This window comes from Rhizobium leguminosarum (assembly GCF_019798305.1).
In the GTDB taxonomy this organism is placed as follows: domain Bacteria; phylum Pseudomonadota; class Alphaproteobacteria; order Rhizobiales; family Rhizobiaceae; genus Rhizobium; species Rhizobium leguminosarum_U.
This window is the reverse complement of the sequence record NZ_JAAXDD010000022.1, coordinates 1-56,010: the sequence shown is the minus strand read 5'-3', so window position 1 is coordinate 56,010 and position 56,010 is coordinate 1. Positions and strand designations below refer to the sequence as shown.

Annotated in this window: 51 protein-coding genes, 1 tRNA gene, 1 pseudogene and 1 riboswitch (1 of these 54 only partly in view); of the genes and pseudogenes, 24 read left to right on the top strand and 29 right to left on the bottom strand. The window is 62.4% G+C overall.

Going from position 1 to position 56,010, the window contains the following annotated elements:
* Positions 1-708: the 3' portion of an Hsp33 family molecular chaperone gene (locus tag HFO99_RS30150; protein WP_222365362.1), read on the top strand. 285 nt of this gene lie to the left of the window's left edge; 708 of the gene's 993 nt are visible here — the last part of the coding sequence; its start codon lies off the left edge, out of view; the stop codon is at positions 706-708.
* Between the two features lie 286 nt (positions 709-994).
* Here HFO99_RS30150 and apaG read toward each other — a convergent pair whose 3' ends face one another.
* Both apaG and HFO99_RS30140 read right to left on the bottom strand, forming a co-directional pair.
* Positions 995-1,387, bottom strand: coding sequence for a Co2+/Mg2+ efflux protein ApaG (apaG, locus tag HFO99_RS30145; RefSeq protein ID WP_222365386.1), 393 nt, complete (start codon positions 1,385-1,387; stop codon positions 995-997).
* A 242-nt stretch (positions 1,388-1,629) separates the two neighbouring features.
* Positions 1,630-2,814, bottom strand: coding sequence for an O-succinylhomoserine sulfhydrylase (locus HFO99_RS30140; RefSeq protein ID WP_222365360.1), 1,185 nt, complete (start codon positions 2,812-2,814; stop codon positions 1,630-1,632).
* 42 nt (positions 2,815-2,856) lie between these two features.
* Positions 2,857-2,935: riboswitch (SAM riboswitch) on the bottom strand.
* Positions 2,936-3,008: 73 nt separating this feature from the next.
* Here HFO99_RS30140 and HFO99_RS30135 point away from each other — a divergent pair.
* Positions 3,009-4,103, top strand: a complete 1,095-nt coding sequence (locus HFO99_RS30135) for a 2'-deoxycytidine 5'-triphosphate deaminase (RefSeq protein ID WP_170279275.1) — start codon at positions 3,009-3,011, stop codon at positions 4,101-4,103.
* Between the two features lie 59 nt (positions 4,104-4,162).
* Positions 4,163-4,236: transfer RNA gene (locus tag HFO99_RS30130), tRNA-Gly, on the top strand.
* A 130-nt stretch (positions 4,237-4,366) separates the two neighbouring features.
* Here HFO99_RS30130 and HFO99_RS30125 read toward each other — a convergent pair.
* The 5 genes from HFO99_RS30125 to HFO99_RS30105 are packed head-to-tail and all read right to left on the bottom strand — an operon-like array spanning position 4,367 to position 9,756.
* The gene (locus HFO99_RS30125) at positions 4,367-4,876 is read right to left on the bottom strand and encodes a DUF995 domain-containing protein (RefSeq protein WP_222365358.1); all 510 of its coding nucleotides are present in this window, start codon (positions 4,874-4,876) and stop codon (positions 4,367-4,369) included.
* A gap of 18 nt (positions 4,877-4,894) precedes the next feature.
* Positions 4,895-5,833 carry a glycoside hydrolase family 26 protein gene (locus tag HFO99_RS30120; protein ID WP_222365385.1) on the bottom strand — a complete coding sequence of 313 codons (939 nt, stop codon included), beginning with the start codon at positions 5,831-5,833 and terminating at the stop codon, positions 4,895-4,897.
* Between the two features lie 19 nt (positions 5,834-5,852).
* On the bottom strand, positions 5,853-7,760 hold the full coding sequence (locus HFO99_RS30115) for a glycosyltransferase family 2 protein (RefSeq protein WP_222365356.1): 1,908 nt from the start codon (positions 7,758-7,760) through the stop codon (positions 5,853-5,855).
* A complete protein-coding gene (gene galE, locus HFO99_RS30110; protein ID WP_222365354.1) occupies positions 7,757-8,743 on the bottom strand; it encodes a UDP-glucose 4-epimerase GalE in 987 nt (328 codons plus the stop codon). The genes HFO99_RS30115 and galE overlap by 4 nt, the downstream gene beginning before the upstream one ends.
* Entirely contained in the window at positions 8,743-9,756 is a 1,014-nt protein-coding gene (locus HFO99_RS30105) for a UDP-glucuronic acid decarboxylase family protein (protein WP_315860506.1), read from the bottom strand. The genes galE and HFO99_RS30105 overlap by 1 nt, the downstream gene beginning before the upstream one ends.
* Positions 9,757-10,143: 387 nt before the next feature.
* On the opposite strand from HFO99_RS30105, the gene HFO99_RS30100 reads away from it, so the two are divergent.
* Together HFO99_RS30100 and HFO99_RS30095 are read left to right on the top strand one after the other, a co-directional pair.
* Entirely contained in the window at positions 10,144-11,292 is a 1,149-nt protein-coding gene (locus HFO99_RS30100; RefSeq protein WP_222365352.1) for a helix-turn-helix domain-containing protein, read from the top strand.
* Positions 11,293-11,335: 43 nt separating this feature from the next.
* Positions 11,336-11,461 (top strand): hypothetical protein, encoded by a 126-nt coding sequence (locus HFO99_RS30095; RefSeq protein WP_261323392.1) that lies wholly within the window; start codon positions 11,336-11,338, stop codon positions 11,459-11,461.
* A gap of 114 nt (positions 11,462-11,575) precedes the next feature.
* On the opposite strand, the gene HFO99_RS30090 is transcribed toward HFO99_RS30095, so the two are convergent.
* Positions 11,576-11,854 carry a hypothetical protein gene (locus tag HFO99_RS30090; protein ID WP_222365351.1) on the bottom strand — a complete coding sequence of 93 codons (279 nt, stop codon included), beginning with the start codon at positions 11,852-11,854 and terminating at the stop codon, positions 11,576-11,578.
* 426 nt (positions 11,855-12,280) lie between these two features.
* Between HFO99_RS30090 and HFO99_RS30085 the strand changes: the two genes are divergently transcribed.
* The gene (locus HFO99_RS30085; protein WP_222365350.1) at positions 12,281-12,661 is read left to right on the top strand and encodes a VOC family protein; all 381 of its coding nucleotides are present in this window, start codon (positions 12,281-12,283) and stop codon (positions 12,659-12,661) included.
* A 226-nt stretch (positions 12,662-12,887) separates the two neighbouring features.
* Here HFO99_RS30085 and HFO99_RS30080 read toward each other — a convergent pair whose 3' ends face one another.
* The gene (locus HFO99_RS30080) at positions 12,888-14,882 is read right to left on the bottom strand and encodes a methyl-accepting chemotaxis protein (protein ID WP_222365349.1); all 1,995 of its coding nucleotides are present in this window, start codon (positions 14,880-14,882) and stop codon (positions 12,888-12,890) included.
* A 580-nt stretch (positions 14,883-15,462) separates the two neighbouring features.
* On the opposite strand from HFO99_RS30080, the gene HFO99_RS30075 reads away from it, so the two are divergent.
* On the top strand, positions 15,463-16,338 hold the full coding sequence (locus HFO99_RS30075) for a transporter substrate-binding domain-containing protein (protein ID WP_222365348.1): 876 nt from the start codon (positions 15,463-15,465) through the stop codon (positions 16,336-16,338).
* Between the two features lie 109 nt (positions 16,339-16,447).
* Here HFO99_RS30075 and HFO99_RS30070 read toward each other — a convergent pair whose 3' ends face one another.
* The 5 genes from HFO99_RS30070 to HFO99_RS30050 all read right to left on the bottom strand — a co-directional run bounded on the left by HFO99_RS30070 (position 16,448) and on the right by HFO99_RS30050 (position 19,608).
* Positions 16,448-16,861 (bottom strand): tellurite resistance TerB family protein, encoded by a 414-nt coding sequence (locus tag HFO99_RS30070; RefSeq protein ID WP_018072434.1) that lies wholly within the window; start codon positions 16,859-16,861, stop codon positions 16,448-16,450.
* A gap of 102 nt (positions 16,862-16,963) precedes the next feature.
* Complete coding sequence (locus HFO99_RS30065) at positions 16,964-17,674, bottom strand: thermonuclease family protein (RefSeq protein WP_222365347.1); 711 nt, start codon at positions 17,672-17,674, stop codon at positions 16,964-16,966.
* An 11-nt stretch (positions 17,675-17,685) separates the two neighbouring features.
* Entirely contained in the window at positions 17,686-18,348 is a 663-nt protein-coding gene (locus tag HFO99_RS30060; RefSeq protein ID WP_222365346.1) for a helix-turn-helix transcriptional regulator, read from the bottom strand.
* Positions 18,349-18,469: 121 nt separating this feature from the next.
* Entirely contained in the window at positions 18,470-19,117 is a 648-nt protein-coding gene (locus tag HFO99_RS30055) for a response regulator (RefSeq protein WP_222365344.1), read from the bottom strand.
* 92 nt (positions 19,118-19,209) lie between these two features.
* On the bottom strand, positions 19,210-19,608 hold the full coding sequence (locus HFO99_RS30050) for a hypothetical protein (protein WP_222365342.1): 399 nt from the start codon (positions 19,606-19,608) through the stop codon (positions 19,210-19,212).
* A 176-nt stretch (positions 19,609-19,784) separates the two neighbouring features.
* On the opposite strand from HFO99_RS30050, the gene HFO99_RS30045 reads away from it, so the two are divergent.
* Positions 19,785-20,138: a DUF952 domain-containing protein gene (locus HFO99_RS30045; protein WP_222365340.1), complete on the top strand. Its 354-nt coding sequence runs from the start codon at positions 19,785-19,787 to the stop codon at positions 20,136-20,138.
* Complete coding sequence (locus tag HFO99_RS30040; protein ID WP_222365338.1) at positions 20,135-21,223, top strand: quinone-dependent dihydroorotate dehydrogenase; 1,089 nt, start codon at positions 20,135-20,137, stop codon at positions 21,221-21,223. The genes HFO99_RS30045 and HFO99_RS30040 overlap by 4 nt, the downstream gene beginning before the upstream one ends.
* Here HFO99_RS30040 and HFO99_RS30035 read toward each other — a convergent pair.
* The 3 genes from HFO99_RS30035 to HFO99_RS30025 all read right to left on the bottom strand — a co-directional run bounded on the left by HFO99_RS30035 (position 21,199) and on the right by HFO99_RS30025 (position 23,396).
* A complete protein-coding gene (locus HFO99_RS30035) occupies positions 21,199-22,545 on the bottom strand; it encodes an MATE family efflux transporter (protein ID WP_222365336.1) in 1,347 nt (448 codons plus the stop codon). The genes HFO99_RS30040 and HFO99_RS30035 overlap by 25 nt on opposite strands.
* Positions 22,546-22,630: 85 nt before the next feature.
* The gene (locus HFO99_RS30030; protein WP_012755951.1) at positions 22,631-23,128 is read right to left on the bottom strand and encodes a CAP domain-containing protein; all 498 of its coding nucleotides are present in this window, start codon (positions 23,126-23,128) and stop codon (positions 22,631-22,633) included.
* A 1-nt stretch (position 23,129) separates the two neighbouring features.
* Complete coding sequence (locus HFO99_RS30025) at positions 23,130-23,396, bottom strand: DUF6460 domain-containing protein (RefSeq protein ID WP_222332303.1); 267 nt, start codon at positions 23,394-23,396, stop codon at positions 23,130-23,132.
* 201 nt (positions 23,397-23,597) lie between these two features.
* On the opposite strand from HFO99_RS30025, the gene HFO99_RS30020 reads away from it, so the two are divergent.
* A complete protein-coding gene (locus tag HFO99_RS30020) occupies positions 23,598-24,530 on the top strand; it encodes a class I SAM-dependent DNA methyltransferase (RefSeq protein WP_222365383.1) in 933 nt (310 codons plus the stop codon).
* A 211-nt stretch (positions 24,531-24,741) separates the two neighbouring features.
* Entirely contained in the window at positions 24,742-25,377 is a 636-nt protein-coding gene (locus HFO99_RS30015) for a YitT family protein (RefSeq protein ID WP_222365334.1), read from the top strand.
* A 390-nt stretch (positions 25,378-25,767) separates the two neighbouring features.
* On the opposite strand, the gene HFO99_RS30010 is transcribed toward HFO99_RS30015, so the two are convergent.
* Positions 25,768-26,229: a carboxymuconolactone decarboxylase family protein gene (locus HFO99_RS30010; protein WP_131628007.1), complete on the bottom strand. Its 462-nt coding sequence runs from the start codon at positions 26,227-26,229 to the stop codon at positions 25,768-25,770.
* Between the two features lie 23 nt (positions 26,230-26,252).
* Positions 26,253-26,753: an RrF2 family transcriptional regulator gene (locus tag HFO99_RS30005; RefSeq protein WP_222365333.1), complete on the bottom strand. Its 501-nt coding sequence runs from the start codon at positions 26,751-26,753 to the stop codon at positions 26,253-26,255.
* Between the two features lie 133 nt (positions 26,754-26,886).
* On the opposite strand from HFO99_RS30005, the gene HFO99_RS30000 reads away from it, so the two are divergent.
* The 3 genes from HFO99_RS30000 to pdeM are packed head-to-tail and all read left to right on the top strand — an operon-like array spanning position 26,887 to position 30,847.
* On the top strand, positions 26,887-27,519 hold the full coding sequence (locus HFO99_RS30000) for a YitT family protein (RefSeq protein WP_222365332.1): 633 nt from the start codon (positions 26,887-26,889) through the stop codon (positions 27,517-27,519).
* A gap of 48 nt (positions 27,520-27,567) precedes the next feature.
* A complete protein-coding gene (locus tag HFO99_RS29995; protein ID WP_222365331.1) occupies positions 27,568-30,078 on the top strand; it encodes a ligase-associated DNA damage response DEXH box helicase in 2,511 nt (836 codons plus the stop codon).
* A gap of 43 nt (positions 30,079-30,121) precedes the next feature.
* Positions 30,122-30,847 (top strand): ligase-associated DNA damage response endonuclease PdeM, encoded by a 726-nt coding sequence (pdeM, locus tag HFO99_RS29990; protein ID WP_222365330.1) that lies wholly within the window; start codon positions 30,122-30,124, stop codon positions 30,845-30,847.
* Between the two features lie 274 nt (positions 30,848-31,121).
* Here the strand turns inward: pdeM and HFO99_RS29985 are convergent, their stop codons facing one another.
* From HFO99_RS29985 to HFO99_RS29955, 7 genes are all read right to left on the bottom strand, one after another.
* Positions 31,122-31,703 (bottom strand): transglycosylase SLT domain-containing protein, encoded by a 582-nt coding sequence (locus HFO99_RS29985; RefSeq protein ID WP_222250964.1) that lies wholly within the window; start codon positions 31,701-31,703, stop codon positions 31,122-31,124.
* A gap of 164 nt (positions 31,704-31,867) precedes the next feature.
* Complete coding sequence (locus HFO99_RS29980; RefSeq protein WP_222332296.1) at positions 31,868-32,425, bottom strand: dihydrofolate reductase family protein; 558 nt, start codon at positions 32,423-32,425, stop codon at positions 31,868-31,870.
* 224 nt (positions 32,426-32,649) lie between these two features.
* The gene (locus HFO99_RS29975) at positions 32,650-33,450 is read right to left on the bottom strand and encodes a TIGR02186 family protein (protein ID WP_222250969.1); all 801 of its coding nucleotides are present in this window, start codon (positions 33,448-33,450) and stop codon (positions 32,650-32,652) included.
* Positions 33,450-34,373 carry a sulfite exporter TauE/SafE family protein gene (locus HFO99_RS29970; RefSeq protein ID WP_017966911.1) on the bottom strand — a complete coding sequence of 308 codons (924 nt, stop codon included), beginning with the start codon at positions 34,371-34,373 and terminating at the stop codon, positions 33,450-33,452. The genes HFO99_RS29975 and HFO99_RS29970 overlap by 1 nt, the downstream gene beginning before the upstream one ends.
* Positions 34,374-34,752: 379 nt before the next feature.
* Positions 34,753-38,553 (bottom strand): peptidoglycan-binding protein, encoded by a 3,801-nt coding sequence (locus HFO99_RS29965; protein ID WP_222365326.1) that lies wholly within the window; start codon positions 38,551-38,553, stop codon positions 34,753-34,755.
* Positions 38,554-38,880: 327 nt separating this feature from the next.
* On the bottom strand, positions 38,881-39,246 hold the full coding sequence (locus HFO99_RS29960) for a VOC family protein (protein WP_222365325.1): 366 nt from the start codon (positions 39,244-39,246) through the stop codon (positions 38,881-38,883).
* 102 nt (positions 39,247-39,348) lie between these two features.
* Complete coding sequence (locus HFO99_RS29955; protein ID WP_222365324.1) at positions 39,349-40,050, bottom strand: SDR family NAD(P)-dependent oxidoreductase; 702 nt, start codon at positions 40,048-40,050, stop codon at positions 39,349-39,351.
* A 271-nt stretch (positions 40,051-40,321) separates the two neighbouring features.
* Here HFO99_RS29955 and HFO99_RS29950 point away from each other — a divergent pair, with 271 nt between their 5' ends.
* The 5 genes from HFO99_RS29950 to HFO99_RS29930 all read left to right on the top strand — a co-directional run bounded on the left by HFO99_RS29950 (position 40,322) and on the right by HFO99_RS29930 (position 46,489).
* Positions 40,322-42,118 carry an acyl-CoA dehydrogenase C-terminal domain-containing protein gene (locus tag HFO99_RS29950; RefSeq protein WP_222365323.1) on the top strand — a complete coding sequence of 599 codons (1,797 nt, stop codon included), beginning with the start codon at positions 40,322-40,324 and terminating at the stop codon, positions 42,116-42,118.
* A gap of 100 nt (positions 42,119-42,218) precedes the next feature.
* The gene (locus tag HFO99_RS29945; protein WP_222365322.1) at positions 42,219-43,427 is read left to right on the top strand and encodes an acetyl-CoA C-acetyltransferase; all 1,209 of its coding nucleotides are present in this window, start codon (positions 42,219-42,221) and stop codon (positions 43,425-43,427) included.
* Positions 43,428-43,429: 2 nt separating this feature from the next.
* Positions 43,430-43,813 (top strand): cupin domain-containing protein, encoded by a 384-nt coding sequence (locus HFO99_RS29940; protein WP_222365321.1) that lies wholly within the window; start codon positions 43,430-43,432, stop codon positions 43,811-43,813.
* A 16-nt stretch (positions 43,814-43,829) separates the two neighbouring features.
* Positions 43,830-46,043, top strand: a complete 2,214-nt coding sequence (locus HFO99_RS29935; protein WP_222365319.1) for a 3-hydroxyacyl-CoA dehydrogenase NAD-binding domain-containing protein — start codon at positions 43,830-43,832, stop codon at positions 46,041-46,043.
* A gap of 236 nt (positions 46,044-46,279) precedes the next feature.
* The gene (locus tag HFO99_RS29930; RefSeq protein WP_003545273.1) at positions 46,280-46,489 is read left to right on the top strand and encodes a cold-shock protein; all 210 of its coding nucleotides are present in this window, start codon (positions 46,280-46,282) and stop codon (positions 46,487-46,489) included.
* A 409-nt stretch (positions 46,490-46,898) separates the two neighbouring features.
* Here the strand turns inward: HFO99_RS29930 and HFO99_RS29925 are convergent, their stop codons facing one another.
* Positions 46,899-47,342: a MarR family winged helix-turn-helix transcriptional regulator gene (locus HFO99_RS29925; protein ID WP_261323391.1), complete on the bottom strand. Its 444-nt coding sequence runs from the start codon at positions 47,340-47,342 to the stop codon at positions 46,899-46,901.
* A 115-nt stretch (positions 47,343-47,457) separates the two neighbouring features.
* Here HFO99_RS29925 and HFO99_RS29920 point away from each other — a divergent pair, with 115 nt between their 5' ends.
* Positions 47,458-47,862, top strand: coding sequence for a GFA family protein (locus HFO99_RS29920; protein WP_024321006.1), 405 nt, complete (start codon positions 47,458-47,460; stop codon positions 47,860-47,862).
* Between the two features lie 91 nt (positions 47,863-47,953).
* Positions 47,954-48,397, top strand: a pseudogene (locus HFO99_RS29915) (YybH family protein).
* Positions 48,398-48,403: 6 nt separating this feature from the next.
* Here the strand turns inward: HFO99_RS29915 and HFO99_RS29910 are convergent.
* Positions 48,404-49,606 (bottom strand): MFS transporter, encoded by a 1,203-nt coding sequence (locus HFO99_RS29910; protein WP_222365314.1) that lies wholly within the window; start codon positions 49,604-49,606, stop codon positions 48,404-48,406.
* A gap of 137 nt (positions 49,607-49,743) precedes the next feature.
* On the opposite strand from HFO99_RS29910, the gene HFO99_RS29905 reads away from it, so the two are divergent.
* Positions 49,744-50,301: a TetR/AcrR family transcriptional regulator gene (locus tag HFO99_RS29905; RefSeq protein ID WP_222332285.1), complete on the top strand. Its 558-nt coding sequence runs from the start codon at positions 49,744-49,746 to the stop codon at positions 50,299-50,301.
* 9 nt (positions 50,302-50,310) lie between these two features.
* Here the strand turns inward: HFO99_RS29905 and HFO99_RS29900 are convergent, their stop codons facing one another.
* A complete protein-coding gene (locus HFO99_RS29900; RefSeq protein ID WP_222365312.1) occupies positions 50,311-53,835 on the bottom strand; it encodes a hybrid sensor histidine kinase/response regulator in 3,525 nt (1,174 codons plus the stop codon).
* A 207-nt stretch (positions 53,836-54,042) separates the two neighbouring features.
* Here HFO99_RS29900 and mscL point away from each other — a divergent pair, with 207 nt between their 5' ends.
* Positions 54,043-54,480 (top strand): large conductance mechanosensitive channel protein MscL, encoded by a 438-nt coding sequence (gene mscL, locus HFO99_RS29895; protein WP_222365310.1) that lies wholly within the window; start codon positions 54,043-54,045, stop codon positions 54,478-54,480.
* A 111-nt stretch (positions 54,481-54,591) separates the two neighbouring features.
* The gene (locus tag HFO99_RS29890; protein ID WP_222365308.1) at positions 54,592-55,758 is read left to right on the top strand and encodes a pyridoxal phosphate-dependent aminotransferase; all 1,167 of its coding nucleotides are present in this window, start codon (positions 54,592-54,594) and stop codon (positions 55,756-55,758) included.
* Positions 55,759-56,010 lie beyond the last annotated feature (252 nt).

The window sequence follows — 56,010 nt, the reverse complement described above, 5'->3', positions numbered from 1 at the left end:
ACGCCGGAAAATGTCCGCGCCTATGCCCGTTTCGATCAGGCGCTGCTCAACAAGGCCGTCGAGGCAGGCGAAACCGAGCCCGAACAATTGCTCGGCAAGGGCATTCTCGCCTTCACCATCGACCAGGGCAAGTTCAGCCAGCCTTACCAGGGCATCGTTCCGCTCGACGGCACCACGCTGGAAGACATTGCCGGCGTCTATTTCCGCCAGTCGGAGCAGATCCCGACGCGCGTCCGTCTTGCCGCGGCCGAACTCTTCGATCGTGACGATGCCGGCAAGCCGCGCCATCGCTGGCGGGCAGGCGGCCTCGTCGCCCAGTTCCTGCCGGAAGCGCCGGAGCGCATGCGCCAGCCGGATCTCCACGGCGGCGACGGCGACACCGGCAGCCGCCCGCATGGCGACGACGATGCCTGGCTCGAAGCGCGTTCGTTGGTCGAGACCATCGACGCCGATGAACTCACCGATCCGCTTGTCGGCACCGAGCGGCTGCTGTTCCGCCTGTTCCACGAGCGCGGCGTGCGCGTCTACGAACCGCGCGCGGTGTTCGACCGCTGCAGCTGCTCGCGGGACAAGATCAAGGGCGTGCTGAAGGGCTTTTCGGCCGAGGAGATCGAAGCCAGCCAGGAAAACGGCGAAATCGCAGTCACCTGCGAATTCTGCTCGACCACCTACCGCTTCGAGCCGGCCGAGCTTCAGCCGGCCGAATAGGCGCGGTTTGCATTGATGGCTGCCCTCACCCTAACCTTGCCGGGGCCGAGCCACTGGTCTCGACCCGTCCTGCGGACCCTCGTAAAAAACGGGGCGAGGGGGACGTGCCCTGCGAAAGGTTGGTGGGGAGCGGAGAGGCCGCGGCATATCCCCTTCGCCCCGCTTGCGGGGAGAAGGTGCCGGCAGGCGGATGAGGGGCGGGCCTCGGCAATCCCCCAGGAGCCGGGCGTCGAAGACGTCTCAGGAACGTGGCGCTGACGGAATATGACGTCTCAATTGATGCGCCTCAATTAAGTACGCGCAGCAGCCCTGGTGAATCCAGCGAGAAGGCGGGGATGTCGACATCGAACATCTCGCCATCGTCCGTTTCCATCTGGTAATGGCCGAACATCAGCCCTGAGGGCGTGTCGAGCGGGCAGCCGGAGGAATATTCGTAGGTGTCGCCGGGGCCGAGCCGCGGCTGCTCGCCGACGACGCCGGGGCCGGTCACCTCGTCCACCTGTCCGTTCTGGTCGGTGATGTTCCAGTAACGGTTGACCAAGCGAACGGCTATGCCGGAATTGTTGCTGATGACAATCCGGTAACCCCAGACATAGCGATCGTCTTCCGGATCGGATTGCTCCTCCAGATAGAACGGCTCGACGACTACTTCGATCTCTCTTGTGAGGGCGCGATACATGCCTTGCACCTTAGTCAAGATATGTTACCCGTATCTTATAAGAGGCCCTGTCCGTCAAGAAACGGAACAATTATCATCGCTGAAATGGCTGTGATCCGAAGGTTTTTCGATCGCTAAGCCTAATTGTCAGTGTTAATTCCGTTTCGGAACGCCCCGGCGGGCAAACTTGTTCCCCCGGCCTCACCTTGGTGAGGCCGGCACGGCCGAACCCCAGATGAGGTCCGGCCGCCTTTATTCCTAAATCAAGCCGAGACCTTGGCAAGCGCCTTCGCGAAATCCTCGATCAGGTCGTCGGTATCCTCGATGCCGGCCGAAAGGCGGACCGTGCCCGGAGAAATGCCGAGTTCGGCGCGCGCCTCATCCGTCAGGTTCTTGTGCGTGGTCGTCGCCGGATGGGTGATCAGGCTCTTGCTGTCGCCGAGATTGTTGGAGATCTTGACGATATCGAGCGCGTTCTGCAGCGCGAAGGCCGCATCCTTGCCGCCCTTCAGCTCGAAGGCGACCAGCGTCGAGCCGCCGGTCATCTGCTTGGCGATGATATCGGCCTGCGGATGGTCCTTGCGGCCGGGATAGATCACCTTGGCGACCTTGCCCTGCTCGGCCAGGAATTCGGCGATCTTTGCCGCATTCTCGGTCTGCTGGCGCACGCGTAGCGGCAGTGTCTCGATGCCCTTCAACAGCGTCCAGGCATTGAACGGCGACATCGCCGGGCCGGTATGGCGGAAGTAGTCGTGCAGGTTCTCGTCGATCCATTCCTTGTCTGAAAGCACGACGCCGCCGAGGCAGCGGCCCTGGCCGTCAATATGCTTGGTGGCGGAATAGACGACGATATGGGCGCCGAGCTCGAGCGGCTTCTGGAAGAGCGGTGTCGCGAAGACGTTGTCGACGACGACCTTGGCGCCGATCTGGTTGGCGAGCTTGGCGACACCTGCGATATCGATCACTTCGAGCGTCGGGTTGGTCGGGCTTTCCAGGAAGAACACCTTGGTCTTCGGCGTGATCGCCTTTTCCCAGTTCGCCAGATCCCGGCCGTCGATCAGCGTGCAGTCGATGCCGTATTTCGGTGCGAGCGTTTCCACGACCCAGCGGCAGGAGCCGAACAGGGCGCGCGCGGCGACGATATGATCGCCTGATTTCAGCTGGCAAAGGATTGCCGCGGTGACGGCGGCCATGCCGGAAGCGGTGGCGCGGGCGTCTTCGGCGCCTTCGAGCATGCACATGCGCTTTTCGAACATGTCGTTGGTGGGGCTGCCATAGCGGGCGTAGATGAAGCCCTCCGTCTCGCCCTTGAAGCGGGCTTCGGCCGCCTCCGACGTCTCGTAGACGAAGCCTTGGGTGAGATAGATTGCCTCCGACGTCTCGCCATATTGCGAACGCAGCGTGCCACCATGGACGAGTTGGGTTGCCGGGCGCCAAGTCTTGCTCATGCCATCACCTTCACATAACAAAAAAACCGGTCGCAAAAGCAGACCGGTTTCAACCCGGTCTTTTTAGCCACTTGTTTAACGTGGCTGCAAGCCGACCGGCCAAATCACCACGGGATAATTCTGCAATACTGCTGTTAGCTGCTTGCGTCAATTCCCCGAGTTTGGTTTTGTCGGCGGCAAATGATGGATGAGGCATGATGGCTCGCGAAACGGGAATTCTGGCGGATCGCGCGATCTCCGCGCTGTTCGAAACGGGGCGTCTGATCTCCGAGCGGGAGCTGGACCGCGACCAGATCCAGCCGGCAAGCCTCGACCTGCGCCTGGGCGCCAAGGCTTTTCGCGTGCGCGCCAGCTTCATGCCCGGCCCCTCGCACCTGGTTGCCGACAAGCTCGACCGGCTGAGCCTGCATGTGATCGACCTCTCCGAAGGCGCGGTGCTCGAAACCGGCTGCGTCTATATCGTCCCGCTGATGGAAAGCCTCGCGCTGCCGGCCGACATGTCGGCCTCGGCCAATCCGAAGAGCTCGACCGGGCGCCTCGATATCTTCACCCGCGTCATCACCGATTACGCCCAGGAGTTCGACAAGATCCCATCAGGCTATGCCGGCCCGCTCTATCTCGAAATCAGCCCGCGCACTTTCCCGATCGTCGTGCGCCGCGGCTCGCGCCTGTCGCAGATCCGTTTCCGCGTCGGCCAGGCGCTGCTCGGCGAGCCGGAACTTTTGAAGCTGCATGAAAGCGAAACGCTGGTTGCCAGCAAGCTTCCGAATGTTTCCGGCGGCGGCATTGCCCTGTCGATCGACCTCGCCGGAGACAAGGACGGCCTGATCGGCTATCGCGGCAAACATCACACTGCCGTCGTCGACGTCGACAAGAAGGCCGAGCACGACCTCTTCGATTTCTGGGAACCGCTCCACAGCCGCGGCCGCAACGAGCTGATCCTCGATCCGGACGAGTTCTATATCCTCGTCTCGCGCGAGGCCGTGCACGTGCCGCCGGATTATGCCGCTGAGATGACCCCCTTCGATCCGCTGGTCGGCGAATTCCGTGTCCATTATGCTGGCTTCTTCGATCCGGGCTTCGGCCATGCGCCTGCCGGCGGACGCGGCAGCCGCGCGGTGCTCGAAGTGCGCAGCCACGAAGTGCCCTTCATCCTCGAAGACGGCCAGATCGTCGGCCGCCTCGTCTACGAACATATGCAGGAAAAACCCGCCAGCCTCTACGGCTCCGGCCTCGGCTCCAACTACCAGGCCCAGGGCCTCAAGCTCTCGAAACACTTCCGCATCTGAGGCTTCCCGGCGGCCGCGACTTGACAGCGGCCCCCATCTGTTGGAAATCTCGCTTCATCGCGGGTGTAGCTCAATGGTAGAGCAGCAGCTTCCCAAGCTGAATACGAGGGTTCGATTCCCTTCACCCGCTCCAGCTGCCCTCAGGCCGTTCGCCGCCTTTTGAAGGCGCTTCGCGATGTTTTATGAAAAGGGTTGCGCGCAGGCATCGGCGCCTACAAGGACACAGATGGCGCCTCGGCCGCGCGCAACCCCTAGCTTCGCCTCTATCTGGTCTTACTGACGCTCGTCTCAATCCTCCCCAATTGAGAACTCACGTAGTCGCCGTGGCGAAGCTTTGCGAATTCGTCGGTGGCTTGTGCCGGTGCGCTCTTGAAAACGTACCATTCACCGTCCGGTTCGCGTTTCTGATAGATCAGGCCGCCCTTCTTGCGGTGGCTGAAGCAGGTGATTGCCGTCGCCGTTCCGGTCTTGGCGTGCCAGTCGGCGTTGAAGCAGAGTTTACCCGATTCCGTGATGAACCAGCGGCCCATGCCGAAGGACGGCGAGCCATTTTCCCGCGACCAGGCGGTAAAGCGACGCGCCTTTGTGGAGAAGTAGCCGGCGCCGGCTTTCCACATCCAGGAATTCTGGTTGTAGAGCCGATAAATTTCCGCGCTGCTCATCGGCTTTGCGGTCTCGATCCCCGCAGGCTCATTGGTTCCGGCCGCGGACGCGGCCGTGGCGATACCGCCGGTCAGGACCACGGCCAGGAACATTTTTTGAAGCATGGACATGTTCAGGTTCCTTCTTGTTCAATTGATGCTTTGGCGGACGATCCGCCAGTCGGGGCGGCCATAGCCGTCCGGCCACGGATAGACTTCGCGGTCGTTGAAGTAGATAACGGCGCTGAGCGCCGGGAACTGGGGATAGCGTTTCGTTACGCTCTCAGCCCAGTTTCGCACGAAGGAATCGCTGCCTTCGTAGCCGAGTTCGGCAACCATGATGGGCTTGCCGTAACCGGCGACACGGGCGTATCCGGGCGCAAGGTGCTCGGCAAACGTCTGGTCACGGCCAGTCTTGTCCCTGTCGTATTGCTCCAGGCCAAAGACCGAGAGCCCAATGAGATCGACGACATCGTTGCCGGGATAAAAGGCTTGAAGCCCCTCATTGCCCTTCGGTGACCACATGTATTTGGCCGTCTTCAGGTGGACCTTGCAGACCTCCACCATCCGGCGATAGGCCTTGGCATAATCGGCGCCCTGCCAATGCGACCAGGAGAACTGGCTGTCCGTTTCGTCCATTTCCTGTCCCCAGCGAATGATGACCGGACTTTTCAGCGTGGCAGCAGTCGAGCAGACGGCGGCCATGTTTGCATCGCGCGAACCGTTGAGGATGCTGTGCAGCAGTTCCTCCGAGGTTTGGCGCCAATCGGTCGACCAGGTCCAGGGCTCGACCGAGATCAGCAGGGTGCGGCCACGCGCTTGCGCATAACCGTCGGCGAGAGCGAGTGTGCGCAGATCGACATCTTCCCAGGGCAGGAAGAGGTGTTCGATCTTCGAATCGGGCGAGCCGCCCAAATCCCCGTGCGGATCATAGGCGCCGAACGTGATCGACTCCTTCGTGACAACAGGCATTTTGGTCGGCGGCGCAATGGACGATGTCGTCATTGCAAGCGGCTGCCCTTCGGCAAAGCTGCCCAGAGCGGGCGGCAGGACCGCGACTCCCGACAGCAGCAGGCCGGTTAACGACAATAGGGCTATTTTGGATGGGCTATGCATTGTGTAATTCCTCCACGCTCGGCCGCAACTCCGGTTGAGCGGCATCCGTTCTCAGTTGGATCTCCTCCGGATCGGAAATCCATCGTGGTTTGAAGAAGATCGTGCGCAGGGCGGTCCCGCCCAGGCCTGCACCGGAGACGGCATAACGCTCTTCGAACAGCTGAAGGCGGCCGCTGCCCCAGGCGAGTGCCTCGGCCGCATCCTTTCCGCGCATGATGGTTGCAGCCCCCGGCAGCGCGACGAGCGCAAGCAGCACGGTGGCCATCGCCGGACGGTAGAAGCGCGGGGCCGCCGCAACAGTATTTTCCTTCGAATGACGCCCGACGATGACCAACAGCAGCGCGCAGTAGATTGCCGCGTTCAGGATGGTAAAGAAGTAACCACCCTTGGAGGCGCCGGCATCGCCGATGGCCAGGGCAGGCAATACCGCCATGAGCGCCAGCAAAGCGTAGGGCGCCAGGACACGCACCGGCAGCAGATCGACTTCGGACCGGCCTTTCGGCGTGACGCGGAAATCGACGAAGGACCCTGTCACAAAATCGTGCACCGCAGCCAGCGTGCCGGCGAGCGCCCAGGGCCAGCGCGCAAAGAGAAAGAGCATGCATTCCCAGCTCAGGATCTTGGCGTCGTAGGGGCGGAACGAACTGCTGGCGCGCCAGCGATAAGCCATCACCACGAGAGCGATAGAAAGCGGTGCGAAATGCGCCAGGAAATCGGGGTAGGTCACCGTCACGAAGTTCTGGCCGTGCACGAGCGCGATGATCGGCAACGCAAACATGAGCAACATGAAGAACGCAAAAAGCGGATACCAGAGTTGCGAAAAGAGGAACTGGAACCTGAGCCGGGGCGGCAGCCGGCCGACGAGGCTCGGCGAGTACCGCAACAGCACCATGACCAGGCTGCGCGACCACTGGAATTCCTGCGTGACGAGATCGCTGAAGGTTCTGGGGCCGTCACCATGGGCGATGGCATCCAGCGCATGCACACCCCGCCAGCCGCCGGCATTCATCATCAATGTCGTCGAATGGTCTTCAGCCAACTCCGGACCGAGGCCGCCGATCTGTTTGAGGGCGACGGTGCGTACCGCGTAATGCGACCCTATGCACAGCGGCGCCAGGCCGCCATTGTAACCGGCTTGGAGCGAGCCATGCATGCTGGCCTCGGCATAGAGCCTTCCACGTGCCGACCAGCTTTCGGAAGCGTTCTTGTCGCAAATGCTGGGGGCCGAGACATAGCCGACCTTTGGATCGGCGAACGGACGCAGCATGTGGAAGAGATAGTCGGGCGCGGGAACATGATCCGCATCGAGTTGCGCCACGAAATCGTAGCGGCTGTAGCCGTGGTGGTCGTAGAAGAAGGCGAGGTTGCCTTCCTTGCACCGCGTGCGTCGGGGCCACGACGTCCGATGATAATCGGATCGCCCCTTGCGGGTCGAGACGAGGACCCCGTGCCCGGAGCACCAGTCGAGAGTCTCGGGGGAAGGGTCTTCGTCGGCAAGCCAAGTGTCGTGTTCCACCTCCTGGGCAAGCATTGCCAGCAGGGTTTCACGGACGACCGAGAAGGGTTCCGCCGGCGCCTTGGTCACGACCATGGCCACTCGACTGCCCGCCGGCAGGCGCAAGGGACCGTTCGGTCTTGCCGCCCGATAGAAGACGACGATGAAATAGGCCGGCAGAGCGGTAACCCAGGCAAGAACGAGGCTCACCGCAATCGTGCCGAAAGCATCGACGTGATGGCGCGGCTCCAGCCACCAGATCCAGAAATAGGCGAAGGCGCAGGCCCATACGGCCGTCGAGAACAGATATTCGGCCCGCCGAGGTCCTGTGAGAACCGGGACAAGAAGCGGCTCGCGGGAGGGTTCCGGAGCATGCGCCGCTTGGGTAATCGCAAGTTCGGTCACGCGCGCGCCTCCAGCCCGAAGAACGGAGCCGCCGTCCGCACGATGGTTTCGAGGTCGGAATATCGAGGCTGGAAGCAGAGCGTCTCGCGGGCCAGGCTGGCGTCGGCGTAGAGGCTGGCCGGATCGCCCGGCCGGCGTGGATGGATGACGACCGGGACTTCGCACCCGGTCGTTTCCTGGATCACGCGCAGGACGTCCCTGATGGAAAAACCCCGCCCGGTGCCGAGGTTGACAGTGAGGTTTGCTCCGCCTTTGGCGAGATGGGTGAAGGCCTGAACATGGGCGCGCGCGAGATCTGCGACGTGAATATAGTCCCTTATGCAGGTGCCGTCAGGGGTATCGTAATCATCGCCGAATATCTCCAGGTGCGGAATCCGGCCGGCCGCCGCCAGCAGCGCCCGCGGAATGAGATGGGTTTCCGGAACGTGCCATTCGCCAAGCTCGCCGTCCGGATCGGCTCCACAGGCATTGAAGTAACGCAGGGCAACATAGCGCAGGCCGTAGGCCGCCGCATAATCGGCGAGCATGTGCTCGAACATCAGCTTGGTCTTGCCGTAGGGATTGATCGGAGCCTTCGGCAACGTCTCGTTGATCGGCAGCACGGAGGGGACGCCGTAGACGGCACAGCTCGATGAGAAGATGACGTTCTGAAGCCCCGTCTGCCGGCAGGCATCGATAAGCGACAATGCACCGCAGACATTGTTATTGTAATATTTCGCTGGGTTTTGCACGGACTCGCCGACGTAGGCCGAGGCGGCAAAGTGGATGACGGCATCGGGAGCATATTTCTCGATGGCCTCGATCAGGCATGACGAGTCGAGGACGTCACCTTCGACGAAAGGGCCCCAGCGCACGGACGAACGGTTTCCGGTCGTGAGATTGTCGTAGACGACAGGCTCAATCCCCTCCGAGCGGAGGAGCTTGGCGGTGTGGCTGCCGATATAGCCGGCACCCCCCGTGACAAGAACCCGCGGCGCATCCATCAGACCGCCTCCAGTTCGCGTGCCGGACGGGTGAGAAGGCCATCGAAATAGTCGATCGTTTGACGCAGGCCGCTCGACAAGTCGATCTTCGGCCGCCAGTCGAGTTCCTGCATGGCAAGCGAAATATCGGGGCGACGCTGACGGGGATCGTCAACCGGCAGAGCGCGGTGGATGATTTGCGACCGGGAGCCGGTCAATCCGATCACCTGCTCGGCCAGCTCCCTGATCGTGAATTCGCCCGGATTGCCGAGATTGACGGGCCCCGTCAGCGACGACGGTGAGGCCATCATGCGGACCATGCCGCCGATGAGATCATCGACGAAACAGAACGAGCGGGTCTGCGAACCGTCGCCATATATCGTGATGTCTTGCCCCGTCAGGGCCTGAACGATGAAATTCGAGACGACGCGGCCGTCGTCCGGACGCATCCGCGGGCCATAGGTGTTGAAGATGCGGATGATCTTGATTTCGACGCCGTGCGTCTTGTGGAAGTCGAAGAATAGCGTCTCGGCGCACCGCTTGCCCTCGTCATAGCAGGAGCGCGGCCCGAACGAATTGACGTTGCCCCAGTAGCTTTCGACTTGCGGATGGACGTTCGGGTCGCCGTAGACTTCCGAGGTGGATGCCTGAAGGATGCGCGCGCCGGTGCGCGCGGCCAGCTCCAGAAGGTTGAGGGAGCCCAGCACGCAGGTCTTTGTCGTATGGATCGGATCGGCCTGATAATGCGGGGGCGATGCCGGGCAGGCGAGGTTATAGATCTCGTCGACTTCCAGATCGAGCGGGTGGACGATATCGTGGGCGACGACATTGAAGCGATCGACTCCCTTCAGATGGGCGATATTGCGCCGCATGCCGGTGGAAAAGTTGTCGAGGCCGATCACCTGGTGTCCGGCGGCCAAAAGCGTCTCGCACAGATGTGATCCGAGGAAGCCTGCGCCGCCGGTGACAAGAACTCTCTTGGGAGCGCGAGATATTCCGGATGGATTATTTGCATCACGAGCCGAATTTTGCACAGAGCGCGCACGAATCTTACCAAGATAGTTCACGACCACCTCCCGTGTTTTCAGGTTTTGCTATGGGATCTTCGATCTTTACTGCACAATCCCGCGACACGAGGTCGTTCGATCATGAGAATATTTAATTCGTCCGGTTTTTCTTTCGGAAAGGACCGATGTTTATTTAGATACAGCTAAGGGAGGCAATTGTCGTTATCCTCACGTCCTGGAAATTATCGCTCCGTACATTTCAGAGCGAAAAGGAATATGATAAGCAACTCATGGAGGTGACTCTTCGGGCACTTCCGCTTTTTCAGACGGAGTTCTGCGGAGATTTCAGCCGCAAAAACAATTGCTTTTCTCAATTTCCATGGCTCGGGTCGGGTTATGCGCTGGAGGAATTGGATGGCTACAGGGTCTGATTCCGACGATGATCCTGCCGCGGAACAGGAACGGCCGGCGCATATGGAGCGGCGGCGCTGGCCGCGTGAACCGGCCATGCGCAAGGAACGCCCACCCCATGCCTCCCCTGCACTTGAGCCGCTGCGATTCTCGACGCAGGACCTGCCACCGGCAGAACAATTCCAGGCCTGGCGGGCACATATGGCGCCGCTCGTGGATGTTCATCTGCCGGAGGGAAAATCACCGGAAGACGGGTTCCTCGCGGAGCAGATCGGCTGGCATCTCGGCGATATCCTCATCGTCCAGCAGCGCGCGCATGCCCACAGATATGTCCGCGATCAGGCCATGCTTCGATCGAGCCCTGTCGACCATTGGAACGTCGCCCTGCAGCGCAGCGGCCAAGCCTGGACCGAGGTCAACCGTCGTGTCACCGAGACCGGTGCCGGCGAGATACTTTTCATGTCTCTCGGCAGCCCCTATCGCGGACGGATGACCGATACCGAAGCTTTGCTCGTGTTCCTGCCGTATGAGTTGCTGGCTCGCGATGCGAGCCTTCTCCAGAGCGCCGGCAACACGGTTCTTTCGGGGAGCCACGCCGAGTTGCTCACGGGTTATCTCACGGGCCTCGAAACGAACCTCGGCAATCTGACGATAGAGGAAGTGCCCCGGATCATCCAAACCATCGGCGATATGGTCGTTGCGGGCGCCGCATCGTCCACAAGGACTGACACCGGTCAAAACCAGACCAACATGGGACTGATGGAGCGGGCACACCGCTACATTCACGTCAATCTCCATTCGGAAAACTTGACACCGGACATGATGTGCCGCGCGTTGGGGATTTCGCGTACGCGGCTTTACCAGCTGTTTGAGGCGAGCGGGGGCGTGCTCAATTATATTCGCAAGCGGCGATTGCTGCAGGCCCATGCCGATCTCAGCAATTCGGCCGACCACAGGCCGATTGCAGAAATCGCAGAAGCCGCCGGTTTCGAGGTCGCCGCCAATTTTACGCGCGCCTTCATCCACGAATTCGGGCTGAGCCCGCGTGAAATCCGAAGGACGGCGGCAACCCAACAGCGGCCGGCTCCGGCCATCGGCTCCACGCGGCGTTACGGAAAAACGATCGGTGATTGGCTGGCCCTGACGAGTTGATCTAACAAGTTTCAGGCGGATCGTCATCCAGGTGCTGTCGGGGTTGACTGCCTACGGTTATTACGCTGGCTCCCTGACTGGCGTCGTCGACGAGGACGCGCGCGTGCTGAGCCAGATGCAAAAGGACAACAACCTCAAGATCACCGGCACGGTAATTGCCAAGCTTTAAGCTCAACGTGACCGCGTCACGGTTCGCGTCAGATGCGATCTCAGGGCCTCCGTTCGCAATTGAGGGTATATTTCCCGTCACCGCTCCATCTCCCGCAAACCACGCCGACCAAGCCTAATCCCCGAAGAACCGGATCGGCTTGTATTGCCGATGGCCGATGATCAGGCTCCGGTCGGGCTGGATGATGTAGGTTTCCTCCACCTCCCGGCCGTACTGGTCGATGAAGTCATGCGGGAAGGCGGAGCCGGGGGGTGATTTGGTGAGTTTGGTGCGCGGTTGGCCGCTATAGGTAATGCTGCCGGGGATGGGTTCGAGGCCCGGTCCGCTGTAGCTGACGGTGCTGCATCCCGCGAGAACAAGCGTGCCGACGAGGCCGATGATTGCAGGTTTCATGTCCATCCCTCCCAATGCGTTGAATAATATCACTCTACACCTCATCGGATATAGCGCACGACACGAATGCGCGTGCCGCGCTTCAATCCTTCGGGAACGCGGTGCCGGGGACGCCGTGATCGAGCGGCCGACGGGCGCGGCATCCGACTATGGATATTAGGGTGAGAATCCCGTTCCTTCAGCCGCGCCGACGCATCCATTGCCGAAACCGGTGCCGTCTGCTAGATCGGCATCGTCGAAAAAGGCAGGATCGGTTGAGGTAAGCCCGGTCCCTTCCGTTGGAGCGTCAAGCGCGCTCTCACGGAAGCTCTGCTCCGTGCCATGGCACGAGAACCCGCGACGTGATCCGCATCAAGATGCGGGATCCCGGCGGCGTGCGGAGACGGCAAAAAGGCAGTCCCGGGATTTTTTCGAACGGAGACTGTCATGCGCTTGAACCACCTCGATTTCCACGTACCCGATATCGCTGCCACGGCGGATTTCTTGATCCGCCATTTCGGCCTGAGACTTAAGGATATGCGCGGCCAGAACGGCCTCGCGATCCTCGAAGACGATGCCGGCCTCGAAATCGTCCTCAGCCCCGCAATCGCAAAATTCGGCACCGCCGATCAGGTGGAGATGGGACGCCAGACCTATCACATCGGCTTCATCCTGCCCGAAAAGGCGGATGTCGATGCGGTCCATGCCGGGCTTGCGGCTGCCGGTGCTGACCTGTCCGGTCCGCCGGCCGCCATGCGCGGCGGCTGGCTGTTTTATTGCACGGCGCCCGGAAACATCCTCGTCGAGATCGGCTGGCGGCCGGGTTAAACGACACCCAGAAGGAAACGACGGCCGCCGCGGTCCGCCCCTCATCCGCGTGCCGGCACCTTCTCCCCGCAAACGGGGCGAAGGGGATATGCGGCAACCTCTCCATTTCCCACCAACCTCTCGCAGGGCACGTCCCCTCTCCCCGTCAGAACGGGGAGAGGGTTAGGGTGAGGGGCTGCCGTCGGCGCGAACCGGACAGCCGTGCCTCGTGTTCAGGATCTGCGACTCAGAATTCCGTCCAGTCGGGATCCTGGCTCGGCGACGAGCTGTTGCCGGCGCCGAAGGCGTTGGCGATTTTCTGGCCGAGCGCACGGGCCGGCGAGGCGGCCGGGCGGGCGGTGCCTTCGCGGGCGACGCGGACCGGAGCTGCCCTGGCTGCCGGGCGGGCGGCAGCGCGTGGCGCTGCTGTGGCGATAGGCGCGCTGGCGGCGAAGCCCCCGGTGCCGGTCAGCCTGAATTGGCCGAGCAGGTTGTTGAGTGCTGCCGCTTCCGTGGCCAGGTTGTGGCTGGCGGCGGTTGATTCCTCGACCATCGCCGCATTCTGCTGCGTGCCCTGATCCATGGTGTTAACCGCGGTGTTGATTTCCTGCAATCCGATCGATTGTTCGCGGGAGGCCTCGGCGATCGCGTGGACGTGCTGGTTGATCTCCTGAACCTCTTGGACGATCGCGTCGAGCGCCTTGCCGGTTTCCCCGACCAGCGAGACGCCGGTCTGCACATGCGTGCCGGAGGTGCTGATCAGCGCCTTGATTTCCTTGGCCGCCTTCGCCGAGCGCTGGGCGAGCTCGCGCACTTCCTGGGCGACGACCGCAAAGCCCTTGCCGGCGTCGCCGGCGCGGGCCGCTTCGACGCCGGCGTTCAGAGCGAGCAGGTTGGTCTGGAAGGCGATGTCGTCGATGACGCCGATGATGTTGGAGATTTCGCCCGAGGACTTCTCGATCTGCTGCATGGCGGAGACCGCCTTGCGGACGACCTCGCCTGACTTTTCGGCGCCGAGGCGGGTGCGGGCGACGAGTTGGCTTGCCTCCTCGGCCCGCTTGGCGGCGTCGCGCACCGTCGTGGTGATCTCCTCCAGTGCCGCCGCCGTCTCTTCGACGGAGGCTGACTGCTGTTCCGTCCGCTGGGAAAGCTGGTCCGCGGAGGAACGGATCTCATTGGCGCCGGCGCCGATCGCCCGGGCATTGGCGCCGACCGTATGCAGGGTCTCGTTGAGCTTCTCGACCGAGTTGTTGAAATCCTCACGCAGCGCATCGAGATGCGCGACGAAGGGCTCGGCGATATGCGAGGCGAGATCGCCGGCGGCAAGGCGGCGCAGGCCGTCGCCGAGTGCGGTGACGGCGCGTTCCAGTTCGGATGCTTCGCGGACCTTCTGCGCCTCGCGTTCGCGGCGCTCGCTGTCGCTGACGTTGCGGTCGGCTTCGGCGCGCGCCTCGATCCGGCCACGCTCGATCGCGTTGTCGCGGAAGACCGAAACGGCCTTTGCCATCTGGCCGACTTCGTCGCCGCGGTCGAGGCCGCTGACATCGCTTGTTGTATCGCCCTCGGCAAGCCGGGTCATGCGCTGGCGCAGCTGCGTCATCGGGCCGGCGATGCCCTTCTGGGCGACGACCACGCTGAAACCGACGGCGGCGAGAACCGCGATGCCGATCAGCACGAAACAGAAGACGATCCGTTCGTTGACGGAAGCCGAGAGCGCGTCGCCGCCGTCGTTGAGCAGCGCCATCATCGCATCATTGTTGGCGATCATCTTCGGCGTCAGCGCATTGAGCTTGGCATTGATCAGGGCAACATTCGCCCGGGCGCCGGCGCTGTCCTTGGCTTTGCTCTGTTCGATGATCTTGTTCGCCAGGGTTTCGATCTCATCGATGCCGGCCTGGATTTCATCGATCGCCGGCTTGCGGCTGGGCACCAGCGCCAGCGCCTGCTTCATGCGGTCCCGCGCCTGCGGCAGCTTGCTCGGTGTGGCGAGCGCTGTCTGGAATTCCGGCGTATCGGGCTTTATGTCGGCAAGCAGGGTGACCTGCAGCACAGAGGCCACCGCCGATGCGCTGGCACGCGCGCTCAGCATCGAGGCCTGCGCCTCATGATCGATGAAGGCGCTGTAGGCGGCATCCGCTCGGCGGAATTCGGCGATGACATAGATCAGCCCGGCCATCGTGATCAGCCCCATGAGCGCCACGACCAATATAATTTTTGTCCGGATTTTCAGATGCTTCAGCATGGAAATGTCACCCGATTGGCTGGGCGTGCTTGCGCGCCCGGTGATGTGAAATCAATTGTTGCAGAAAACGCTGCTTCAATATCGCGGTTTAGGGATTGGGTTTGGGCTGACGCTTGCATCATGCGATCGGCTGGCGGGTCCGATGTCGTCGCAACAAATAAGAGGCGATATTCTTTAATTCCGCGCTAACAGAAGGCGGCGGATGACTGTGATTTTTAGAGGCTGAATTGTCGTCTCGGGACTTGCGCCAGGGCTGTCCAGTCCGCCCTAATGGCTGCCCCTCACCCTAACCCTCTCCCCGTTCTGACGGGTAGAGGGGACGTGCCATGCGAAAGGCCTGCGGGGGACGGAGAGGTTGCGGCTTGTCCCTTCTCCCCGCCCGCGGGGAGAAGGTGGCGGCAGCCGGATGAGGGGCTGCTCTCGCCGACCTCCTGGGCCGGGATGGCGCATGAAGGCTTCCTATGCACGGCGACCGTCATCTGCTCCCCTTCCTCCCACACATATTCCCCACCACGCACGACTCTGATACATCTCGCCGACGCCGCAATGCTTCGCGCTTAACCCAGAGACCAAGATCAAGATGATGCAATCCAAGCTGGCATCCCTGACTCTGAAGGGTTTTTTCGCGCTCGGGCTGTTTCTCGGCCCACTGTTTTCAAGTTTTGCCGCATCCGCCCAGCAGGCATCCCCCTCCCTGCCGCTGCTCTTCGATGCGCGTGAACGTCTTTCCAGGCCCGATCTCTCCTCGCTGGTGCGCTTGCGCTTCCTGACCTCGGTCGATTTCCCGCCCTTCAATTTCACCGATCAGAACGGCAAGCTCTCCGGCTTCAATGTCGACCTCGCCCGCGAAATCTGCAGCGAGCTGGAGATTTCAGAAAAGTGCCAGATCCAGGCGCTCCCTTTCGCCGACCTCAGGGATGCTCTCGCGGCCTCGCAGGGCGATGCCGTCATCGCCGGTTTTGCCGTGACGCCGGAGCTCCGACGGCAATTCGTCTTCTCCAGACCCTATCTGATGCTGCCGGCGCGCTTCGTGCGTAATCTCGCCGTGCCGCTCGACGGAAAGACCGCTGCCGCCCTTTCCAGCCACCCGGTCGGCGTCGTCAGGGGGACGGTGCATGAGGCGATGCTGGCAGCCTTTTTCCCCACACTCAAGGCCGAGCCGTTCGATACGAAGGACGCCCTGCTTGCGGCGCTCAAGGACCGTAAGGTCGATGCCGCCTTTGCCGACGCGCTGCAGCTTTCCTTCTGGGTTTCCTCGCCGGCCTCAGCCAAATGCTGTGCGCTGTTCGACGGCCCTTATCTCTCCGAGCATTTCCTCGGCGAGGGCATGACGATCATGCTGCGGCAGAAGGACAGCGTGCTGACATCCGCCATCGACCACGCGCTCGCCACACTGTCGCGCAACGGCCGCCTCCAGGAAATCTATCTGCGTTATTTCCCCTACGGGCTTTATTGACATGCATGTCGCCCGGAAGTGTGCAGCGGTTCAGGGATAACGACATGCATCAAAACAAAGATCTAAAGCGCGAGGAGCGAATCTGAAAGATTGCGACGGGCTTTAGTGTTCAGCCCTTACGGAAGCGGGCAATGGCGCTCCGCTCGATCGCCGCGCAGGTGAGCTTGTCGAGGCCGAGCCGGTCACGCAGCAGGCTGAGCAGCCGCAACTCCTCCGCTTTGACCGAGAGATCGGCGGATGCCACCTCGACGGCCAGCGCATAGGCCGTGTCATAGAGTTTCGCGGGCAGGGTGTCGCGCACGGTTTCGAGCACGACGTCGAGACCTTCCGGCCCGGCGAGCAGCGAGGCGCAGTCGCGCGCCACCGCAATCAGCTTGTCGTCATCGAAATCCCGGAAAACAGGCAGGAATCCGATCAGTTGGCCGATCCTCTCCAGCTCCCTGTCGTTCATCGTGCTGTCGACGGCGGATGCCATCACCATTACGTAGATCAGCGCGTCATGAGCAGAAAGCGGCTTGTTCATCTCTGATTCCTTTTTCGATCAGCCCAGATTAGGAATTGGCGACAGCCATTACAAGGGATCGGCCCGATCCGGGCTGTTCGAACGCTTGCCAAGGCTGCCGGTTTATTTGCGGCGTGGATCGTCGCCGTAAAGGCCTTTTCCTGCTTGCCTGGCCTTGTCGGCGACGGATGTAAGCGGCGAACCCACTGCTGCTTCCGCCCAGCCGTTTTCGGCGAGCCATGCGCCGAGATCCTCTGTGCCGAGCCGGCAGCCAGTCGTGATTGTTTCCTTCCATTCCACCGTCTCGAGATCGCAGCTGACGCTGCGGTTGCGCAACAGCAGGCGCAGCGCCGTCTTCGCCATCATGCCGCAGGGCCATTGCCGGCCCGCCGGCCCGCATATCCTCTCGACCAGTGTCGGCACGATGCCGGTAAGCTGAAGCCTGCGCTCGCCAAAGGAAAGCATGCCTGCATTGTCGACCGCCGGCCGCGCCAGCTCCATCGCCTTTTTCGCGGCAGGACTCGCTGCTTGCTGGGTGGCGGTCTGCGCTTGCTGGGTGACATCGGCGGGTTTGGCTGCCGCGCTTTCGCTTGGTCTCGAAGCGCGTGGGGCGGCCGGTTCTACTGAGCGAGCAATCATTTCGGCACGGTCATCCGGCATCGCCGCAGGGTCGCCGGCTTCGGGCGCCGCATCCGCCGGTTCGGTCGCCGTCTCCTCTGCGGACGCGGTCGCTTCGTCGGCGGTGCCGCCGCCAAGCCTTGCTTCGCCCGTCATCAGCAGGCCGACCACCACCGCCATCCTCGTGATACCTGTGATGAAGGCGGCAGGGCGCATGGAATATTTTCCTATTGACTGGCCCAAATGATGCGGGCGATCCAGTCGACGTCGGAAAGCTCGAAGGTGCGGTTGGGATGTTCGGGATTGAGCGACATCAGCTCGATCGATCGCGGGCTCTGGCGCAGCAGCACCTTTGCCATCACCTCGCCCTCGTTTGTGCGCACGACGACGCGGTCGTTGCGGCGCACCTGTGCTCCCGGCTCGACGATCAGCACGTCGCCGTCGCGGTAGAGCGGCATCATGCTTTCGCCCTGCACTTCCAGCGCATAGACACCGGCCTTCCGTGCCGGGGCTGCCGGAAATTCCACCACATCCCAGCCCTGGCCGGCCGGAAAGCCGCCATCGTCGAAGAAGCCGCCGGCGCCCGCTTGGGCGAAGCCGAGCAGCGGAATGGAGTTGCCTCGCTGGGGAAATGCGCCTTCCGACTGTCCCAGGTCGGCATCCGGCCGCATGAAGGCCAGAAACTGCTCCATGCTCGCGCCTGTGGCGTCGAGCACCTTGGCGATCGATTCCGTCGAGGGCCAGCGCAGCCGCCCGTCGGCGGAAAGCCGTTTCGATTTGTTGAAGGAGGTCGGGTCGAGCCCCGCGCGGCGCGCAAGTCCGGATGGCGTCAGCTCGTGCCGTTCGGCAAGCCTGTCGAGCGCTTCCCAGATCTGGTTGTGTGACAGCATGCGCGATTCCGTCGCGGCTCATTCAACGCCGCGCTCCAACCCGGCGGAATATTAATCGACCGTGCCGTCTGAGTAAAGATGAAAGAGGAATAAAATCCTGTTGCCAAAGGGAATGCGTCGCTCAGGCGACCATCGCCATGTTGATCTTGCCGAGTTGGATGACGGCCTGCGTCCGGCTGTCGACATCGAGTTTCAACAGGATCGCCGAGACATGCGCCTTGATCGTCGCCTCGGAGACGCCGAGTTCGTAGGCGATCTGCTTGTTCAGCAGCCCTTCGCCGAGCATGGTCAGCACCCGGCTCTGCTGCGGTGTCAGCGTATGCAGGCGGTGGATCAGGTCGGCGACATCGGGATCCTGCTCCTGGCCGTCGCGATAGCTCTCCGGCGTGGCGATATCGCCGGCAAGCACCGTCTGGATGCCGCGGCGAATGTCGTCGATGCCGGAGGATTTCGAAATGAAGCCGGAAGCACCGAGTTCCAGCGCCCGGCGGATGGTCGTCGCGTCGTCGGTTGCCGAGACGATGACGATCGGCAGGCTGGCGAATTCGGAGCGCAGCGCCATCAGGCCGGAAAAGCCGCTGACCCCGGGCATGGCGAGATCAAGCAGCATCAGGTCGGCATCCGCATGGGCGCTGGCGGCCCGGCGCGCCGCGGCGAAATCGCCGGCCTCGACGATCGATTGCCGGCCTTCCATGCCGATCACCGCCTGGCGCAAGGCGTCGCGGAAAAGCGGATGATCGTCCGCAATGATGATGGTCTGTTCCTGCATCGAAAACTCCCTCCCAAGAGCCCGATCATGCCGTGCATGCGACGCCATCCCTCCGCGTTGCATGCCGGCTTGCTCATACCGACTATATCAGATCAGGTCTTCTGCGGAAGGGGATTGGTGTTTTCCTCGGCCTGGAACTCCTTCACCATCCCCATGAAACTCTTCATCATCCGCTCCATAATGCTGATCGAACGGTCGACCTCGGCATCGCTCGGCAACGTCCGCTGGATGACCCCGCCCTGTTCGAGCGCCGTCACCCGCTTTGCCAGCCGGTCGAGTTCGTCTTCATAGGCCGCCCGCTCGTCGGCTGCCATCCGGCAGACGAGGGCGCCGTCCTTGTCCTGGCAGATCGACATTGCTCCGGTCTGCCGGTCGAGCCGGACGAAATGGTCGCCGCTCTTCTCCAGCTGGAAGCGGCTCGCATCGGCTTCGACGGCCGCCGCGGCCAACGGCATCAGAAAAACGCCAAGTGTGATAACGAATGCCTTCATCGTCTCATCCTCCGGATTTTTTGGAGCATGATGCCGAAAAGTGTGCGCGGTTTTCGGACGACATCGTGCTCTAATTGTGTTCCAGCTGCCCCCGTTTTTCGCGCCGGGGCGTGGACATCGCCGCCTCTTTCCGGCAAAGCCCTCGTGACCAAGGAACAGCTTATCGTGAGGCCATGATGACCCTGACACCGACCCTTTACAAGATCGTGACGGAAACACTCTGGCAGCAAGCCAGACAAACCGGCACTTTTCATGGCGCCGGCATCGATCTCAAGGACGGCTTCATCCATTTCTCGACCGCGGACCAGGTGAAGCAGACCGCTGCCTTGCATTTTGCCGGCCAGTCCGGCCTGCTGCTGATTGCCGTCGATGGCAGCTGCCTCGGTGACAGGCTGGTCTTCGAGCCCTCGCGCGGCGGCGATCTCTTCCCGCATCTCTACGCCGATCTGCCGCTGGCCGCCGTGCTCTGGGAGGCGCCGCTGCCGCTCGACGAAGCCGGCGCCCATGTCTTTCCGGAGCTGCAGCCATGATCGATCCCTTCAAGCGTCTCGCCCGCAAGGGTCTTTTCCTGTTCGATCCGGAAACGGCGCACGGCATGTCGATCGCCGCCTTGAAATCCGGCCTCGTGCCCGCTTGCCAGCTGGCGCCCGATCCGCGCCTGCGCCAGACCATTGCCGGCCTTACCTTCGAAAATCCGCTCGGCATGGCTGCCGGCTACGACAAGAATGCCGAAGTGCCGGAGGCGCTGTTGAAGCTCGGCTTCGGCTTTACCGAGATCGGCACGGTGACGCCGAAGCCGCAATCCGGCAATCCGCGGCCGCGCATCTTCCGCCTGGTGGAGGATGAAGGCGTCATCAACCGTCTCGGCTTCAACAATGAAGGCCATGACGCCGCCTTCGGGCGCCTCGCCGCGCTGAGGGGTGGTGGCATGATCGGCGTCAATATCGGCGCCAACAAGGATAGCGAGGACCGCATCGCCGACTATGTCGCCGGCATCCGCCGTTTTTATTCCGTCGCGCGCTATTTCACCGCCAACATCTCCTCGCCGAACACCCCTGGCCTACGCGACCTGCAGGGGCGCGAAAGCCTTGCGGTGCTGTTATCATCAGTGCTTGCGGCGCGCGACGAGATGGCAGCGGCATCCGGCCGGAAGATCCCGGTCTTTCTGAAGATCGCCCCTGATCTGACCGAGGAAGGCATGGACGATATCGCCGCCGAAGTGCTCTCGCATGCGCTGGATGGCCTGATCGTCTCCAACACCACGCTGTCGCGCGACGGTCTTAAGGACCAGCGCCAGGCGAAAGAAGCGGGCGGTCTTTCCGGCGTGCCGCTGTTCGAAAAGTCAACGGCGGTGCTCGCCAGGATGCGCAAGCGCGTCGGCCCGGCCCTGCCGATCATTGGCGTCGGCGGCGTCTCCTCGGCCGAAACCACGCTGGAGAAGATCAGGGCGGGCGCCGATCTCGTCCAGCTCTATTCCTGCATGGTCTATGAAGGCCCCGGTCTTGCCGGCGATATCGTCCGCGGCCTGTCGAAACTCCTGGACCGCGAGAAGGCCGGCTCAATCCGCGACTTGCGCGATACTAGGCTGGATTATTGGGCGGCGCGAAAGGTCTGATCGGCCCGCCGCTTGACCAGCGTCGCCAGGAAGAACCCGCGGAACAGCAGGAAGGCGTTCATCGCCAGCCACAGGCCATGATTGCCGAAGAGCGGCACAAAGATCGCGAGCATCATGAGATAACCGGCAAAAGAGATCAGCATCCGGTTGCGCATGTCGGCTGACCACGTGGCGCCAATGAAGACCCCGTCCATCAGGAAGGCGAGCGCGCCGGTCAGACCCGTCACCGCCGCCCAGGGCAGATAGGTTTCGGCCGCCTGCCGTACCTCGGGTGAGGTGGTCAGCACCGAGATCAGCCAGGGGCCGGCGAGGAAGAAGAAGGCGGAGCCGAGCGCCGCCAGCCCGAAGGACCACAAGGTCGTCAGCTTCAGCCCGCGGTCGAAGGCCGGCCGGTAATGCGCGCCGATCGCCCGGCCGATGATCTGCTCGGCGGCATTGGCAAGCCCGTCGAGATAATATCCCGCCAGCAGGAAGAAATTCATCACCACGGCATTGGCGGCAAGCGTCACCGCGCCGAAGCTGGTGCCGATCCGCGTCATGATGGTGAAGGCGCCGATCAGCACGAAGGTGCGGATCAGGATGTCGCGGTTGAGCGCGAAAAGCTCGGCCAGCCGGTGCCGGGAAAAGACCTCGGACCATGCCCGTCGCGCTGCCTTGCCGAAGCCGCTGAGCACGATGAAAAGCCCGGCGAGCGCGCCGACGCTTTCGCCGGCCATCGTTCCCCAGGCGACCCCCGCCACGCCCCAATCGAGCGTCAGGCCGAGATAGATGGAAAGCAGGATGTTGATGCCGTTGATAACAGCCTGCAGCAGCAGTCCGATCTTGCCCTGTCCGCGCCCGAGCACGAAGCCGAGGATGGCATAATTCGCCAGTGCCGCGGGTGCTGCCAGCATGCGGATCGAAAAATAGGTGCTGGTCGCCTGCGCGATCGCGCCTTCCGCCCCCATCAGCCTCAACCCCGCCGCCATCAGCAGCGGCGAAAGACAGAGCAGCGCCAGACCACAGCCGAGCGCCGAAATCATCGCCCGGGAAAAGACCGCCTGCTGCTCGTGCTGGTCGCGACGGCCATAGGCCTGCGCCGTCAGCCCGGTGGTCGAGGCGCGCAGGAAGTTGAAGCTGCCGAGGATCAGATCGAACAGCATCGCGCCGATCGCCAGCCCCGCCAGCGCCTCCGCATTGCCCATGCGGCCGACCACGGCGGTGTTCGTCAGCCCGAGCAGCGGCGTCGTCATGAAGCCCAGCGTCATCGGAAGGGCGATCGACAGCACCATCAGGTGCGTCACGTCGAATGCGAGCGCGTTGTGATTGCTGCGTGTATCCATGCCGGCCTCGTCGCGACGGCACGACGCGTCGTTTCAGACGCGCAACCGACGCTGCATCACTTGAACTGCTGCCGGCGGAATCACCTCAGCTGGAAAGCACCATGGCCCAATAGGGCAGGTTTCTGGAAGATGTATTATGGGCGACGGCGACGCCAAGGCCGCCATAACGTCCGAGCATGTTTTCCAGGTGATGCGGCGAGTTGATCCAGGCCGTCACCACGGCATCGACGCTCTGCTGGCCGGAGGCGATGTTCTCAGCCGCCGGCAGCCGCACGCCGCTTGCCTTGACGCGCGCGCCGAAACTGTCGGTCATGCCCATGAGATGGGCCATCTTGCCCGCACTCGCCATGCGTTTTGCCTGGAACAAGGCGGCAGTACTCGCCGCCGGATCGACAGTAAGTGGCGGCAGGCCGTTTTTGGCCCTGAGCTGGTTGACGAGCGGCAGCACGCTCGCCGTCTCGTCCTCGCCGTCCGACGGCGTGCCGGCCATCCGCGGGGTCGTGGTGCAGCCGGCGATGCCGGCGGCGAGCGCAAGTCCGGAAAGGCGCAGCAGGCCACGCCTGGAAAGATCGATGGATGTCATGTTACCGGCGGTAGCTGAAAAGACGAAGGATGATGAAGAGCGGGATGACGATCGTCGCACCGAGGAGGAGATAGTCGCCGACGCGCCCAAGCGCCGAGAAGCCGCGGTACCAGATCTCCAGGATGAAATCACGTATGCCGTAGATGATGCCCCACGGCGTCAGGCCGAAGATGGTCATGACGAAACCGACGATCAGCGACACCACGATAAGCTTTATCAATGTGCGGCCGATTGAATCGCCGAGGAACCTGTTCGCCTGATCGGACATAAGCCATCTCCTGTTTGCCCTTGGAATAAGGTCGCGGCGCGGCGCCCGCAAGCCCTTTCCGGAATTGGCCGCTTCGCCTCTGAAATAGGACTTGAGTTTTTTTGTGGCCGCCGCCAGATGCGGGCCGACGCATGTCGCGCAAAAGTGTGCAGCGGTTTTGCGGCAACCACATGCGTAAAAGAAACAGCGACAGGCCCATTGATGCAGCCCCACCAGCTTTCCTCAGGCGATGTCATCGCTGACCGCCGCGCCGATTATGCCCGGATGCTAGAAGAAGGCGGCGAGCCGGAAGCGGCTGCCGAGCTGATGGAACAGGCCCTCGAGCTCGTGCCTGCCTGGGCCGCCGGCTGGTATCGCCTTGCCACCTACCTGGAAAAGGCGGGCAGGGGTGAGGCCGCGATCGAGGCCTATCGCAGGACGCTTGCTCTCGGTTCCGAGGACATTTTCGGCGCCGCCCTCAAGCTCGCCCTTCTTGGCGACGCTGCCACGCCGGACCTGCCGCCGAGCCGCTATGTCGAGCGCCTCTTCGACGACTATGCCGACCGTTTCGAATCAGCACTTGTCGAAAAGCTCGACTATAGCGTCCCGCAGAAACTGGCAGCGCTCATCGCCACCACCGGCAGGCGCTACGAATGCGCCGTCGATCTCGGCTGCGGCACCGGCCTGCTCGGCCCGGAGATCCGTGCCAATGTCGACCGCCTCGAAGGCTTCGATCTCTCGCAGAACATGCTGGCGAAGGCCGCCGAAAAACATATCTATGACAGTCTCGCCCAGGCCGATCTCTCGCTCGCGCCCGAGCTCTCCGGCCTCTTCGCCGATGCCGCGCACCATCGCGCCGACCTGGTGACGGCAGCCGATGTGCTGATGTATCTCGGCAATCTCGAAAGCGTCTTTGCCATCGTCGGAGAACTCGCTGCATCAGGCGCCGTTATCGCCTTTTCCGTCGAGGATGCAGGTTACGGCGAGGGTTTTCATCTCGCCCCGTCGCTGCGTTACGCCCATTCGGAAAGCTATGTCAGGATGCTGCTTGCCCGTCACGGGCTGGAAATCCTGAAGATCGTCAAGTCGGTCATTCGCAAAGATGGCGGAAAACCGGTTTCCGGCATTCTATTCCTTACGCGCAAGCCCGCGTGAGCGAACATTTCTTGCGATTTCTTAATAGGTCAGCATTGCTTACCTATTTCGCTTGATCGAAAGGCCGAAAAACCCGATACTGCACCGCATCGGCTGAGAGCCCGCCAATATTACGCCGAGGCGCTCGGGCTCCTTTCATGATCCAAAATTCCGTCGCGCCCGGGTTTTCCCAAGCGCGTTCTTGAACTCGTCTGCCGTGGAGACTGGCGACATGACACAGCTCATCAATGCCCTTGGCTTCTGGAATACGACTGCGACGCGCCACACGCCGATCGAAGACGTGCAGGGCATATTCTCCGGCAGCCTCGTTGCCGCTCTCGGCCTCTACGTGCTCGCCAGCGCCGGCCTTCTCACTGGCAGCACGGCCGGCGTCGCTTTCCTCCTGCATTATGGCTTCGGCGTCAATTTCGGGCTTGCCTTCTTCCTGCTCAACCTGCCGTTCTTCTATCTCTCCTGGAAGCGCCTCGGCATGGCCTTCACCATCAAGACCTTCATCGCCATCGGCCTGACCTCGGTGATTGCGGACGTGCAGTCGCGCTTCCTGTCCATTTCGAGCATCCATCCAGCCTGGGCGGCCCTTCTCGGCGGCCTGCTGCTCGGCTTTGGCCTGCTGGCGCTCTATCGCCACCGCGCCAGCCTCGGCGGTGTCGGCATTCTCGGTATCTACCTGCAGGAGCGGTTCGGCATCCGCGCCGGCCTCGTCCAGCTCGCCATCGATATGTGCGTGCTCGCCGCCGCCTTCTTCGTCACCACGCCGCCTGTCGTCTTTTATTCGGTTCTCGGCGCCGTCGTCCTCAACCTCTTCGTCGCCATCAATCACCGCGCTGATCGCTACATCGCGCTTTAGTTTTACGCCTGTCGTTGTAGCAAAACCGCCGCACACCTTTGCGCGACATGCTCTAACATTACCAATCGGTAAGCCATTCTAAATAAAACGTAACTTGCCTGTCATCGGTCTTGGCGCGAAACTCATCTCGCGCCGGATTTGATGAGGTGAACTATGTCAGATTTGGAAAAACTTGTCAGACGCCGTATGCAGGAAGAATACGCCAAGGGCGCTTCCGCAGAAGAAATTGCGAAAGTCGTCCGAGACCTATTCAATAGCGTCGACCTCTCTGGCAATCGGTTTGACGCCGTTGCCGTACGGGCCACCAGGGATCACGACTGACCCGATATTCGACCGACCCGAGATTTTCGGGTCGGTTGCCAGGATGAATTTCCTGTAGTCAGATTTCGATCACGCTGCCTTCTGCGCCGCATCGAGCGGATGCTGTGAGCGAAAGCCGACGGCAAGCCGGTTCCAGATGTTGATGGCGCCGATCGCCACCGTGATCTTCGTCATCTCTTCCTCCGAAAAGTGTGCCTTCAGCGTCTCGTAGTCGGCATCAGGCGCGCCTGTTTTGGCGATATTGGTCACTGCGTCAACCCAGCCGAGCAGCGCCCGTTCGCGGGCGTCATAGACCGGGGATTCCCGCCAGACGCACATCAGGTTGATCCATTGTTCGGAGAGCCCATCATGGCGGGCTTCCTTCACATGCATGTCGACGCAATAGGCGCAGCCATTGATCTGCGAGGCGCGCAGCTTGATCAGGTGGATGAAGCGGCGCTCCAGCCCGGAGGACTGGACATATTGTTCGAGCGCGGCGACCGCCTTGTAGGCATCGGGAGCGGCTTTGGCGAAGTTGAAACGTGGTTGCATGGTGTTTCTCCTTTGTTGGTGGCTCAACGAGCCGTCTTGCGTTCATGGATTTCAAGGAAAGCGCAGCCTCTAGCTGCGATCGATCCGTCGTCGAGAGCGTTCAGTTCGATGCCGAGATCGGCAATGCTCGTCTTGGCAAGTTCGGCCCGATAGACTCGTTCGGCTTTCAGCATCGCCGCGCTGATGTTGCAGGGCTTGGCAAAAAAGCGATCGGAGACTGGGTTCGGTCCGCGCTGGCGGATTTCGGCGCAGCGGAAGGCCGGCGCCGGTCCCTCGACCGCAAGCACGATGTCGAGAAGCGAAATCTCCTTCGCCGCCTTGGCCAGCCGATATCCGCCCTTCGGTCCCGGCACGGTATCGAGGATGCCGGCGCCCGACAGCGCCTGCAGATGCTTCAGCAGGTAGCTCGTAGAAACGCCGTGGAATTCCGCCAGCGCGGCGGCCGAAAGCACGCCGCCTTCGGAGAGGCCGGAAAGCACTGCAACGCTGTGAATGGCCTGCTCGACTCCATCGCCCATCTTCATGCACCGGACCTCCTCAAATCATGGATAAAAAATATCCACGATTATGCCGGCTGTCAAGAGGTGCCCTCGTTGCTTGCCACTTGCCTTTATCTTGACCCTGGATAGAAGACGGAAAAGCCGACAGGGGAACATCATGGCATCCAACGCTTTCGCAGGCCTTCTGAATTCCAGCGCCGATCGTCACTCGCTGCTGGACGACGCCCAGGGCATCGTCGCCGGCAGCATGCTCGCCGTGCTCGGCGTATCGCTTCTCTCCGGCGCGGGGCTGCTTGCCGGCGGCACGGCGGGCCTTGCCTTCCTCGCCCATTATGCGACCGGCTTGAGCTTCGGCCTCTGCTTCTTTGTCGTGAACCTGCCCTTCTATTATCTCGCCTTCCGCCGCTTAGGCGCCGCCTTCACCATCAAGACCTTCGCCGCCATCGCGCTCACCTCGGTCCTGTCGGAATTCATCTCAGGCTTCATCAGCATGGCGCATGTCGATCCTGTCGCCGGTGCGCTCTTCGGCGGCCTCGTCATCGGCGCCGGCATGCTGGCGCTCTTCCGCCACCGCGCCAGCCTCGGCGGTATCGGTATTCTCGCCCTCTATATCCAGGATCGCTTCGGCTGGCGGGCCGGCTTCGTCCAACTCGGCTTCGACGGCATCATCCTGGCGCTCTCCTTTTTCGTCGCAAGCCCCTTCGTCATCGCCTGCTCCGTGCTCGGTGCGATCGTTCTCAATCTCACGATTGCCATCAACCATCGCAAAGACCGCTATATCGCCATGTAGGCAGCTGGCCGCTCTTCTTTTTCCCCCGCATTTCACTACCTTCCAGGCGTGGACCAGATCGATTCCGAAGCCCGTACCCTGCTTCCCGCCGCCTTTACCCGCTGGTTTGCGGAAAAAGGCTGGCGCCCGCGCGCCCATCAGCTGGAACTGCTTGCCCGCGCCGAGGCCGGCGAAAGCACGCTGCTGATTGCGCCGACCGGCGCCGGCAAGACGCTTGCCGGTTTCCTGCCCTCGCTCACCGATCTCACCCGCCGCGGCAAGATCTCGCCCGGCTCCGCCTTCACCGGCATCCACACGCTCTATGTCTCGCCGCTGAAGGCGCTTGCCATCGATATCGAGCGCAACCTGATGAAGCCGGTCGAGGAGATGGGCCTGCCGGTCACGATAGAAAACCGCACCGGCGACACGCCGAACGCCAAGCGTCAGCGCCAGAAGCTCAACCCGCCGGATATTCTGCTGACGACGCCGGAACAGGTCGCCCTGCTTCTGGCAAACCGGGAAGCCGAGCGCTTCTTCAAAGACCTGAAATATGTCGTCCTCGACGAACTGCATTCGCTCGTCACCTCCAAGCGCGGCCATATGCTTTCGCTCGGCCTAGCGCGTCTCCGCCGCCTTGCCCCCGGCCTCCAGACCATCGGCCTGTCGGCCACCGTCGCCGAGCCCATGGATCTGCAGAAATGGCTGGTCGGCCAGGAAGAGGGCCGGGAGCATCATGCCGGGCTCGTCGTCGTCGAAGGCGGCGCCAAACCCGATATTTCGATCCTGTTGACCGAGGAGCACATTCCATGGGCCGGCCATTCCGCCCGATATGCCATTCCCGACGTGTACCGCCAGCTTGTCGAACATCGCACGACGCTGCTCTTCGTCAACACCCGCAGCCAGGCGGAAATGCTTTTCCAGGCGCTCTGGACGATCAATGACGACAGCCTGCCGATCGCCCTCCACCACGGCTCGCTCGATGTCGCCCAGCGCCGCAAGGTCGAGGCGGCGATGGCCGAAAACCGGCTGCGCGCGGTCGTTGCCACCTCCACCCTCGATCTCGGCATCGACTGGGGCGATGTCGATCTCGTCATCCATGTCGGCGCGCCGAAGGGCGCCTCGCGCCTTGCCCAGCGCATCGGCCGTGCCAACCACCGCATGGACGAGCCGTCGAAGGCGATCTTGGTGCCCGCCAACCGTTTCGAGGTCATGGAGTGCCAGGCAGCTCTCGATGCCAATTATATCGGCGCGCAGGACACCCCGCCGGTCGGCCGCGGCGCACTCGACGTGCTCGCCCAGCATGTGCTCGGCATGGCCTGCGCCGAACCTTTCGACATGCTGGAGCTTTACGATGAAATCATCAGCGCCTCACCCTATGCCGATCTGAGCTGGGAGACCTTTGAGCGCATCGTCGATTTCGTCGCGACCGGCGGTTATGCGCTCCGCACCTATGAGCGCTACGCCCGTATCCGCAAGACCGCGGAAGGCCGCTGGCGCGTCTCAAATCCGGCTGTCGCCCAGCAATATCGCCTCAACCTCGGCACAATCGTCGAAAGCCCGATGCTGAATATCCGCATGGTCAAGCGCGGCGAGGGCGGCAGGATCGGCCGCGGCGGCGCCACGTTGGGGAAGGTCGAGGAATATTTCCTCGAGCAACTTTCGCCGGGCGATACTTTCGTCTTCTCCGGCAAGGTGCTGCGCTTCGAGGGCATCCGCGAGAACGAATGCCTCGCCTCGCAGGCCTTCTCGCTCGATCCAAAGATCCCCTCCTATAATGGCGGCAAGTTTCCGCTGTCGACCTATCTCGCCGAGCAGGTGCGGGCGATGATCGCCGATCCCGACCGCTGGCGCCGCCTGCCGGAGCAGGTGCGCGACTGGCTGTCGCTGCAGAACGACAAGTCGATGCTGCCGAAGCGCGACGAGTTCCTGATCGAAACCTTCCCGCGTGGCAGCCGCGCCTACATGGTCGCCTATCCCTTCGAAGGTCGTCTCGCCCACCAGACGCTCGGCATGCTGCTGACCCGCCGGCTGGAGCGGATAGGCGCCAAGCCGCTCGGTTTCGTCGCCACCGATTATTCGCTGGCCATCTGGGGCCTCGAGGATATGGGGCTGATGATCCGCAATGGTCGGCTCAACCTTTCCGACCTCTTCGACGAAGACATGCTCGGCGACGATCTCGAAGCCTGGCTCGACGAATCCTTCCTGTTGAAGCGCACCTTCCGCAATTGCGCCGTGATTGCCGGCTTGATCGAGCGCCGCCATCCGGGCAAGGAAAAGAGCGGCCGCCAGATCACCGTCTCCGCCGATTTGATTTACGACGTGCTGCGCAGCCACGAGCCGGATCACATCCTCTTGCAGGCGACGCGGCAGGATGCGGCGACGGGACTTTTGGATATTGGCCGTCTTGGCGATATGCTGAGGCGAATCAGGGGCCACATCACCCACCGCGCTCTCGACCATATTTCCCCGCTCGCCGTGCCGGTGATGCTGGAAATCGGACGCGAGGCGGTGCCGGGCGAGGCCCATGACTCGCTGCTCGCCGAAGCGGCGGACGATCTGATCGCCGAAGCACTCGCCTGATGAGAATTGGGCCTGACTGACGTATTTGGGAATAAGAGAAGTGATGAACCGCCTGGCGCTGGCGCGCGACATATCGGGACTGGCAGCGACATCAGCCGTCGAAACAGCAGTCCATGGCATTGCCGCCGTCTGCGATTCGCTCGGCGCCCTCTATCTGCCCGATGCCGGCCTGCTCGTCGTTTCCGACTTGCATCTCGAAAAGGGCGCAGCCTTCGCGCGCCGCGGCATGATGCTGCCGCCTTACGATACGCTGGCAACGCTGACCGTCCTTGCCGCCGTCATCTCGCGTTATGATCCGAAGCTCGTCATCTCGCTCGGCGATAATTTCCACGACCGCATCGGTTCGAAGCATCTGCCGGAGAATTTCCGCGCGCTGATCGTCAGTATGGCGCGCGGCCGCGAGTGGATCTGGATCAATGGCAACCATGATCCAGATGGCATCGTCGATCTGCCGGGCGCTTCCGCCGACGAGATGCATTATGCCGGCCTGACCTTCCGGCACGAGCCGAAGAACGGCTTGCAGAGCGGCGAAATCGCCGGCCACCTGCATCCGTCGGCGACCGTGCGCCGTCGCGAAAAATCCGTCCGCCGCCCGTGCTTTGCCACCGACGGCGCCCGCCTGCTGATGCCGGCCTTCGGCGTCATGAGCGGCGGTCTGGATCTCGGCCATCAGACGATGAAGGGCCTGTTCGACAAGGCTTTGCTGGTGGCGCATCTGTTGGGGCGAGATCGGATTTATTCGGTCAGATATGGGAACTTGAGGGGGTAGTGCCCTTCATATTTGGACGGCGTGCCGTGTCCGCCCCCTCTGGCCTGCCGGCCATCTCCCCCATAGGTGGGGAGATCGCAAGTGGCCAAACCTTCGCCTCTCTCCAAGGTTCACCGGGCTGTGACGCTAGTTGTTTGGGGAAGCCAGTGCGCCCAGCTAATCTCCCCACCTGTGGGGGGTCCGAAGGACGGGTCGAGACGCGTGGCTCGACCCCGGGGCTCGGCAGGGCAGAGGGGGCTTTGCGGCCCTACCCAAAACCCACCTGACACCAAACTCAATCGCACTCCTGCAGTTGCCGCTGATACGTCCCTGCCATCCGCGCAAACTTCTGCGCCGTCTGCTGCAATTGCCCGTTCGCGCGCCAGTCGCCGCGTTTGTATCCCGTCGGCCCGGAATAATAGGCGAGATAGAGATTATAAGCATCGTTCAGCGGAATGCCGGTCTCTACGCTGTTCTGGTAGTGATACCAGCCGATGAAATCGATCGCGTCGGCGAAGTTCGCCCGCCGCGCCGTCCAGTTCCCGGTCTGCGACTGATAGTGATCCCAGGTCCCGTCGAGCGCCTGCGAATAGCCGTAGGCCGTCGACGGCCGGGTCCAGGGAATGAAGCCGAACAGTTTGGTGCGCGGCGGCCGCGCATAGGGCTGGAAGCCGGATTCGGTATACATCGTCGCCATCAGGATCGGCACGGGCACGCCGTATTTCTTCTCCGTCCGCTCGGCGGCGCTCTGCCAGCTGGAGAAGAGCCCGTCGCGCTCGTCGAAGACGGCACAGATGTTCCTCGTCTGCTTCGGCGCCGTCGCGCAGCCGGCAAGCAGCGCGAGACCCACGGCCGTCAGAACGATACGAGTACGCATGACAAAACCTCTCGTTTCCGAGAGATTACTAACTCGTAAATGTTAAAAACCGGTTTTTAGTCGAATGCGAACTTCCCAGTCTGCTCTCTTATGCGGCCAGGGATCGATACCCTGGCCTGACCACCGGGACGGCATCGCATCAAAATCCCAATGGGTGAGCGCTCCTAAGCCTTGACGGGCTCGTAGCGCAGGATCACCGCGCCGCCCTCCGTTGTCGAGGATTCGATGAGCTTCAGCGGCACCTGGCCCTCTGCCTGTTTGAAAAGCGGATTGCCGCCGCCGAGGATCACCGGCACCAGGCAAACCCTGACTTCGTCGACAAGCCCCGCTTTCAGCAGGCTGTCGGCAAGCTCGGCGCTGCCGAAGATGAAGATCGTCTTGCCGTCCTCCTGCTTCAGCCGCGTCAATTCGGGGATCGGATCGCTAACGACGCGGGCATTGTTCCAGCCGGGCTCGGTGATCGTCCGCGACACGGCGATCTTGGCGATGCCGTTCATATAGGCTTTGATCTCACCTTCGCCCTCGGCGGTCGGCCAGTAGGAGGCCATGCCCTCATAGGTCTTGCGGCCGAAGACCAGCAGGTCGCCTTCCCGACCGAACTGTTCGGCATAGCGCTGCAATTCAGGCCCCCAGGCGAGATTGTGGAAGTCGATATCCCACGGCTTCGTGCCCTCGAAATAACCATCGAGCGTCATCAGGTTCCAGACAACAAGCTTTCTCATTTCCATCTTCCTTCCGAATTGCCAATCAAGGTAAAACCGATTGCGTATAGCAACTGGTTGAAAACTAGATAGACTGATAGCAATATGCAAGCGGTTTTTTGGGGGCTTGGATGAACTGCCACCAAAACACCGGCAAGCGGCTGCCGCCTGGCAGGCTCTTCGTGCCCGGGTGTCTTGCCGAGCCCATTTTCAGGAAGAAATCCGCTTGGGCGCCTTGCGGCAGATCAGTCCTTGCGGAAGATCAGGCTGGCACCCCAGCCGGTGATCACGGCTAGAGCCACGGCCGCGCAGCCGTAGAGGATCGGCTGATCATGCGCCGCATCGGTGATCGTCTGCTCGATGCCGGTCTTGATGACCCGCAGCGGCAGCGACTTCTCGGTCACGAAAAGACCGCTCTTGAACAGATAGGCGCGCACGCTGTGCACGCCGTTCGGAATGTTCGCCGGCAAGCGCAGGCTCGCCTTGAAGAGGTTGGAGGAAACGAACCGCACGCCGCTCGGGTTGCGGTCGTAGAGCCCGCCGCCCTGCTGCAGCCGCCGGAAGGCGTCACGGAACTCGCCGAGATTGCTGCCGTCGCCGACGAAGCCGACCGGCGTCAGCGGAATGTGATCGATGCCGATCTCTTGGTCGGTCAGGTCAAGCGGCGTCACGATGTCGTCGATCATCCGCGAACTCGACATCGAATAGGAATGCGGCACCGCTTCGAAGGTCATCGAGCGGGTGTTCACCCAGATGCCGAAGACGCGTTCCTTCTTGCGCACCGTCGCATCCTCGCGCGGCCCCTCCAGCACCACGACCACGTCATATTGGCCGACGGCGAGCAGCAGTTGGTCGGTGTTCGAGAGCGCCCCGAAAATGGTCAGATCCGCACCGTGGAAATCCGAGGTGATGGCGATTTCGCTGGTCGACGTGCCGATTTCCAACCCTTCACGCACCGCCTCGGATGCCTGCCCTGGCAGCCACTGTGCTCCGGCAGAGGCCGGCAGCAGGCAAAGTAACGCGATGACGAAAACAGCCAAGCGCATCAGTTGCCGGCTCCCATCACCACCGAATAGACGTCGGCCGGCGCCACCACCAGTGCGATCGCCAGACGCAGGCCGACGGCGAGCACCAGCAGGCCGAGCAGGGCGCGCAGCTGCTCGCCGCGCAGCTTCTGGCCGACGCGCACGCCATATTGCGCGCCGATGACACCTGCCACCATCAGGATGAAGGCGAGCACGATGTCGACGGAGAAGTTCGTCGCCGCCTGCACGATCGTCGTATAGGCGGTCACGAAGATGATCTGGAACAGCGAGGTGCCGACGACGACATTGGTCGGGATGCGCAGCAGGTAGATCATCGCCGGCACCATGATGAAGCCGCCGCCGACACCCATGATCGAGGTAAGGATGCCGATCGCAAAGCCGAGCGCGACGATCGGAATGACGCTGAGATAGATCTTCGATTTCTTGAAACGCACCTTCAGCGGCAGCTTGTGCACCCAGTGCTGGTGGCCGGGCTTGCGCGGTGCGGGCGGCTCGTTGCGCGCTGCCCGCCGCATGGCGTTGATGCTTTCGAGCAGCATCAGTCCGCCGACGGTGCCGAGGAAGACGACATACATCAGCGAGATGATGAGATCGAGTTGGCCGATGGCACGCAGCAGCGAGAAGATCCAGATGCCGACCGTCGCACCGGTAAGACCGCCGACCAGCAGCACCGTGCCGAGCTTGACGTCGAGCGAGCCGCGCCGGAAATGCGTAATCGCGCCCGATATCGACGACGCCACAACCTGGTTGGCGCCGGTCGCGACCGCGACGACCGGGGGGATGTTGTAGAAGATCAGCAGCGGGGTGATGAGAAAACCGCCGCCGACGCCGAACATTCCAGACAGGAATCCGACGGCCGCCCCCATGCCGAGAATGATGAAAATGTTCACCGACAATTCTGCGATGGGCAGATAGATTGTCACAGCCGACCCCGAATGATGACCGCTCCTGCCGGGCGGTTTCTTGTCACGTCCCCGTTCGAATGCGCACCATACTGTGAAATCATTGCCAGAGGCTTTCGATCGGCCCCGTGATTAGCCATAGAAATTGGCGGAGAGATCGGTGGCAGAGGATTCGCCGGATACGCGGATCGATATGTCCGGGCATAATCCGGCTTTTTTCAGGTTTTGTGACAGGCTGCGGCAAAATTGGAAAATGCCTTGCGGCATAGTGCCGCCAGGCCGGCGCCGATGGCTGCCCCACCCGAACCTACCGGGGTTGAGCCTTGCGGGACGTGGACCGAGAGGTTGCCGCATCTCCTCTTCTCCCCGAGGGGAGAAGAGGGAGTCGAGAGGCTGCGCCTCAGATCGCCTTGCTGCCTTGCTTGTTGCGTTCGAGCAGCGCCTTCACGGTCGCGTCGGTCACCTTGCCGTCCGGCTCCTGGCCGACGGACTTCTGGAAGTTTTTGATTGCGGTCACGGTCTTCGCACCCATTTCGCCGTCCGGAACTCCGGCGTCGAAGCCGTTATTGTTGAGGATAGCCTGGATGTTGCGGACTGCCTTCTTCATGTCGACGGTGGCCGTCTTCGCGCCGGTGCCGGCCCATTCGTCGGGAATGTCGATGGCGTTCGTACGGTGGTCGACCGGCTCCGGCTTCCAGAGATCGGCCTTGGCGCGCGCCCGTTCGAGCTGGTCGGGCTTCATGGCTTTGGCCACTTCGTCGCGCTTCTGCGCCGCATCCTTGTCGCCGGCCTTGGCGGCGATCGCAAACCATTTGTAGGACTCTTCGAGATCTGCCGGAACCCCGTTGCCCCTAGCGCAGAGGATCGCCAGGTTGAACTGGCTGTCGGTGATGCCGAGGTTCGCAGCCTTGGTGAACCAGGAAGCGGCCGTGGCATAATCCTGCTGGCCCAGCGCGCCGGAGGCGTAGAGGACGGCGAGATTGTGCATGGCGCTGGCATTGCCCTGATTTGCCGCCTGCTCGTAGAAGACCTTCGCCTTGGCGATGTCGCGTTCGACGCCGTTGCCCTTCTCGTACATGCTGCCGAGCCGATATTCTGCCGGCGCAAAGCCCTTGTCGGCCGCAAGCTGGTACCAGCTCGCCGCCTGCTTCTGATCGGCTGTCATGCCGTTGCGGCCGTCGGAATAGCGCGCGCCGATCTCGAACAGCGCCAGCGCATCGCCGCCGCTCGCCGCATCGGCAAGCGATTTCGGCTGGACGGTGTCGGGAATGGTAATAGTCGCCTGCGGTGCGGGTGCTGGAACGAAGCCCGATGTCTCCTGCGCTGCGCCGGACGGAGCGGGAGGGGCAAAAGTCGCTGCCCCTTCGCCGTCGAGCGGCGTCATATCAGTCAGATGGTCGCCGGCGACCGGCGGGGTTGCTTGCGGCTGCGCCTGTTCGGCGGCGGGCGGTACAGCTTCCGCCGCTGGAGCGGTCGTTCCGAGAGCGGCGGCATCCGGCTGGGTAGGTGTCGCTTCGGGCAAGGCCGGCGCCGGGTTTTCCGCAGCACCCGTCAGCGCCGAGACTTCCGCGGGCGGCTGCGGCGCGCGCTCGCCGCTTGTCAGCGTTCGGGCGAGCGGAAAGGCCATGATGGCGAGCAGCACGGCGCCGACCGCCAGCAGGATCGGCCGCCGGTAGCGCGAAAAGGCGCTGGTCTTGCCCGTCTTGTCAGAAGCCTTGCCGGCCTTGTCGGCATTCGCGCCCTTCTTCTCGGCCTTGCCGGCTGCCTGCTTCGGATTGGCATCCACCTCCATCGCGGCCGCCTGCGCCGCACGGCGCGCGGCAGCGATATAATCGGCGCGATCGGTTTCGCCGGCAGGTTTGCCGCGTGCCGCGCTCTGGCTGGCGCGAACCCGTTCAAGGATCTTCTTCACGTCAGGTGCGCCCGAGCCCGGCTCGAGCAATTCGTTTGCCGCATCCGTCGGCACCACGTCGGTGGGATCGATCGACGGCGCGGGGTCGATCATCGGCCGTTCGGTCGTCCGGCTCTCGGCCTTCTTGCCGGGCAGCAGCCGCTTGCCGAGGTTGGCGAGCAGGCTGGCCTTTGCCGGTGCCTGTGTCCCTGCCGATGTCGCTGCTGTCTCCGTCGTCCTGGTCGCGGCTTCGATGGCGATCGCGCTCGTTCCGCTCATGGCGTTGGTTTGTGCCGGGGCGGTGGCTTGTGCCGGGGCGGCAGCTTCGGCTGCGACCTCGGCCGTGCGGATAACGGGAGAAGCCTTCGCTGTCGGGGCAGCGGCCGGCGTCCTGTTCATCTCGGCTTCGGCCACCATCAGCGCATAGGGATCGACATCGAAATCGACGTCGGCGATCGGCATCTGGGCGGCCGGCCGGCCGCGATCTCCCATGCCGTCGAGGCGGTCGGCGATATGCACCAGCGTCTCGTGCAGCGCCTGGAAAGTCTTGTGCGTGCGCTCCTCGCTGTCGCGGCTGAGATCCTCGAGGTGGCGCAGATCCTCGGCCAGCGCCGTCAGCGCCGACATGTCGGCGGCGGGCATGACACCCTGCGGGCCGCCATGACGCGAATAGGCTTCGACGACGGCCTCTGCCGCCTGGCGTGCCGCCTCGATGATATATTCGTCGCTCGTCGCCATATAATCTTCGATCGCGCCCATGCGCCGGTCGAATTCGGGCGGTATCGCAGCGCTTTCGCGCGGCGCGCTCATCAGTGCCGAAAGATTGGCGATCTGGTCTTCGAGGTTCTTCAGCGCGTGCGGATCGGTCGGTGCTGCCGATGTGCTCTCTTCGAGGCGGGCGGCAATGTCGCTCAGCCGGCCTTCGAGACGCTGGAAGGCACTGTCGTCGACTACCGCGGCCGGCGCCGGCGCCTGCTGCTGATAGGCCATCTCGTCGATGCGCCGGGCGAGATGGTCGAGCCGCTGCGCCAGCACGTCGTTGACGGCGCCGTTCTCAAGCGCGTCGATCTTGCGGGAAATGTCGGAAAGCGTGCCGGTGAGGTCGGCCTGCGGCGCCGTCTCCTGCGTACGCTCCAGCAGATAGGATAGATGTTCCAGCCGTTCGTCGAGCCGCGACGTCGCTTCCGCCTTCGTCAGCTCCTCGACGCGTCCCGTCAACGCCTCCAGCCGCATCGCCAGCTCGTCGGCCGGGTTCACGCGGCTGGCCGCATCATGGCTCATCAGGTCGATCTGGTCCGCCAGCGCCGCAAGCCGGCTTTCCAGCCGCTGCATCAGGCCCGGATCATTCGCAGTGGCTGTGCGCCCGCTTGCCGCGATCGCCCGGCTGATCTCGTCGAGCCGGATGTCCATGGCGGCGAACTGCTCGGACATGACCCGGTCGTGCGGCTGGATCATGTTGCCGAAATGCTCCATCGCCGTGGCGATCGAGATCAGCTTGTCTTCCAGCGCCCGAACGGCCGGGCTTTCGCCCATGCCGCCGATATGGCGCTTGATATCATCGAGCCGATAGGCGAGCGAAACGAGTTCTTCCTGCAGTCCCTCTGTATCGAGTGCTGCAAGCCGGTTTTCGAAGCCGTCCCAGCGGTTTTCCATATGGCGCAGCGAATCTTCGCGCGCCAGGCCGTCCATCAGCGAGCGCAGCTCTTCGAAATCTTCACGAAGGCCCGTGGCCTCCGGTGCGGCGGAGCGACCGGTCAGCTGGGTGATGCTCTGGGCAAGGCGGCCCATATCGGCGCGCATGTCGTCGGCGAAACGGCCGTCTCCGGCATTTGTCTTGATCTCGCGCAGCTCGGTGCGCAGCGCGTTCATTTCGCGAGTGACGCCCTCGGAAATGTCGCGCTTCAGGTCCTGCCGCAGGTTGACGAGCGCCTGGGCGATCTCCGTCATCGTGTCATCGCCGGCGCGCAAGGCCGGTGCCGGCACTGGGGCGGCGACGCGGGGCGTGGGTTCGCGAAGCTGTGGGGCCTGTTCGCGTGCGTAAGGCCGCTCGCGGCCGGCTTCAAGCGCGCGCTGGCGTTGACGAATTTCGGCAAGCGGATCCGGCCGCGGCTCGGGCGGGGCCTTTGCGGGCCGGGGGACATGGGAAGCGGCATAAAGATCGCGCTCGGCCGTTGCCGTGCGTGGCCGCTGTTCGCGCCCGCTGCCCATCAGCCCTTCGATGCGCGCCTCCAGCCCTTCGATCGTGCGGTTCAGCGCATCGAGCGAGGTCCTGTCGGACTGTCGGGAAGGATTTGATCGCGATCCGTTCATCTTCTTGCTCGCTTCGACTGCTCGACCCCTCGTCAGAGCTCGATCGTTGGCTTTTCGTCTGCTGCCCGCTTTACGCGGACCTGAGCGCACCATTCATAAGACGATAGTCAATTAGACTTTCCTCAAGCTGAACGATGTAGCGGCATCCTTAAGGAACGCGAGACGGGGGAAAGGAATGCGGATCACTACTGCTCAATCCGCACCTTTCACGAAACGTGGTAAACAAGCCGTTAATGCCGATGGGAATTTTTTAACGTTTGTGTTCCGAACGCCGTTTTTGACGGCAATTGCCCCCGAACGCGTCACATTGAATGGCCACTCGCGCGCTCAGGCCGGACGCGGATATTGCAGCTCGATTTTCACGCCTTCAGGGCCGTAGACGAAGACCTGGCCGAGATCTGTGTCGGGAATATCGTAATAGTCGTAGCGACAGCCGCCCGCCTTGATGCGTTCCAGCCCCGGCCCGAATTCGTAAAGGCTGAAGGCGACATGGTTGAAGATGCCGGGCGGAAAATCGGTGCTGCGCGATGTCAGGCTGAGGTGGATGACCGGGCGCTCGTCCAGATAGAGCCAGTGGCCGGGCGTTGCGAAGGGCGGCCGATAGCCTTCCCGAACACCGAGCACGGTTTCCAGAAAGGCGATCATCTGAGGCGCATCGCGGGTCTCGATGGTGACATGGTCCAGACGCGGCATCGGTATCCTCCCAGCTTGCCTTGACGGCAAAGCCTAACCCGTCTGAGAGTGTCGTGAAAGTTGCTTCCCCTGCGGCGGCAGGCCGCGGCCAGGGAGGGAGACTTAGAAGCTCTCCGTCCAGGGCCGGACTTCCACCTCCAGCGACCATGCGCTGCGGTGCTGGCGAAGCACATCGATATAGGTCTGGGCGATCGCATCCGGCAGCAGCGTGCCATCCGGCTTGTCCACCCGGTCCGGCCGGATCTGCGAGCGCACCGCGCCGTCGATGACGAAATGCGCGACATGGATGCCCATCGGCCCGAGTTCGCGGGCGGCACTCTGGGCAAGGCCGCGCAGCGCGAACTTGCCCATCGCGAAGGGGGCTGATTGCGCAAAGCCCTTCACGCTTGCCGACGCGCCGGTGATGAGGATGGCGCCGCGGCCGCGCGGGATCATCCGTCGCGCCGCCTGCTGCACCACCAGGAAACCGCCGAAAGCAGTAGTCGCAATCGCCTTCTCGACGTCGGCGGGATCGAGTTCGGCCAGTGGGCCGCGCTGACGGGCGCTGGCATTGAAGATCACCACGTCAGGCCCGCCGATTGCGCCAGCGGCCTCTTCGAAGAGTGCCGCGACGCTCGCCGGCTGCGAGACGTCGGCGGTAAAGGCGCTGGCGCCCGTTTCATCGACCAGCGCCTGGAGTTTTTCGATATTGCGGGCGGCGAGCCCGACCTTGACGCCCTGCGCCGACAATTGCCGGGCAAGCGATGCGCTGATGCCGGAGCCCGCACCGACGATGAGTGCGCTCTCATAGGGAAAGTCGGTCATGATGTCTTCCTCGATGGATCGTCCCACAGACGTAGGACGTAGGAACGACTTGCGCTACTGCTCGGCCGAGACTCCGTTCTGCGGTGGACAAGGAAGATGAGATGGCGTCTGCTCCTTTCGGCGCTTCATGGCCCGCGGATTCGTGCTCTCGAATTTTTTCAAGAAAGACGCCGTAGTTGTAAAATTTGACGTTTACGCAAACGTCAATATTTTGTAAGACAGTGCCCAAGGCCGGCGCGATCCAGTCAGTCGAATGGGAGGAATTTGAGAGATGCCAGTCTACAAGGCCCCGGTGAACGATACGCTTTTCGTCCTCAACGACGTGCTGGGTCTCGAACGCTACAACAATCTGCCGGGTTTTGCCGATGCGACCCCCGATATGATCGAAGCGATCCTCGGCGAGGCCGGAAGGGTTGCCGAGGAAGCTCTCTTTCCGCTGAACTATTCCGGCGACCAGGAAGGCTGCAAGCGTCACGACGATGCCAGCGTCTCGACGCCGAAGGGCTTCAAGGGGGCCTATAAAGCCTATCGCGAAGGCGGCTGGATCGGCCTTGCGGTGCCGGAGGAATTCGGCGGGCAGGGGCTTCCCTATACGCTGCATACCGCCGTCGGCGAATATACCTCGGCTGCCAACATGTCGCTGATGATGTATCCGGGCCTGACTCAGGGCGCGATCGCCGCACTCCTCGTCCACGGCTCCGATGAACAGAAGGCCACCTATCTGCCGAAGATGGTGGACGGCACGTGGTCCGGCACCATGAATCTGACCGAGCCGCATTGCGGCACCGATCTCGGCATGCTGCGCACCAAGGCGGTGCCGCAGGCCGACGGCAGCTACAAAATCTCCGGCCAGAAGATCTTCATCTCCGCCGGCGAGCACGACCTGACCGATAATATCATTCATCTGGTGCTAGCCCGCATCGAGGGTGCGCCCGAGGGCACCAAGGGCATCTCGCTCTTCATCGTTCCGAAATTTCTCGTCGGCAAGGACGGCGCGCCGGGCGCCCGCAACGCCGTCTCCTGCGGCGCGATCGAGCACAAGATGGGCATCCACGGCAACGCCACCTGCGTGATGAACTACGACGAGGCGACCGGCTTCCTGATCGGCGCCGAAAACCGCGGCCTCAACGCCATGTTCGTGATGATGAACGAGGCCCGCCTGATGGTCGGCCTGCAGGGCATCGCCATTTCCGAGATCGCCTATCAGAACGCCGCCAGCTACGCCCGAGACCGCATCCAGGGCCGCTCGCTGTCCGGCCCCAAGGCACCGGACAAGAAGGCCGATCCGATCATCGTCCATCCGGATATTCGCCGTACGCTGATGACCATCCGTGCTTTCAACGAGGCCGGCCGCGCCTTCCTGCTCTGGACCGCGCTCAAGTCTGATATCGCCCACCGCGCTAGCGACGAGAAGGAGCGTCAGACGGCCGACGATATTCTCGGCCTCGTCACCCCGATCCTCAAAGGCGTGATGACCGACAAGGGCTTCGATCATGCCGTCATGGCTCAGCAGGTCTTCGGCGGCCACGGCTATATCGAAGAGCACGGCATGAGCCAGTATGTGCGCGATGCCCGCATCGCCATGATCTATGAGGGCGCCAACGGCATTCAGGCGCTCGATCTCGTCGGCCGCAAGCTGGCGCTGAACGGCGGCCGCGCCGCCATGGCCCTCTTCAAGGAGATCGGTGATTTCTGCGAGGAGAACCGCAGCAACGAAAAACTCTCCTTCTTCACCAAGCATCTGAAGAAGGGCTTGAACGACGTCCAGGGCGCGACCATGTGGTTCATGCAGAACGCCATGGCCAAACCCGACAATGCCGGCGCCGGCTCGACCGACTATATGCACCTCTTCGGCCTCGTCATTCTCGGCTATATGTGGGCAAAGATGGCCAAGGCCGCCGAGGACGGACTTGCATCCGGCGATGCCGCCCGCGAGGATTACCTGAAGAACAAGCTGGTCACCGCCCGCTTCTTCATGGAACGCCTCATGCCGGAAACCGCACTTCGCAAGGCCCGCATCGAAGCCGGCGCCGACACGATGATGGAACTGGCCGCCGAAGCGTTTTGAGCCGGTTCTCCCTCCCCCTTGTGGGGAGGGCTGGGGAGGGGTCTTATCTCCTCCTTCCAAGATTTGAGGCAAGATAGATTGCTGTCAGGGAGATGAGACAATGACCGAGGTTTTCATTTACGACCACGTGCGTACGCCGCGCGGCCGCGGCAAGAAGGACGGCGCCCTACATGAAGTGCCTTCCGTCCGCCTCGCGGCAAAGACGCTGGAGGCGATCCGCGACCGCAATGGGCTCGATACCGAAACGGTCGACGACATCATCATGGGCTGCGTCGATCCGGTCATGGACGCCGGCGCCGTCATCCCCAAGGCTGCCGCCTTCGAAGCCGGTTACTCCACGAAGGCGCCCGGCATGCAGATCTCCCGCTTCTGCGCCTCCGGCCTCGATGCCGTCAATTTCGGCGCCGGCAAGATCGCGCAAGGGGCCGACGACATCGTCATTGCCGGCGGCGTCGAAAGCATGTCCCGCGTCGGCCTCGGCATGTCCGGCGGCGCCTGGTTTATGGACCCTTCGGTAAATTTCCCGGCCTACTTCATGCCACAGGGTGTCTCGGCCGATCTGATCGCCACCAAATACGGCTTCAGCAGAACCGATGTCGACGCTTACGCGGTCGAGAGCCAGAAGCGTGCCGCCCATGCCTGGGAAAAGGGCTGGTTCGACAAGTCGGTCATCCCGGTCAAGGACCAGAACGGCCTGACGATCCTGGCAAAGGATGAACACATGCGCCCCGGCACCGACATGCAGGCGCTCGCCTCCCTCAATCCGTCCTTCCAGATGCCCGGCGAGATGGGCGGCTTCGAGGCCGTTGGCATCCAGGCCCATCCTGAGATCGAGCGCATCAACTATGTTCATCATGCCGGCAATTCCTCCGGCATCGTCGATGGTGCCAGCATCGTCCTACTCGGCTCCAAGGCCGGCGGTGAGAGCATGGGCAAAAAGCCGCGCGCCCGCATCAAGGCCTTCGCCAATATCGGCTCCGATCCGGCCCTGATGTTGACCGGGCCTGTCGACGTCACCGAGAAACTGTTGAAACGATCAGGCATGAGCCTTTCCGACATCGACCTCTTCGAGCTCAACGAGGCCTTCGCTGCCGTGGTGCTGCGCTACATGCAGGCATTCGACATCGACCACGACAGGATCAACGTCAACGGCGGCGCCATCGCCATGGGCCATCCGCTCGGCGCCACCGGCGCGATGATCCTCGGCACGGTGCTGGACGAACTTGAACGCCGCGACCTCAACACCGCGCTGGTGACGCTCTGCATCGGCGCCGGCATGGGCACGGCAACAGTTATCGAAAGGGTCTGACGATGGGCTTCAACACCGGCACGATCGAAACCGAATATGCCGAGGTCACCGAGCACTGGTCGCCCCGCGTCATCGCCGATCTCAACGGCCAGAGCGTCAAGCTCGCCAAGGTTAAGGGCCAGCTCGCCTGGCATTCCCACCGCGACGAGGACGAGCTTTTCCTCATCTGGAAGGGCTCGCTGACCATCGAATATCGCGACCGCCCGCATGTGCATCTGAACGCAGGCGATTTTCATGTCGTGCCGAGGGGTGTCGAGCATAATCCGGTTGCTGAGGAGGAATGCTGGATCGTGCTTTTCGAGCCGTCTGAGACCAAGCATACCGGCGATGTCGTCACCGAAAAGACGAAGACCTTAGACGCGCAGCGCAGCCATTTGCCGGCCTGATCGGGGAGGAAACCCAATGACCTACACCAATTTCACGCTCGAAACCGACGCCGACGGCATCGCTCTCGTCACCTGGGACATGCCCGGAAAATCGATGAACGTCTTCACCGCCGAGGTGATGGCCGAACTCGACGCCATCATCGACGCCACGACCGCTGACGCCGCCGTCAAGGGTGTCGTCTTCACCTCCGGCAAATCCTCCTTTTCCGGCGGCGCCGATCTGTCGATGATCAAGTCGATGTTCAGCTCGTATCAGGATGAGAAGGAAAAGAGCCCGCAAGCGGCCGTGCAGAACCTCTTCGGTCTGGTCGGCCGCATGAGCGGCCTGTTCCGCAAACTCGAAACATCGGGCAAGCCCTGGGTTTCCGCCATCAACGGCACCTGCATGGGCGGCGCTTTCGAACTGTCGCTCGCCAGCCACGGCCGCGTCGCCTCCAATGCCAAGAGCGTCAAGATCGCGCTGCCCGAGGTCAAGGTCGGTATCTTCCCCGGCGCCGGCGGCACCCAGCGTGTGCCACGGCTGGCGAACGCCCAGGATGCGCTGCAGATGATGACGACGGGCCAGTCGCTGACCGGCTCCCGCGCCAAGGCGATGAACCTCGTGCATCAGGTGGTCGAGCCGGATCAGCTCATTCCGGCAGCAAAGCAGATGATCAAGGATGGCCTGAAGCCTGTTGCCCCCTGGGACGAGAAGGGCTTCAAGGCGCCGGGCGGCGGCATCTGGACGCCGGCTTCCGCCCAGCTCTGGCCGGCAGCCCCGGCGATTCTGCGCAGGGAAACATCGGGCAATTATCCGGCAGCGCTTGCCATCCTGAAATGCGTCTACGAAGGCCTGCAGGTGCCGTTCGACACCGGCCTGAAGATCGAGCAGCGTTATTTCACCGAGGTGCTGCAGACCCGCGAAGCCTTCTCGATGATCCGTTCGCTGTTCATCTCCATGCAGGAACTCGGCAAGGGCGCCCGCCGCCCGGCAGGTCACGCGAAGACCGAGCTGAAGCATGTCGGCGTCGTCGGCGCCGGCTTCATGGGTGCCTCGATTGCTTATGTCACCGCCGCCGCCGGAATCCCGGTGACGTTGATCGACCGCGACATCGACGCGGCGACCAAGGGCAAGACCGTCTCGGAAGGCCTGGTCAAGGATTCTGTCGGTAAGGGACGTCTTACGCAGGACGAGGCGGCTGCACTGCTCTCCCGCATCACGCCCTCGGCAGACTATGCCGACCTCGCCGATGCCGATCTCGTCATCGAAGCGGTGTTCGAGGATCGCGAGGTGAAGAAAGCGGTCATCGAGGCGATCGAGGCGGTGCTTCCGGAAGGCGCGATCTTCGCCTCCAATACCTCGACCCTGCCGATATCTGGTCTCGCTAGGAATTCGAAAAGCCCGGCCGATTTCATTGGCATCCACTTCTTCTCGCCTGTCGAGAAGATGATGCTGACCGAGGTCATCCTCGGAAGCGACACCGGCGACAGGGCGCTGGCCGTCGCTCTTGATTATGTCGCAGCCATCAGGAAGACGCCGATCGTCGTCAATGACACCCGCGGCTTCTTCGTCAATCGTTGCGTGCTGCGTTACATGTCGGAAAGCTACGACATGCTGATCGAGGGCGTCCCGCCTGTCATGATCGAGAATGCCGCCAAGATGGCCGGCATGCCGGTCGGTCCGCTGGCGCTCAACGACGAGGTCGCCATCGACCTCTCGCTGAAGATCCTCAAGGCGACGGTCGCCGATCTCGGCGAAAAAGCCATCGACCCCAGGCACATGGAACTCATCTCCCTCATGGTGGAAAAGGAGGGCCGTTTCGGCCGCAAGAATTCCAAGGGCTTCTACGACTACCCGCCGAAGCCGGCGAAGAAGTCCCTCTGGCCAGACCTCAAGACCTTCTATCCGCAGAAGCCGGCGGATGAGGTCGACGTCAACGTCCTGAAGCAACGGTTCCTCGTCACCATCGCGCTGGAAGCTGCCCGCACCGTCGAGGAAGGCATCGTCACCGATCCGCGCGAGGCGGATGTCGGCTCGATCCTGGGCTTCGGCTTCGCGCCCTATACCGGCGGGGCGCTGAGCTATATCGACGGGATGGGCGCGAAGGCTTTCGTGGAATTGGCGGAAAAGTTAGCTGCTGCTTACGGAAGTCACTTCAAGCCGACGCCGCTGTTGAAGGACATGGCCGCCAAGGGCGAGACGTTTTACGGTCGGTTCGACCCCTATGCGAAGGTGGGGAAGGCGGCTTAGGTCGCCTCTCCATCCTGCTGTCAAAAATACTCCATCAGCCCGACTCGACTTTCCATAGCTGCGGCCTTGTCACCGACACAATTTCCGATTACATATTCGCGCATCGATCTTGCTAGATGAACTTTGAAACGGCCTTGCGTCGTTCCTGGCGAACTTCCTCCAAAATCGGTTTTCATCGCCGCTCGGCATTTATCCGAGCTGCAGTCTTTAATGAACGATTCGAAAAGGATATCGTCATGAGCACAGGTACCGTAAAGTGGTTCAACGCAACCAAGGGCTTCGGCTTCATTCAGCCGGATGACGGCGCAGCCGACGTTTTCGTCCACATCTCTGCCGTTGAACGCGCTGGCATGCGCGATCTCAAGGATGGCCAGAAGCTGTCTTACGAGCTCGTCCGCGACAACAAGTCCGGCAAGATGTCGGCAGACCGCCTCCAGGCGGCCTGAGCCTTTAAGGCTCTAAATATCATCTCCGGATCGTGACCACGGATGTACTGGCACGGTTCGTTGAGATAGCAGGGAAGGTCGGGTTCACCCGGCCTTTTTTTGTTGTGGCCGGCTGATGCTGTGCCCTTTCCCAAGAAATGCGTCCGCCACACCCCCTCTGCCCTGCCGGGCATCTCCCCCACAAGGAGGGAGATTGGCTGGGCGCACCGGCTTCCCCAAGCAATCGGCGTCCGGCACGGCGAACGGTAGATGAGCAGGAAGTTCGGGCCACTTGTGATCTCCCCACCTGTGGGGGAGATGCCCGGCAGGGCAGAGGGGGGCGGCCACGGCACAAACTTGAAGAATCTTTCGTTTCGCCAAGCCGAAAGCGTCACCGGCGACAACAAGCCTCGTAAGAGAGATAACGCGCTCAACCGCCGGCCGTCCCGTCACCCTCCAGCATCTCCATGACCCGCGCCATCACCGCCCGCGTCGCATCGAGTTCGGCTGACGTGAACGCAGCGCCGAGCTCGTCGGCCCATCCTGCTTGCGCGACGTCGATAACGCCGAGCCGCGCCGCCCCTTCTGCCGTCAGCCGAACCAGCTTGGCGCGCTGGTGCTGCGGGTTGTCGGAATAGGCGATCAGCCCTTCGCTCTCCAGCACGTCGGCAAGCCGCTGCACGCCCTGGCGGGCGAGGCCAAGAGCGCGGGCAATCTGCGCCACCGACATGCCACCGCGTCGTGCCGCCGCCAGCACCTGCCAGCGCGCGCTCGTCTGTCCCGCCGGCTTTGCCAGCCGGTCGCCCGCCGCCGTCAGATGGCCGGCGAGGCGAAGGGCGGTAATTGCGAAAGCGGAAAAGGCATTCCCCTCCATCGTCCGCTCCGGTCGATTTTGTTTGACAACATGTTGTCTATTTTGTATCTCATTCATGATGACAACATATTGTCATATCCAGATACTGAAGGCAACGCCGAAGGAGGAGAGCGCCATGAAGAAAACCTACAAGGGAAGCTGCCATTGCGGCAAAGTGCACTACGAGGTGGACATGGACCTCGAGGAAGGCACCGGCCGCTGCAATTGTTCGATCTGCGCCAAGCGCCGCTATTGGGGCGCCAACGTCAAGCCGGAGGATTTCCGGCTGATGTGCGACCAGGCGGAAACGTCCGACTATCAGTTCAACACCATGAGCGGTCATCATCGCTTTTGCCGCACCTGCGGTGTGCCAGCCTATGGTGACGGTTATGTCGAAGCGATCGGCGGTGCCTATGTTTCGATCAACATCGCCTGCCTCGACGATATCACCCCTGAGGAACTGGCAGCACTGCCTGTCCGTTATGCCGACGGCAGGCACGATGCCTGGTGGAACGAACCGGTGGTGACGAGTTATCTCTGACGCAATTCCAAAACTGCGCAGCGGTTCTATCGCTGATGTCGGAACGTCGTCCTCCCCTTCGTCCTGTCCATAACGGAGAAGGAGAACGACCGTGAAAGACGAAGCGAACGCCAGGATCGAGGAAGAGGCGATCATCGCCATGCTGATGATGCGCGCCAAGGCGCTGGGCGAAAAAAACGCCAAGGACGCGCTTTCCTACGAGACCGAGGATGAGGTCGAGTTTTCGCTGGCGCCGCCGCTTGTCTACTACGGCAAGGACGAGGCGGGCCTGCAGGCCTAGTTCGATACCTGGAAAGGCCCGATCGGCGGCGATGTGCGCGATGCCAGGCTGACGGTTGGCGAAGATGTCGCTTTCTGGAGCGGCCTCATGCGCATGACAGGGACCAAGATCGACGGCACTGCCGTCGATCTCTGGTTCCGCCAGACCCTCGGCCTCGTCAAGCAGGATGGCCGCTGGCTGGTTGCCCATCAGCACGCCTCGGTGCCCTTCGCCATGGACGGCAGCGGCCGGGCGCTGCTCGATCTCAAACCGTGAAGACTGTCAGGCAGCACTCCCCGCGATCTTCCGTCGGTCGGCGCGAATGCTCATCAGTCCGACGCCCATCAAAAGCAGGATCGCCGTCGCATAGATATCCGTCGTCAGCGCGTAACCGGCCGATTTTGCCAGGAACCCGGCAAGGATCGCCGGCAGGCTGAAGGCGAGGTAGCTCTGGATGTAGAAGGCCGACAGCAACCCGGCTCGCTCGTCCGGTTTGGCGAGCGGCATGATGGTGCCGATCGAACCGAGGAAATTGGTGCCGAAACCGGCGCCGGTGAAAATCGTGCCGATCAGCAGCAGCGGCACATTGGCCAGATGCACGCCGGCAACGACGGTCAGGATACCGAGCGTCTTGGCCGATACGCCGAAAGCGAGATTGGCCGATGCCGTCTTGCTGCGCCTGAGATAGACGGCGATCGCTCCGCTCACCATCAATGCGGTGACGACGGCCCCGCCTGTCAGCGGCGCGCGGCTACCGGTTGTGGTGGCGACCAGGGACGGGACCAGCGAGAGATAGAAGCCGGCAAGCGTCCAGTTGGCGATGTTGATCGGTGTCACCAGCGAGAGCGGTCGCTTCACCTGCTTGGGAATGGTGACCCGTGGTATCAGCGAGCCGAGCGCGCCCGGCCGCGTGCCGCCGGTCTCGTGCGTCAGCCAGATGACCGCTGCCTGCAGCGTGAAGGCAACGAGCAGCAGCGCATAGATCAGATGCATCGGGAAGGGGCCGTATTGGATCAAGGCACTGGTGCCGACCGCGCCCACCGCCATGCCGGAAAGCGGTGCGATCGAGTTGACGATCTGTCCCTTTGCCCGGTCGACATCAACGAGCGCCGCTCCGAGCGAGGCGCCGGCGATCCCGGTTGCCAGCCCCTGCACGATCCGTGCTGCGATCAGCCAGCCGGGACCGCTTGCGACGACGAAGAGCACCATGGCGATGATTTCGAGCACAAGGGCGAAAAAGATCACCGGCTTGCGGCCGAGATGGTCGGAGATCGAACCGGCGGTCAGCAGCGCCGCCAGCAGCGCGAAGGCGTAGACCGCGAAAATCACCGTGATCAGCACCGGCGAGACGGAGAAGTTTTCCTGATAGATCCGGTAGAGCGGCGTCGGCGCCGCGGAGGCGCCGAAGAAGGTGGCGAGCGTCAGCGCATGAAAGCCGATAGAGGGGCGCGGCGAATTCTCGGTGGATTTGGCTGCGACGAACATATATAAGCTCCTTAAAGCTAAGCCGTTGCGTTAGCTTATGTAGAGCAGGCATTTCGTAAAAGCAAATTCTTTGCGTTAATAGGTCTGTCAAAGATTTTGAACCATCGGCATCAAGGAGAGAAAGTCGGGTTGCCCGCATGACAGTGAAAGAGAATCTCCGTCCGGGCGGCAGAAGCGCCCGGGTTCAGGCATCGGTGCATAAGGCGGTCCGTGAGCTGATGGCCGAGATGAGCCGCGCCGAGGTGACGATCCCCCTGATCGCCGGCAAGGCGGGGGTGACGCCATCGACCATCTATCGCCGCTGGGGCGACCTGCAGGAGCTTTTCGCCGATGTCGCTGTCGATCGGCTGCGCCCGGATATGCAGCCGGTCGATGCCGGCAGTGGCAAGGCCGATCTCGAAGCCTGGGCCGAGCAATATGCCGAGGAAATGTCCTCCGGGCCGGGCCGCGAGATGATCCGCGACGTGCTGGCGGCGCAGGCGGGCGCAAATGCCTGCAAATGCGCTGGATTTACCCGCCAGCAGATCGGCGTCATCGCCGAGAGGGCCAAGGCCCGCGGCGAGGTCTTTCCGGATGTCGATCGCGTCATGGACCAGGTCGTGGCGCCGATCATGTACCGCATCCTGTTCGCTGACGTGCCGGATGCAGCGCGCGTGCGCGATCTGGTCGCCCGCGTCATGGGCGCGACGGACTGAGCGGATCTCTTACTCCGCGGCTGCGCGCTTGAGGCCGGAAATCTGGGTGATATAGGCGCGCAGTGCCGCCGGCCGCACCGGTTTGTGCTGAACGGCGATGCCGTATCGCTCGGCCTCGCTGCGCACCTCGGGCGTACGGTCGGCCGTGATCAGCAAAGCCGGAATATCGGCGCCGAACTGCCGGCGCAGATGCAGGATAGCGGCAATGCCGGTGCCGTCGCCGAGATGATAATCGGCAATGACGATATCTGGCGGTCCGTCCCGACCGTCGCTTGATATCACGTCGGCAAGACAATCCAGCGCCGCCACCTCGCAGCCCCAGCCGCTGATCAAGAGCCGCATGCCCTCGAGGATCTTCGGCTCGTTGTCGATGCAGAGGATTTTCAGCCCGCTCAGCGGCTGCCCCGGACGGTCGGCGGGTGTGACTGCCGCTGCCGCCTCGGCCGGGCGCGAGACGTCGAGCGGCATGGCGATTCGGAATTCCGTGCCCCTGCCATGCGTCGAGTGCAGCTCGACCGGATGGTTGAGCACCCGGGCGATGCGGTCGACGATCGAAAGGCCGAGCCCGAGGCCGGAGGCGGTTTTCGCGCCCTCGTCCAGCCGCGCGAATTCCTTGAACACGGTGCGGAATTTCGATGGCGGAATGCCGATGCCTGAATCGATCACCTGGATGATCACCTGGTTGCCGCGGCGGCGCGCGCCGACCAGCACCTTGCCGCTGATCGTGTATTTGATGGCGTTGGAGACGAGGTTCTGCACCAGCCGGCGCAGCAGGTTGGGGTCGGAGCGGACCCTGAGCGACGTCGGCATGACCACCAGCTTCAGCTGCTTTTCGCGGGCGATCGGCGCGAAATCGGTCTCGATACGCTTCAGCAGGTCGGAGAGCGCGACGGAGGCAAGCCGCGGTCGCATGGCGCCGGTATCGAGCCTGGATATATCGAGCACCGCGCCGAGAATGGTCTCGACCGATTCCAGCGCGGAATCGATGTTGCGCACGATCAGGCTGTTGTCGGATTGCGCCATACGCTCGACCAGCGCCGATGAATAGAGCCTGGCTGCATTGAGCGGCTGCAGGATATCGTGGCCGGTGGCGGCAAAAAAGCGTGTCTTGCCGATATTCGCTTCGTCGGCAGCGGCGCGTGCCTCGCCGAGTTCGTGGTTGACGCGGGTAAGCTCGGCCGTACGTTCGGCAACGCGCTGCTCCAGAGTTTCATTCGCCTGTTTCAGCGCCTGGTCGGCACTCACGCGCTGGGTGATGTCGGTGAAGGTGGCGACGATGCCCTTGTCGGGCATAGCATTGGAACGCACCTCGATGATCCGCTCGCCGCCGCCGAGCACCAGCGAAAAGGGTTTGTCGAGCGTCAGGAAATGTCGCACCGTCTGGCTGAGATCGCCGGGCGCGATGTCGCCGCGCTGGCTGAGCGTGGTGACGATATCGGACAGGGGAAAACCGACCTGGCCGGCACTTTCCGGCAGATCCAGCAATTGCCGGAAGCGCCGGTTCCAGATCGTCAGCCGGTTGGAACTGTCGAAGACCGCAATGCCCTGGTCCATCTGCGAAAGTGCTGTCTGCAGCATGTCCTGGTTATATTGCAGCGCCTCGCTCGCCTGGTCGAGCAGCCAGGCGGTGTCGGAAGAGGCATCCTCGATCTTCTGCAGGATCAATGACAGCACCAGCCGAGCCGAGGACGAGCCGATGGCGCTGCCCAGCAGCTGTTCGCTGAAATGGATGAGCGCCATGTCTGCCGGCTGTTCGTCCTCCAGCTTGCGGCCGGAGCTTTGTTCGTAGGTCGTCAATGAGCGCTGCATGCGCTCTTCGCCGAGATAGCGCGAGATCGCCGCCTTGAGATCGCCGACGCTGATGCGGGTCTTCCAGCCGCGCGTGGCAAATTGTGAGCGCGAATGCCGCTTGACGAAGATGCCGGCCTGGATGCGCTCCAGCGGCCTGGCGTTGCGGGTGAGCGAGCCGACAATAAAGAAGGCGGTGTTGACGAGCAGGCTCATCGCTGTCGCATTGACCAGCGGATCGGCGCCCGCTGCGGTGAACAATGTCGTGCCGGGGAAGATGAAGCCGAGCACGGCGCTCGCCACATAGGAATAATCGGGGCCGCCGAGCGAGGGCAGGAACAGCAGGTAGATCCAGATGACGAAACCGGAGGTCAGCCCGAGGATCGCGCCGCGCGCGTTCGCTCGCCGCCAGATCAGCCCGCCGAACAGCGCCGGGGCGATTTGCGCGATCGCCGCAAAGGAAAGAAGACCGATCGAGGCAAGGCCGGCGGTGCTGTCGGTCGAACGGTAATAGGCGTAGCCGAACAGCAGCACGGCGAAAATGGCGCTGCGGCGGATGTTGAGCAGCGTCTTGGCGAAATTGTCGCGCTGGCTGGCGCGGCCGGCGAGTTTGCGCCTGAGGAAGATCGGCATGATGATGTCGTTCGACACCATGATCGACAGCGCGACGGAATCGACGATGACCATCGCCGTTGCGGCGGAGAAACCGCCGATGAAGATGATCAGCGAAATGACGGGCATCTGGCCGGCAAGCGGCAGCGACAGCATGTAGAAATCGGCATTGCCGCTGCCGCCGAAGGTCAGCAGCCCGCCGATCGCCACCGGCAGCACGAAGAGATTGATTGATATGAGATAGGTGGGAAACAGGAAGCCTGCGAGTTTCAGCTGTTTCGGGGTGCGGTTTTCGACAACCGTCACGTGGAATTGCCGCGGCAGCAGGATGATCGCAAAGGCCGACAATAGGATCAGGGTGATCCAGCGGCTGATCGGCGTATGGTAGCTGAGCGCCGACATGACCAGCTCATTGTCGACGGTCTTGCGCCAGAGATCGGTCGGGCCATCGAAGAGAAACCAGATGACGCAGACGCCGGCCGTCAGGAAGGCGACGAGCTTGACCACGGATTCCATCGAAACGGCGAGGATGAGGCCGTCCTGATGCTCCGTCGCATCCGTATGCCGCGTGCCGAACATGATGGCGAAGCAGGCAAGCACCAGCGTTGCGACGAGCGGCAGGTCGAGGAAATAGAGATTGCCGCTGCCGATGCCGTAATCGGACGGATTGACCATGGCGCTGACGGTGCTGGAGATCGCCTTGAGCTGCAGCGCAATATAAGGAATGGCGCCGATCAGCGAGATCAATGCGACGATCGTTGCGACCGTCGAGTTCTTGCCGTAGCGGGCGGCGACGAAGTCGGCAACGGAGGTGAGCTTCTCCGCCTTGGCGAGCTCGATGATACGGCGAAGCAGCGGCATGCCGAGCGTGAAGACCAGGATCGGGCCGATATAGATGCCGGCAAATTCCAGGCCCCGCTGCGCCGCAAGCCCGACGCTGCCGAAATAGGTCCAGGAGGTGCAGTAGATCGCAAGGCTCAGCGCATAGACCACCGGCCATCCGCCTTCCAGCGTGCCCGGGCCGCCTTGCCGCGTGCCCGGGCCGCGGTTCTTGCGGTCGCCATAGCTTGCCACGGCGAAAAGCAGGAGCAGATAGCCGAAGGCAGACGCGAATATGACCCAGCCTGGAAGCATTGACCCTCCGCCGGCGGAAAACCCGCCGGGACCTTCCGCAACATCGGTCAGCTTAAGTTATTTCAGGCACTTTGAGAATTCCCGCCGGTCTAGGCCTTAAGTCAAAGACCGCACGGGGGTATCCCCAAATAATAACGATTGCCGATTGATTAATTGCAATGAAGATGTAGCTAATAAAATCAATTGTATCGAAGGGAGACGGATCCGATGATCAATGAGTTCAAGGCCTTTATCGCCCGCGGCAATGTCATGGATCTTGCGGTCGGCGTCATCATCGGCGGCGCCTTCGGTGGCATCGTCAAATCTTTGGTGGATGACCTCATTATGCCGATCGTCGGTGCCATTTTCGGCGGCTTCGATTTTTCGAATTACTTCCTCCCACTGTCGTCGGCCATCAACGCGCCGACGCTTGCCGCCGCCCGCGCCCAGGGAGCGGTCTTTGCCTATGGCAGTTTCCTCACCGTGCTCATCAACTTCCTCATTCTCGCCTGGATCATCTTCCTGATGGTCAAGGGCGTGAACACCCTGCGTGTCCAGGTCGAGCGCCAGGAAAAGGCCGCACCGGAAGAGTTGCCACCGCCGCCGGCAGACGTTCAGCTGCTGACGGAAATCCGCGATCTTCTCGCCAAGCGCCCGACGGCTTGATCCCGCCCGCTCCGGCCGGGCTCAATCATCACGAAAATCGATAAGCCATCACTGGATGTCATGGGATTTGCCGGTACAAATCCGCTATGAAGGCGGAAACCGGAGATATGCATGTCGATCGTCAGCAGCCTTAGCCCGCGCGCAGTAGCGGCGCCCGAAAGCGGGATCGTCGAAGTCGTCAATTACGCCCGTGGCCGCGAGGGTCTGCTACCGCTCTGGGTGGGCGAGGGCGATCTGGCGACGCCCGATTTCATCAGCCGGGCGGCGATGGACGCGCTTGCCGCCGGCGAGACCTTCTACACCTGGCAGCGCGGCATTCCGGAGCTTCGCCAGGCGCTGTCGGATTATTACACCAGGCATTTCGAAATCCGGCTTCCGGTCGAGCATTTCTACGTCACCGGCTCCGGCATGCAGGCGATCCAGATCGCCGTGCAGGCGCTGACCTCGCCGGGAGACGAACTGGTTTACCTCTCGCCTTCCTGGCCGAACATCGCCGCCGCTCTCGAAATATCCGGTGCGCGCTCCGTTGGTGTTGAGCTGCAGTTCGAAGGCGGTAAATGGGCGGTCGATCTGAACCGCATCGAAGCCGCGATCACCCCGAAGACCAAGGGCATCTTCATCAACACGCCGTCGAACCCGACCGGCTGGACGGCAACGAAGAAGGACCTTGGCGATATCCTGGCGCTTGCCCGCAGGCACGACCTCTGGATCATGGCGGATGAAATCTACGCCCGCTATTATTTTGCCGGCGGCCGCGCGCCCTCTTTCCTCGACGTGATGGAACCGGACGACAAGGTCATCTTCGTCAATTCCTTCTCGAAGAACTGGTCGATGACCGGCTGGCGCGTCGGCTGGATCGTAGCACCCCCTGAGATGGGCCAGGTGCTCGAAAACCTCATCCAGTATTCGACATCGGGCGTGGCGCAGTTCATGCAGAAGGGCGCCGTCGCAGCCCTTGATCATGGCGACGATTTTGTCGCTGCCAATATCGCCAAGGCGGCCCGCTCCCGCGATATTCTCTGCGATGCGCTTGTCGCCACCAACCGCGTCGAGACACTGAAACCGGATGGCGCGATCTACGCCTTCCTGAAGATCGACGGCGTCGCCGACAGCCGCAAGGCAGCGCTCGACATCGTCGACAAGACAGGCGTCGGCCTTGCTCCCGGCACCGCTTTCGGCCGGGGCGGCGAACTCTTCCTGCGCGCCTGTTTCCTGCGCGACCCCACGCAGGTGGCGACCGCGGCCGAGCGTCTCTGCGACTATATCCTCAAGCTCTGAGAAGTGTCCGCCTGCAGCGAAAAGGAGAAGATGTCATGGCTATTTCCGTAGGAGATCGCCGAGGTCTGCCCCTCATCCGCCTGCCGGCACCTTCTTGGATGACAAAAATGTAGGATACTAACGCTTCCGGGCGGGTGGCCGCCCGCCCGGAAGCTGGTTGTCGGATCGTCACCTTCTCAGTCGTTTGGGACTGTGGGGAGCAGGATCGCAACCGGCTCTTCATCTGGCCCGTGTGGTTGCAGGAACCTTGGG

Excerpts from the sequence above, each read along its gene's own strand:
- HFO99_RS29920 (WP_024321006.1), top strand. The coding sequence starts at position 47,458 with ATGAAGAAAACCTACAAGGGAAGCTGCCATTGCGGCAAAGTGCACTAC.
- HFO99_RS29925 (WP_261323391.1), bottom strand. The coding sequence starts at position 47,342 with ATGGAGGGGAATGCCTTTTCCGCTTTCGCAATTACCGCCCTTCGCCTC.
- HFO99_RS29950 (WP_222365323.1), top strand. The coding sequence starts at position 40,322 with ATGCCAGTCTACAAGGCCCCGGTGAACGATACGCTTTTCGTCCTCAAC.
- HFO99_RS29890 (WP_222365308.1), top strand. The coding sequence starts at position 54,592 with ATGTCGATCGTCAGCAGCCTTAGCCCGCGCGCAGTAGCGGCGCCCGAA.
- HFO99_RS29935 (WP_222365319.1), top strand. The coding sequence starts at position 43,830 with ATGACCTACACCAATTTCACGCTCGAAACCGACGCCGACGGCATCGCT.
- HFO99_RS29910 (WP_222365314.1), bottom strand. The coding sequence starts at position 49,606 with ATGTTCGTCGCAGCCAAATCCACCGAGAATTCGCCGCGCCCCTCTATC.
- HFO99_RS30080 (WP_222365349.1), bottom strand. The coding sequence starts at position 14,882 with ATGCTGAAGCATCTGAAAATCCGGACAAAAATTATATTGGTCGTGGCG.
- HFO99_RS30050 (WP_222365342.1), bottom strand. The coding sequence starts at position 19,608 with ATGAAGGCATTCGTTATCACACTTGGCGTTTTTCTGATGCCGTTGGCC.
- HFO99_RS30140 (WP_222365360.1), bottom strand. The coding sequence starts at position 2,814 with ATGAGCAAGACTTGGCGCCCGGCAACCCAACTCGTCCATGGTGGCACG.
- HFO99_RS29980 (WP_222332296.1), bottom strand. The coding sequence starts at position 32,425 with ATGAGAAAGCTTGTTGTCTGGAACCTGATGACGCTCGATGGTTATTTC.
- HFO99_RS30000 (WP_222365332.1), top strand. The coding sequence starts at position 26,887 with ATGGCATCCAACGCTTTCGCAGGCCTTCTGAATTCCAGCGCCGATCGT.
- HFO99_RS30010 (WP_131628007.1), bottom strand. The coding sequence starts at position 26,229 with ATGCAACCACGTTTCAACTTCGCCAAAGCCGCTCCCGATGCCTACAAG.
- HFO99_RS30125 (WP_222365358.1), bottom strand. The coding sequence starts at position 4,876 with ATGTCCATGCTTCAAAAAATGTTCCTGGCCGTGGTCCTGACCGGCGGT.
- HFO99_RS30065 (WP_222365347.1), bottom strand. The coding sequence starts at position 17,674 with ATGCGCCCTGCCGCCTTCATCACAGGTATCACGAGGATGGCGGTGGTG.
- HFO99_RS29965 (WP_222365326.1), bottom strand. The coding sequence starts at position 38,553 with ATGAACGGATCGCGATCAAATCCTTCCCGACAGTCCGACAGGACCTCG.
- HFO99_RS29960 (WP_222365325.1), bottom strand. The coding sequence starts at position 39,246 with ATGCCGCGTCTGGACCATGTCACCATCGAGACCCGCGATGCGCCTCAG.
- HFO99_RS29945 (WP_222365322.1), top strand. The coding sequence starts at position 42,219 with ATGACCGAGGTTTTCATTTACGACCACGTGCGTACGCCGCGCGGCCGC.
- HFO99_RS30005 (WP_222365333.1), bottom strand. The coding sequence starts at position 26,753 with ATGAAGATGGGCGATGGAGTCGAGCAGGCCATTCACAGCGTTGCAGTG.
- HFO99_RS30040 (WP_222365338.1), top strand. The coding sequence starts at position 20,135 with ATGATCGATCCCTTCAAGCGTCTCGCCCGCAAGGGTCTTTTCCTGTTC.
- apaG (WP_222365386.1), bottom strand. The coding sequence starts at position 1,387 with ATGTATCGCGCCCTCACAAGAGAGATCGAAGTAGTCGTCGAGCCGTTC.
- HFO99_RS30070 (WP_018072434.1), bottom strand. The coding sequence starts at position 16,861 with ATGAACAAGCCGCTTTCTGCTCATGACGCGCTGATCTACGTAATGGTG.
- HFO99_RS29975 (WP_222250969.1), bottom strand. The coding sequence starts at position 33,450 with ATGCGCTTGGCTGTTTTCGTCATCGCGTTACTTTGCCTGCTGCCGGCC.
- pdeM (WP_222365330.1), top strand. The coding sequence starts at position 30,122 with ATGAACCGCCTGGCGCTGGCGCGCGACATATCGGGACTGGCAGCGACA.
- HFO99_RS29905 (WP_222332285.1), top strand. The coding sequence starts at position 49,744 with ATGACAGTGAAAGAGAATCTCCGTCCGGGCGGCAGAAGCGCCCGGGTT.
- HFO99_RS30100 (WP_222365352.1), top strand. The coding sequence starts at position 10,144 with ATGGCTACAGGGTCTGATTCCGACGATGATCCTGCCGCGGAACAGGAA.
- HFO99_RS29900 (WP_222365312.1), bottom strand. The coding sequence starts at position 53,835 with ATGCTTCCAGGCTGGGTCATATTCGCGTCTGCCTTCGGCTATCTGCTC.
- HFO99_RS30075 (WP_222365348.1), top strand. The coding sequence starts at position 15,463 with ATGATGCAATCCAAGCTGGCATCCCTGACTCTGAAGGGTTTTTTCGCG.
- mscL (WP_222365310.1), top strand. The coding sequence starts at position 54,043 with ATGATCAATGAGTTCAAGGCCTTTATCGCCCGCGGCAATGTCATGGAT.
- HFO99_RS29940 (WP_222365321.1), top strand. The coding sequence starts at position 43,430 with ATGGGCTTCAACACCGGCACGATCGAAACCGAATATGCCGAGGTCACC.
- HFO99_RS29930 (WP_003545273.1), top strand. The coding sequence starts at position 46,280 with ATGAGCACAGGTACCGTAAAGTGGTTCAACGCAACCAAGGGCTTCGGC.
- HFO99_RS30025 (WP_222332303.1), bottom strand. The coding sequence starts at position 23,396 with ATGTCCGATCAGGCGAACAGGTTCCTCGGCGATTCAATCGGCCGCACA.
- HFO99_RS30090 (WP_222365351.1), bottom strand. The coding sequence starts at position 11,854 with ATGAAACCTGCAATCATCGGCCTCGTCGGCACGCTTGTTCTCGCGGGA.
- HFO99_RS30060 (WP_222365346.1), bottom strand. The coding sequence starts at position 18,348 with ATGCTGTCACACAACCAGATCTGGGAAGCGCTCGACAGGCTTGCCGAA.
- HFO99_RS30055 (WP_222365344.1), bottom strand. The coding sequence starts at position 19,117 with ATGCAGGAACAGACCATCATCATTGCGGACGATCATCCGCTTTTCCGC.
- HFO99_RS29955 (WP_222365324.1), bottom strand. The coding sequence starts at position 40,050 with ATGACCGACTTTCCCTATGAGAGCGCACTCATCGTCGGTGCGGGCTCC.
- HFO99_RS30020 (WP_222365383.1), top strand. The coding sequence starts at position 23,598 with ATGCAGCCCCACCAGCTTTCCTCAGGCGATGTCATCGCTGACCGCCGC.
- galE (WP_222365354.1), bottom strand. The coding sequence starts at position 8,743 with ATGGATGCGCCGCGGGTTCTTGTCACGGGGGGTGCCGGCTATATCGGC.
- HFO99_RS29985 (WP_222250964.1), bottom strand. The coding sequence starts at position 31,703 with ATGCGTACTCGTATCGTTCTGACGGCCGTGGGTCTCGCGCTGCTTGCC.
- HFO99_RS30045 (WP_222365340.1), top strand. The coding sequence starts at position 19,785 with ATGACCCTGACACCGACCCTTTACAAGATCGTGACGGAAACACTCTGG.
- HFO99_RS30015 (WP_222365334.1), top strand. The coding sequence starts at position 24,742 with ATGACACAGCTCATCAATGCCCTTGGCTTCTGGAATACGACTGCGACG.
- HFO99_RS30135 (WP_170279275.1), top strand. The coding sequence starts at position 3,009 with ATGATGGCTCGCGAAACGGGAATTCTGGCGGATCGCGCGATCTCCGCG.
- HFO99_RS30030 (WP_012755951.1), bottom strand. The coding sequence starts at position 23,128 with ATGACATCCATCGATCTTTCCAGGCGTGGCCTGCTGCGCCTTTCCGGA.
- HFO99_RS30085 (WP_222365350.1), top strand. The coding sequence starts at position 12,281 with ATGCGCTTGAACCACCTCGATTTCCACGTACCCGATATCGCTGCCACG.
- HFO99_RS30035 (WP_222365336.1), bottom strand. The coding sequence starts at position 22,545 with ATGGATACACGCAGCAATCACAACGCGCTCGCATTCGACGTGACGCAC.